The sequence below is a fragment of the Pseudoxanthomonas fibrivorans genome (assembly GCF_041464125.1).
Classification (GTDB): Bacteria; Pseudomonadota; Gammaproteobacteria; order Xanthomonadales; family Xanthomonadaceae; genus Pseudoxanthomonas.
On the sequence record NZ_JBGNUG010000001.1, the window covers coordinates 1576449 to 1634119 of the forward strand.

Genomic DNA, 57671 nt, shown 5'->3' on the forward strand with positions numbered 1-57671 from the left:
GGCAACATCTTCCGCGGCGCGGGCCTGGCCGCCGGCGGCATGGACCGGGTCACCGGCGACCAGATGGGCATGCTCGCCACGGTGATCAACGCGCTGGCCATGCAGGACGCGCTCGAGAAGCTCGGTGGCAAGGTCCGGGTGATGAGCGCGCTGAAGATCAACGACGTGTGCGAGGACTACATCCGCCGCCGCGCGGTGCGCCACCTGGAGAAGGGCCGGATCGGGATCTTCGCCGCCGGCACCGGCAACCCGTTCTTCACCACCGACTCGGCCGCGGCGCTGCGGGCGATCGAGATCAACGCCGACCTGCTGCTCAAGGCGACCAAGGTCGACGGCGTCTACGACCGCGACCCGAAGAAGCACCCCGACGCGGTCCGGTTCGAGGAGCTGGACCACGACGAGGTCATCGCCCGCGACCTGCAGGTGATGGACACGGCCGCCTTCGCCCTGTGCCGCGACCACGGCATCCCGCTGCGGGTCTACGACATCTCGGTGCCGGGCAACCTGATGCGGATCCTGCGCGGCGACAGCGTCGGCACCCTGGTGCGCGCCCGCCGCTGAGGCCGCTGGCCGCCCCGGTCGCGGACCGGGCGTTCCCGCAGGCGTTCCCCTATAATCGGCCGATTCGGTTTTTCGACGGAATACGGCGATGCTCAACGAGATCAAGCAAGACGCGCAGGCCCGCATGGTGAAGAGCATCGAAGCCCTTCGCCACAACCTGGTGAAGGTCCGCACCGGCCGCGCTTCGACCGGACTGGTCGACACCATCCGGGTCAACGCCTACGGCAGCGACGTGCCGCTCTCGCAGGTGGCCGCCGTGTCGGTCTCCGACGCCCGCTCGCTGGTGATCACCCCCTGGGACAAGGGCATGGTCGGCGCGGTCGAGAAGGCGATCCTGGCCTCGGACCTGGGCCTGACCCCGAACACCGCCGGCACCACCATCCGCCTCAACCTCCCGGCCCTGACCGAGGAGCGCCGCCGCGAGCTGACCAAGGTCGTGCACGGCGAGGGCGAGGACACCAAGGTCGCCATCCGCAACATCCGCCGCGACGCCAACCAGCACGTCAAGGACCTGCTCAAGGAAAAGCAGGTGACCGAGGACGAGGTGCGCAAGGCCGAGGACGAGATCCAGAAGATCACCGACAAGGCGATCAAGGACGTGGACGAGGTGGTCAAGGGCAAGGAACAGGAACTGATGGCGGTCTGAGCGGTCTGCTCCCCGCATGACGGAAGAACCCGCCACCGCCGGCGCACAGGTCCCCCGCCACCTGGCGATCATCATGGACGGCAACGGCCGCTGGGCCCAGCGCCGGCGCCGGCCGCGTGCCATCGGCCATCGCGCCGGCGCGCGCGCGGTCAACCTGGCGATCGACTTCTGCCTGCAGCGCGGCATCGCCGCGCTGACCCTGTTCGCCTTCTCCAGCGAGAACTGGGGCCGGCCCGAGGACGAGGTCGGCGCGCTGATGAAGCTGTTCCTCAACGCACTCGAGCGCGAGGTCGACGAACTCGACCGCCGCGGCGTGCGCGTGCGCTTCATCGGCGAACGCGCCCTGTTCGCCGACGCGATCCGCGAGCGCATGGCCGCGGCCGAGGCCCAGACCGCGGGCAACGCCCGCCTGCAGCTGAACATCGCCGCCAGCTACGGCGGACGCCAGGACATCGCCGCCGCCGCGCGCGCGCTGGCGGTGGACGTCGCGGCCGGCCGCCTGCGCCCGGAGCAGATCGACGAAGCCGCGGTCGGTGCGCGGGTGGCGCTGGCCGACCTGCCGGCGCCGGACCTGTTCATCCGCACCGGCGGTGACCAGCGGGTCAGCAACTTCCTGTTGTGGCAGCTGGCGTATACCGAACTCTGGTTCACCGAAACCCTGTGGCCGGACGTGGACGCCGGCGTGCTGCAGCAGGCCCTGGACGATTACGCCGGACGCGAACGCCGCTTCGGCCTGACCAGCGCCCAGATCGGCGCGGAGGCTCCCGCATGACCCGGACCCGGGTGATCGCCGCACTGGTCATGGCCCCCGCCGCGATCGCCGCCATCCTGCTGCTGCCCACGCCCTGGCTGGCCGCGCTGGCCGCGCTGGTGATGCTGGGCGGCCTGTGGGAATGGCTCAAGCTCGCCGGCGTGGACGACAGCCTGTCGCGCACGGTGCTGGTGCTGCTCAACCTGCTGCTGATGGTGCTGCTGGTCTGGGCCTCCCGCAGCGACACCGGCTTCTCGCCGGTGCTGTTCCAGATCGCCACCCTCGCCGGCGCCGCGGGCTGGCTGCTGGCGCTGCTGTGGCTGTGGCGGCCGGGCTTCACCGCCCAGGAAAAGCCGTGGACGCGCGCGTTCAAGCTCGCCGCCGGCACGCTCGCCGTGATCCCGGCCTGGTGCGCGCTGTGCCTGGTGCATTCGGACAACTTCGCCCAGCTGGCCGCCACACCGGACCTCCCCGCCAGCGGCCACCGCTGGCTGCTGGCGGCGCTCGCGCTGGTCTGGGCCGCCGACTCCGGCGCCTACTTCGCCGGACGCCACTTCGGGCGCCGCAAGCTCGCCCCGACCATCAGCCCGAACAAGACCGTCGAAGGCGCGATCGGCGGCGTGGTCGCAGGCGTGGCCATCGCCCTGGCTTTCGGCGCGCTGGCCGGCGCCGGCGCGGCGCAGCTGCCGGCGCTGGCCCTGGTCGCGCTGGTCGCGGTGCTGGCCTCGATCGTCGGCGACCTGGTCGAAAGCCTGCTCAAGCGCCAGGCCGGGGTGAAGGATTCCGGTTCGCTGATCCCCGGCCACGGCGGCATCCTCGACCGCGTCGACGGCGTGCTGGCAGCCCTGCCGGTGTTCGCGATCGGCAAGGACATCCTCGGTTTCTGAGACCGGCACGGATCCCGACATGCAGCCCGCTGCGGACATGCGCCAGGTCGCCGTACTCGGCGCCACCGGATCGATCGGCACCTCGGCGCTGGACGTCATCGCCCGCCACGGCGCGCGGATGCGCGCCAGCGTGCTCGCGGCCGGATGCAACGTCGACGCACTGCTGGACCTGTGCGCCAGGCACCGGCCCGACCATGCGGTCATCGCCGATGCGGCCGGCTACGCGCGTCTGCGCGACGGCCTGCGCGATGCCGGGCTGGCCACCCGCGCGCATGCCGGCGGGCAGGCCCTGGAAGCACTGGCGGCCGGGCCGGAATGCGACACCGTGGTGGCGGCGATCGTCGGGGCGGCGGGGCTGGGCTCGACCCTGGCCGCGGCGCGCGCCGGCAAGCGGCTGCTGCTGGCCAACAAGGAGTCGCTGGTCCTGGCGGGCGAGCTGCTGATCGCCGCCGCGCGCCGTTCCGGCGCCACGATCGTGCCGATCGACAGCGAGCACAGCGCGGTGTTCCAGTGCCTGCGCTCGTGCGAGCCGGCCGGCGTGCGCCGGATCGTGCTGACCGCCTCGGGCGGCCCCTTCCGCGGCTGGAGCCGCGACCGGCTCGCGGCGGTGACGCCGGCGCAGGCGGTGGCCCATCCCAAGTGGTCCATGGGCCCGAAGATCTCGGTCGACTCGGCCACGCTGATGAACAAGGGCCTGGAGGTGATCGAGGCCCACCACCTGTTCGGCCTGCCGGCCGAGCGCATCGGCGTGCTCGTGCATCCGCAGAGCCTGGTCCACGCGCTGGTCGAATACGTCGACGGCTCGACCCTGGCCCAGCTCGGTCTGCCGGACATGCGCACCGCGCTGGCGGTGGGCCTGGGCTGGCCCGAACGGATCGACTCGGGGGTGGCGGGGCTGGACCTGCTGGCGCAGGGCAGGCTCGAGTTCGAGGCGCCGGACATGGAGGCGTTCCCCTGCCTGCGCCTGGCCGGGGCGGCCCTGTCCGCCGGCGGCACCGCCCCGGCAGTGCTGAACGCCGCCAACGAAGAGGCGGTTTCAGCCTTTCTTCAGGGCCGTATCGGTTTCCTAGACATCCCCGCGCTGGTCGAGGACGCCCTCGCCGCACTGCCTGCGGCGCCCGCCGGCGACCTGCAGGTGCTGCTGGCGGCGGACACGGACGCCCGCAGGTTCACCCGCCAACGGATCTCCCCCCCAATGCCCCCCGCCGGGACCCCCGCCGCATGAGCGCCACCGCCCGCCCGTGCACGCCACGACCGAGCCACGCCCATGGGTGATTTCGTCGGCTCCCTGTGGTGGCTCGTGGTCAGCCTGGGGGTGCTGGTCACCTTCCACGAGTTCGGCCATTACTGGGTCGCGCGCCGCTGCGGGGTGGACGTGCTCCGCTTCTCGGTCGGCTTCGGCAAGCCGCTCTGGTCGCGCTACAACCGCGACGGCACCGAATTCGCGATCGCCGCCATCCCGCTCGGCGGCTACGTGAAGATGCTCGACGAGCGCGAGGGCGACGTGCCGGTCCAGCGCCAGGCGCACGCGTTCAACCGGCAGGGCGTCTGGCGCCGGATCGCGATCGTCGCCGCGGGGCCGGCGGCCAACCTGCTGCTGTGCGTGGCGCTGCTCTGGGTGATGTTCATGGTCGGCCGGCAGGACTACGCGCCGGTCGTCGGCCAGGCCAGCGGCCTCGCCGCCGAGGCGGGTTTCCAGTCCGGCGACCGCCTGACCGGCGTCGATGGACGACCGGTGGCGACCTGGACCGAGGCGGCGATGGCGCTGGCCACCCCCGCGCTGGACCGCCGCGACATCGAGGTCCAGGTGGAGGACGCCGGTGGCGGGCAGGTCGCACGGACCCTGCGCCTGTCCGGGCTGCCCGAAACGCTGGACGAGCGACGCATCCCCGAACAGGCCGGCTTCACCTGGCGTTTCCTGCTGGCGCCGGCCCGGATCGAGGGCGTGCGCGAGTCCGGCGCCGCCGCCGGCGTGCTGCAGGCCGGCGACCTGGTGCTGGCGATCGATGGCAGCCGGGTCGAGTCGGCCGGGGATGTCTCGCCGCTGGTGCAGGCGCTGGGCGAACGCGGCGGCCCGGGCATGGTCGAGGTCGACCGTGACGGCGACCGGCTGGCGCTGGAACTGGCGCCGCGACGCGGCACCGATCCCGGACAGGGGGGGCGCTGGGAACTTGGCATCGTCCTCGCCGCGCCGCAGGTGCCCGCCTACGACGCGGTCCAGCGCTACGGGCCGCTGGCTGCGGTCCCGGCGGCGCTGCGCGAGACCGGGCGGCTGGCCAGCGACTCGCTGGGCATGATGCGGCGGATGCTCACTGGCGACGCGTCCGTGAAGAACCTGTCCGGCCCGGTCACCATCGCGCGGGCGGCCAACGCCTCGGCCAAGCGCGGCATCGACTGGTTCCTCTATTTCCTCGCCCTGCTCTCCCTGAGCCTGGCGATCATCAACCTGTTGCCGATCCCGATCTTGGACGGCGGTCACCTGCTGTATTACCTTATCGAGTTGGTCAAGGGCAGCCCGTTGAGCGAACGCGCGATGGCTGCCGGGCAATACGTCGGCCTGGCCCTGCTGGCCGGACTGATGGGCCTGGCCTTCTACAACGACATTCTGGGCCTGATGCCGCGATGACCGACCGTACCGGCCCCTGCACCGCGGTTCCTGCCCAAACACCTGTTCCCTCCGGATGTGACATGACGCGATTCCCCGTGCGCCGCCTGCTCGCCCTCGCCCTCGCTTCCACGCTGGCCCTGCCGGCGATGGCGCAGTCGGTCGAACCGTTCACCGTCAGCGACATCCGCATCGACGGGCTGCAGCGCATCGCCGCCGGCACCGTGTTCACCTACCTGCCGGTCGAGCGCGGCGAAACCCTCGACCAGGCCGGGGCCGGCGAGACCATCCGCGCGCTGTACCGCACCGGCTTCTTCGAGGACGTGCGCGTGGACCGCCAGGGCGACATCCTGGTGATCACGGTGACGGAGCGCCCGGCGATCAACAAGCTGACGCTCACCGGCAACAAGGACATCAAGACCGAGGACCTGCTCAAGGGCCTGCAGGACATCGGCCTGGCCGAGGGCGAGACCTTCGACCGGCTCGCCCTGGACCGCGTGCTGCAGGAGCTGACCCGGCAGTACAACAACCGCGGCAAGTACAACGTCCAGATCACCCCGACGGTGTCGCCGCTGGACCGCAACCGGGTCGACGTCACCATCGACGTCAAGGAAGGCAAGGCGGCCAAGATCCGCCACGTCAACCTGATCGGCACCGAGAACTTCCCGAACGAGGAGATCCTCGCCGGCTGGGAGTCGCGCGAAAGCAGCTGGCTGTCCTGGTACCGCCGCGACGACCAGTACTCGCGCGAGAAGCTTTCCGGCGACATGGAGAAGCTCAACTCCTGGTACCTGGACCGCGGCTACATCGACTTCAGCATCGATTCCACCCAGGTGTCGATCAGCCCCGACAAGCGCGACATGTACCTCACCGCCAGCGTCACCGAGGGCGAGGTCTACAAGATTTCCGAGATCAAGGTCACCGGCGACACGATCCTGCCGCAGGACCAGATCGAGCGGCTGGTGATCCCGAAGGTCGGCGACACCTTCTCGCGCGTGCTGCTGGAGCTGACCGCCGACAGCATCACCAACACCCTGAGCAACATCGGCTACGCCTTCGCCCGGGTGAACCCGGTGCCGACGACCAACCGCGAAGACCGCACCGTGGCGATCAACCTGCAGGTGATCCCGGGCCCGCGCGTCAACGTGCGCCGCATCGCCTTCAAGGGCAACACCCGCACCTCCGACGAGGTGCTGCGCCGCGAGATGCGCCAGTTCGAGAACGCCTGGTTCTCGCAGGCCGCGATCGACCGCTCCAAGATCCGCCTGCAGCGGCTGGGCTACTTCGAGACGGTCGAGGTCGAGACGCCGGCGGTGCCCGGCACCAGCGACCAGGTCGACGTGGTGTTCAACGTCAAGGAGACCACCTCGGGCAGCTTCGTGTTCGGCCTCGGCTACTCGCAGCTGGCCGGCATGACCGCGTCGGTGCAGCTGTCGCAGAACAACTTCCTCGGCGGCGGCAACCGGGTCTCGGTGGAGGCGCAGCGCAGCGACTACATGCAGCGCTACGCGTTCTCCTACCTCAATCCGTTCTTCACCGACGAAGGCCTCTCGCTCGGCTACAACCTGTGGTGGCGCGAGCTGGACTACTCGGACTTCAACACCGCCCAGTACAACAGCACCAACGCCGCCGCCCAGGCCGTGCTCGGCCTGCCGATCACCGAGAACAGCTCGATCTCGCTGCTGTTCGGCATCGACAGCAACCAGATCCAGACCTATCCGGGCAGCACGCCGCAGTCGATCATCGACTACGTCAACGCGGTCGGGCAGAACACCTTCCACGCCTGGCGCAGCGAGCTCGGCTGGGCGCGCGACACGCGCAACGACTTCTTCATGCCGACCATGGGCATGTACCAGCGCGTGGGCCTGGAGACCACCCTGCCGGGCTCGACCGTCGAGTACTACAAGATCAACTACGAGTTCTCCAAGTACTGGATGCTCCACCCGGCCTTCGTGCTGCGCACCGGCCTAGACATCGGCTACGGCGACAGCTACGGCGACGACCACGTGCGCGCGCTGTGCTACACCGCGGGTTCCTACGTGGACACCAACGGCGACGGCACGGTGGACACCTACGTGCCCGGCCCGGCCCCGAGCGATCCCTGCCTGCCGAGCTCGCCGGACTACGACAAGACCGTCATCGCCACCGGCCTGCCGTTCTTCGAGAACTTCTACGCCGGCGGCACGCGATCGGTGCGCGGCTTCCGCGACAACACCCTGGGCCCGCGCTCGGAGTCGATCGGCGGCTACCGCGGCCAGCCGCTGGGCGGTTCGCTGAAGACCGTCGGCCAGATCGAAATGGTGTTCCCGCGCCTGTTCGACAGCAAGGCGGCGCGCGTCTCGGCGTTCGTCGACTTCGGCAACGTGTACGACGGCTGGGACAATTTCGACGCCAACGAGCTGCGTGCGTCGGCGGGTGTCGCGCTGCTGTGGCGCGCCCCGGTCGGCCCGATCTCGATCAGCTACGCCTACCCGTTCAAGAAGCAGGACGGAGACGAGATCGAGCGCCTGCAGTTCACCTTCGGCGGCGGCTTCTGAGCCGCGGCGCTCCGGACCGGAGCGTCCCGCCACGAAAAACGGCCCTCGCGGGCCGTTTTTTTTGCTCCTGCCGCCGCAGCGGCCGGCGCGGGGCTAGATGGCCGCGCCCGCCGGCGAGGCGGCATCGGTGACGGCACCCAGCTGTTCGAGCACGGCGGTCGCGTAGCTCCCCGCTGGCAGCGCGAACGAGAGCCTCAGGCTGTCCGCCGCCAGCCAGTCCCAGGCCAGCGCCTGCGGCCGCACGCGCAGGGCGCGGCGTTCCTGCTCAAGGCCGGCCCGCTCGAGGCCGTCGCGCAGTGCCAGCGAGACGTGGTCTTCCAGCGCACCGGTTTCCAGCGCGCGGCAGGCGCCCTCGCTGCGCAATCCACCACGGCCCCACAGCGGGCCGCTGGGGTGGATGTCGAACGCGGCCAGCCGCTGCTCGAGCGGTCCGCTCCACGGCTCCGGCCCGAACACGCTGCGGCTGCCTTCGAGCATCCAGACCTCGCCTTCCAGGCCCCGGTCCCAGCTGCCGCCGGCCACGCGCGCGGCCAGCACCCGGTTGAACAGTGCCGATCGCGCCGCCGACAACAGCATCGAACGCTGCTCGCGCCCCATCCGCTTGCCGCGCGCCCCCTGCGCGAACATGGCCAAGGCCTTGCCCACGTTGCCGCCGCCGTGGCCGAAACGCTGGTCGCCGAAAAAATTGGGGACGCCGCGGGCGGCCACTTCCGCCAGCCGCGCGTCGATCGCCTCGCGTCCGCCCTGCAGTTCGCGCAGCACCAGCACGAACCGGTTGCCGGCAAGCGCGCCGCGGGACAGCTTGCGCCGATGGCGCGCCTGGGCGAGCACGCGCAGCCCGTCCTGCTCCAGCGTCGCCACGTCGGGCGCCTCGCGTCCCGGCAGTTGCACGCTGAATCGCTGCACGGTGACCGCGTGCCGGTCCTTCAGGCCGGCGAAGCCGACCCCGACTTCCGGCACCGAAGCCCAGCGCGCGATCGCGCCGGCGACGAAGCTGGTGTTCATGCCGCGCTTTTCGACCGTCAGCAGCAGGTGCTCGCCGTCCCCGCTGGCCTCGAACGCGTCGATCTCCTCGACCCGGAAATCCTCGGGCTGCACGCGGATCCGCGCCGACAGCACGGGGCCGCCGAACGCCGAGTGCCCCGCTCCGGAATCGCTCACGCCTTCACCAGCAGGACGACGGCCTGCGCGGCGATGCCCTCGCCGCGGCCGGTGAAGCCCAGTTTCTCGCTGGTCGTCGCCTTCACGCTGACCGCATCGGCCCCGACGCCGCAGGCCGCGGCGATGCGCTCGCGCATCAGTGGCGCATGCGGACCGACCTTGGGCCGCTCGCAGACCACGGTGACGTCCGCGTTGCCGAGGATCCAGCCGCGCTCGCCCGCCAGCGCGACGCAGTGGCGCAGCAGCTCCAGGCTGTCGGCGCCGCGCCAGCGTTCGTCGTTGGGCGGGAAATGCACGCCGATGTCGCCCAGGGCCAGCGCGCCCAGCAGCGCGTCGCACAGCGCATGCAACGCAACGTCGCCATCGCTGTGCGCGAGGATCCCGCGGTCGTGCGGAACGCGCACGCCGCCGAGCATGACGTGGTCGCCTTCGCCGAAGGCGTGCACGTCGTAGCCCTGGCCGATGCGGATGGGGGGACTGTCTGGCATGGAGATCCTCGGGCCGGTTCGTGCGATACGGCGGCCCATTGTAGGAGAGGGTCCTGCCGGCGGCACCGGCGGCACCGGCGACCCCGCGATCCGCACCGGCCGTGTCCGTCCGCCTACGGGGAGCGGCGTGCGAGCTCGAACTCGAAGCGGGCCAGGTCGGCCGGCGTGGTGACCTTGAAGTTGTCCTCGCGTCCCTCGACCAGCAGCGGGCGCAGGCCCTGCCGCTCCAGCGCCATGGCTTCGTCGGTGACCTCGACGCCGGCATCCGCCGCCGCCTGCAGCGCACGGGTCAGTTGCAGCCGCCGGAACAGCTGCGGCGTGAGCGCGCGCCACAGCCGCTCGCGCGGCTCGGTGGCGTCGATGCCGCCGTCGTCGCCGGCGCGCTTGAGCGTGTCGCGCACCGGCGCGGCCAGGATCGCCCCGACCGGATCGACCCGGCCCCGCTCGAGCAGCTGGTCCAGATCGGACAGCGCCACGTTCGGCCTGGCCGCGTCATGGACCAGGACGAAGTCGTCCGGCCGCACGGAATCGGGCAGCGCCTGCAGCGCCGCCAGCACCGACGCCGCGCGGCTGTCGCCACCGGTGCAGGCGAGCACCGGCTTGCCGGCGTACTCGGTCCAGCCCGGCCAGGCCGGATCGCCCTCCGCCAGCGCCAGCACCACGCCGGCCACGGCCGGGTGCGCCAGCAGCGCATCCAGGGTGTGCACCAGCAGCGGCCGTCCGCCCACCAGCAGGTACTGCTTGGGCACCTCGCCGCCGAAGCGCGTACCGCGCCCGGCGGCCGGCACCACCGCCCAGATCGCGGCCATCAGTCGGCCCGTCCCGCGTCGGCCGGCTCGACGTCCGCCGGATCGGGCGCGGCCGGCACGGCGCGCTGGCCCGGATCCTCGACCACCCGGTAGAACAGCTCGCCGGGCCGGATCATCCCCAGTTCGCTGCGCGCGCGCTCCTCGACCGCGGCGACGCCTTCCTTGAGGTCACGCACTTCGGCGGCCAGCGCGGCGTTGCGCTCGTGCAGGCCGCCGTTCTCGCGCCTCTGGTGCTCGACCTGGGCCTGCAGCGAGGCGACCTCGCCCGCGCTGCCGATGCCGAACCAGAGCCGGTACTGCAGCCAACCGAGCAGCAGCACCAGCCCCAGCAGCACCCAGCGCAGCGCGCGCATCGCCGCGCCGTCAGCGCTTGAGCGAGACGAACGCGTCGCGGCCGGCGTAGCGGGCCGAGGCGCCCAGCGCTTCCTCGATGCGCAGCAGCTGGTTGTACTTGGCCACGCGGTCGCTGCGGCACAGCGAGCCGGTCTTGATCTGGGTGGCGGTGGTGGCCACTGCGATATCGGAGATCGTGGTGTCCTCGGTCTCGCCCGAGCGGTGCGAGACGATGGCCGCGTAGTTCGCCCGGTGCGCCATCGCGATGGCCTCCAGGGTCTCGGTCAGCGTGCCGATCTGGTTGACCTTGATCAGGATCGCGTTGGCGGTACCCGAGTCGATGCCCTGCTTGAGGATCTTCGGGTTGGTCACGAACAGGTCGTCGCCGACCAGCTGCACCTTGTTGCCGATGCGGTCGGTGATCAGCTTCCAGCCGGCCCAGTCGTCCTCGGCCAGGCCGTCCTCGATGGTGACGATCGGGTACTGGGCGGCCCAGTCGGCGAGGAAGTCGACGAACTGCTCCGACGACAGGCGCTTGTTCTCGCCGACCAGGTGGTACTTGCCGTTGTCGTAGAACTCCGAGGAGGCCACGTCCAGGCCCAGCATCACGTCCTCGCCGGCGGTGTAGCCGGCCTTGCCGATCGCCTCGAGGATGGTGTCCAGCGCCTCGACGTTACTGCGGAAGTCCGGGGCGAAACCGCCCTCGTCGCCGACCGCGGTGCTCAGGCCATGGCCCTTCAGCACCGACTTGAGGGAGTGGAAGATCTCGGTGCCCGCGCGCAGCGCCTCGGAAAACGAAGCGGCGCCGACCGGCAGGACCATGAACTCCTGGAAATCGACGTTGTTGTCGGCGTGCGCACCGCCGTTGATGATGTTCATCATCGGCACCGGCAGGGCCACGTCGGACTCGGTGATGGTCGACAGGTACTGCCACAGCGGCTGCTTCTTCGAGGCGGCCACGGCATGGGCAGTGGCCAGCGACACGCCCAGCAGCGCATTGGCGCCCAGCCGGCCCTTGTTCTCGGTGCCGTCCAGGTCGATCAGGCGGCGGTCCAGGCCCTGCTGGTCGGCGGCGTCGAAACCGGCCAGGGCCGAGGCGATCGCGCCGTTGACGTTGGCGACCGCGTTCTTCACGCCCTTGCCCAGGTAACGGGTCTTGTCGCCGTCGCGCAGCTCCACCGCCTCCTTGGTGCCGGTCGAGGCACCCGACGGCACGGCAGCGCGGCCGAAGGAGCCGTCGGCCAGGGTCACCTCGGCCTCGAGGGTGGGATTGCCGCGGCTGTCGAGGATTTCGCGGGCGTGGATCTTGGCGATGCTGGTCATGGGCAGGGCATGCGTCAGGGGTGTGGAGTCGTGCGGGAGTTTAGCGGACCGCGGCCGGTCCTGCCTTGGTTTGCCTCTGTTTTCCGCGACTTGCGGGTTCGCCGTCGGTTGCCCGGGAAAGCATCGGGTCATGGCGAGGCGGCTTGGGGGGATGCGTGGCGGAGGCGTCATGGCGATGGGATTCCCACCCTCCATGTCCCCCGGCACCGGTGAAGCCGGTGCCTCCTCCTTTACTTCCGGGTGGGAATCCCCTCGCCACGACGTCTGGAAGTGGCGAGCCCACACCGAACAACACCCCAGCATCGGCATCGACACCTGTCCATGCGCGCACGCGAGCAGGGAGAGGCGTCGACGGCTGCGTCGCGTAGTGCCGGGCGTGCCCGGCTACCGTGCCCTGCCCTGACCACCTACCACGTATCGAGGCGCCGTTGCGGTGCCCCTGGCAGGAATCAAAGGAGAAGGCGCCGGCTTCATTGGAGCCGGGGGACACGAATGCCGGGGGCACCGCAACGGCGCCCCCGATGCAATCCTCAGGCCCGCGCTTCCTTCAGCAGCTTGCCGCCAGCCTTCTTCTCGCGCGCGGCGCGGATGAAGCCGACGAACAGCGGATGGCCTTCGCGCGGGGTGGACAGGAACTCCGGGTGCGCCTGGCAGGCCAGGAACCACGGATGCACCGCGCGCGGCAGCTCGACCATCTCCACCAGCAGGTCGTCCATCGACTTGGCCGAAATGACCAGGCCGGCGTCTTCCAGCTGGGTGCGGTAGCGGTTGTTGAACTCGTAGCGGTGGCGGTGGCGTTCGGCGACCACGTCCTTGCCGTACAGGTCGCGGGCCAGGGTGCCCGGCTTGAGCCGCTGTTCCTGCAGGCCCAGGCGCATGGTCCCGCCCAGGTCGGACTTCTCGTCGCGCTTCTCGATCTCGCCGCTGTTGGTGCGCCACTCGGTGATCAGGCCGATCACCGGGTGTTCGCACTGCTTGTCGTTTTCGGTGCTGTTGGCGCCTTCCAGCCCGGCCTTGTGCCGGGCGTAATCGACCACCGCGGCCTGCATGCCGTAGCAGATGCCGAAGTACGGCACGCCGCGCTCGCGCGCGAACTGCGCGGTCATCACCTTGCCTTCGAAGCCGCGGTCGCCGAAGCCGCCGGGCACCAGGATGCCGTCGACGTCCCCGAGCAGCGCCTGCGCGCCCTCCTCCACGTCCTGCGACTCGAGCCACTTCAGGTTGACCCGGGTGCGCTGGCGCAGGCCGCCGTGCTTGAGCGCCTCGCCCACCGACTTGTAGGCGTCCTTGTGGTCGACGTACTTGCCCACCACCGCGATGGTGACCTCGTCGACCGGATGCACGGTTGCGTCGACCGCCGCCTCCCATTCGGACAGGTCGGCCGGGCGCTGCGCCGGCAGGCGCAGGCGGTCGGCGACCAGCGCGTCCAGGCCCTGCGCATGCAGTTCGATCGGCAGCTTGTACAGCACGTCCACGTCCTGCACCGAGATCACCGCGCGCTCGGGCACGTTGGTGAACAGCGCGATCTTGCGCCGCTCGCCGTCGGGCAGTGGCTGCTCGCTGCGGCACAGCAGCACGTCGGGCTGGATGCCGATCGAGCGCAGTTCCTTGACGGAATGCTGCGTGGGCTTGGTCTTCAGCTCGCCGGCGGCGGCGATCCACGGCACCAGCGTCAGGTGCATGAACAGCGCCTTGTCCGGACCGCGTTCGGCGCGGATCTGGCGGATCGCCTCCAGGAACGGCAACGACTCGATGTCGCCGACCGTGCCGCCGATCTCGACCAGGGCCACGTCGTAGCCTTCGGTGGCCTCGTCGATGCAGCGCTTGATCTCGTCGGTGATGTGCGGGATCACCTGCACGGTGGCGCCGAGGTAGTCGCCGCGGCGCTCCTTGCGGATCACGCTCTCGTAGATCCGCCCGGTGGTGACCGAATTCTTGCGGCTCAGGCGGGTACGGACGAAGCGCTCGTAGTGGCCCAGGTCCAGGTCGGTCTCGGCGCCGTCATCGGTGACGTACACCTCGCCGTGCTGGAACGGGCTCATCGTGCCCGGATCGACGTTGATGTAGGGGTCCAGCTTCATCATCGTGACCTTCAGGCCACGGGTCTCGAGGATGGACGCAAGCGAAGCCGCGGCGATGCCCTTGCCAAGCGAGGACACGACGCCGCCGGTTACGAAAATGAGGGGAGTCATGGGCGGGGCTCCGGAAAGCCATAGTCTACCGGCTCGACCGCCGTCGCCCAAGCCGGGAGATGCCGCACGCACCGTTCCGCCACGGGGGGCGGGAACGCCGGCGCCGCGGACGCAGGTCCGCAGGCAGGCGCCCGGTCAGCGCGGATCGCCCTTCTTTTCCTCTTCTTCCTCGTGCTGCGGCCGGCCCTTGGCGCGCTCGTCCTGGCCGGCGCGGGCGGCCTCGCGGCGCTTGGCCCGCTCGGCCGCCTCGTCGCGCTCGCGCCGCTCCTGGGCCTTGTGTTCGGCCAGCGCGGCATCCTGGGACTGGCCGGCCTGGCGGTTCTGTGCCAGCAGCGGCACCGCCGCCGAAAGCGCGGCCACGGCGGCCACGGCACCCCAGAACAGTCGTCGGTTCATAGCATCCTCCAGTCTCGCGGGCGGGGTTGGCCAGAGGGTCCGCCCGTCGTTACGGCCACCACGATCCGGGCGGCGGGTCCCGGTCGCGGGCCGCCGGCCCGGTACAGCGGCCGATTCCCTTATACGAGACTGCCGCCTGCGCCGCCCTGAACAGGCGGCAGGGGTGCAAAAAGCGGGGCCAGGCCGCACACTTCCGCCTCGCTTCCGCAGCACCGCAACGAATCCATGAGCAGCCGCTACAACGCCGCCGACATCGAAGTCCTCTCCGGCCTGGACCCGGTCAAGCGCCGCCCGGGCATGTACACCGACACCGCCCGGCCGAACCACCTCGCCCAGGAGGTCATCGACAACGCGGTGGACGAGGCCCTGGCCGGCCACGCCCAGGCGATCGAGGTCACCCTGTTCAAGGACGGCAGCTGCGAGGTGTCCGACGACGGCCGTGGCATGCCGGTGGACATCCACCCGGAGGAGAAGATCCCCGGCGTGGAGCTGATCCTGACCCGGCTGCACGCAGGCGGAAAGTTCAGCAACAAGAACTACACCTTCTCCGGCGGCCTGCACGGCGTCGGCGTGAGCGTGGTCAACGCGCTGTCGACGCTGGTGGAGGTCCACATCAAGCGCGAAGGCAGCGAGCACCGCATCACCTTCCGCAACGGCGACCGCGCCACCCCGCTGGAAGTGGTCGGCAGCGTCGGCAGGAAGAACACCGGCACCCGCGTGCGCTTCTGGCCGGACCCGAAGTATTTCGACAGCCCGAAGATCAACGCGCGCGCCCTCCGCCACCTGCTGCGCGCCAAGGCCGTGCTGTGCCCGGGCCTGACCGTGACCCTGCTCGACGAGGCCACCGGCGAGCGCGACACGTGGCACTACGAGGACGGGCTGCGCGATTACCTGAAAGGCGAGCTCGCCGGGCGCGAGCTGCTGCCGGCCGAGCTGTTCACCGGCACGCTGAAGAAGGACACCGAGGTGGTGGACTGGGCCGTGGCCTGGATCCCGGACGGCGAGCTGGTCCAGGAAAGCTACGTCAACCTGATCCCGACCGCCCAGCACGGCACCCACGTCAACGGCCTGCGCTCGGGCCTGACCGACGCGCTGCGCGAGTTCTGCGACTTCCGCAACCTGCTGCCGCGCGGCGTGAAGCTGGCGCCGGAAGACGTATGGGACCGCGTGGCGTTCGTGCTGTCGCTGAAGATGACCGACCCGCAGTTCAGCGGCCAGACCAAGGAACGCCTGTCCTCGCGCCAGGCCGCCGGCTTCATCGAAGGCGCCGCGCACGATGCCTTCAGCCTGTGGCTGAACCAGCACGTGGAGCTGGGCGAGAAGATCGCCCAGATCGCGATCGAACGGGCCAGCGCGCGCCTGAAGACCGAGAAGCAGGTGGTGCGCAAGAAGGTCACCCAGGGTCCGGCGCTGCCGGGCAAGCTGGCCGACTGCATCAGCCAGGACCTGTCGCGCACCGAGCTGTTCCTGGTGGAAGGTGACTCGGCGGGCGGCAGCGCGCGCCAGGCGCGCGACAAGGATTTCCAGGCGATCCTTCCCCTCCGCGGCAAGATCCTCAACACCTGGGAAGTGGCCAGCACCACGGTGCTTGCCTCCGAGGAAGTCCACAACCTTGCCGTGGCGATCGGCTGCGACCCGGGCAAGGACGACATCACCGGCCTGCGCTACGGCAAGGTGGTGATCCTGGCCGACGCCGACTCCGACGGCCTGCACATCGCCACGCTGCTGTCGGCGCTGTTCCTGCGCCACTTCCCGGCGCTGGTCGCGGCCGGCCACGTGTTCGTGGCGATGCCGCCGCTGTTCCGCGTCGACGTGGGCAAGCAGGTGTTCTATGCGCTGGACGAGGAGGAAAAGCGCCTGCTGCTGGAGAAGATCGCCCGCGACAAACTCAAGGGGCAGGTCAACGTGACCCGCTTCAAGGGCCTCGGCGAGATGAATCCGCAGCAGCTGCGCGAATCGGCGATCCACCCGGACACCCGCCGCCTGGTCCAGCTGACCGTCGACGATGGCGAGCAGACGCGCGCGCTGATGGACATGCTGCTGGCGAAGAAGCGCGCCTCCGATCGCAAGGCGTGGCTGGAAACCAAGGGCGACCTGGCCTCGCTCGAGGTCTGAGGCCACGCATCGACCGCCGAGGCGACGGCGACCTCCCCCGCGTCTCGCACGCGGGGGCGGGTCGCGCCCGGCCACGGACGCGTCCGCACCGCCCCGCCGGCACGCCCGATGCCCTCTTTCAGCGGGCTGCGGCCCTAGGGCGCCGGCGCGGCGCTGGCCTGCACGTTGCCTGCAGCGGGCGGCGAGGCGATTCCGAGGCGCGACTCCAGCCGCGCCAGACGCCGCGGCAGTTCAGACCCGGGCACGAGCTGCTCGCGCAGGAGCGGCGCGGCGCGGGCCGCCTGCTCGCGTGCCTGCGCCGGCTGGCCTGCTTCCAGCAGCGCCTCCGCCAGCGGCACGCGGTGGCGCGCCGTGGAGATCGTGTCGGTGCCGTACTGCGCCTCGGCCATGTCCACCGCGTCCTGCCAGGCGCGCACCGCATCGTCCACCCGGCCCTCGCGCTGCAACAGCTCGGCGAGCAGCGACTGGTGCCGGAACACCAGTTGCGGCGGCTTGTCGGCCAGCAGGGGCCGCAAGGCGTCGAGCGCGGCATGCGCATCGGCGAAGCGGCCACTGCGGACCTGCCACTCGGCCATGCCCAGCCGCGTGATCAGCACGTCGCGTGCGTCCGGCTCGAGGCGGGAAGACCACACGGCCAGCGCATGCCCGATCAGGGGTTCGGCCGCGGCCAGGTCGCCGTTGCGCATCAGCGCCCGGCCGAGGTTGGCCTCGGCCCGCAGGGTCGTGCCGTTGTCGGCGCCGAGCCGCGCCTTGCGCACCTCGAACGAACGGCGGTACATCCGCGCGGCCTCCTCCGTGTTGCCGCGCGATTCCTCGAGGCTGGCGAAATTGTTGAGCGTGACCGCGTAATCCACCGAATCCTCGCCGAGCACCCGCCCCTGGATCTGCAGCGCGCGCGCGTAGTAGCCCGTGGCCGCGCGATAGTCGCCCAGGTCCTGGTTGATGCTGGCCAGTTCGTTGTAGACGGTGGCGGTGTTGTCGCTGTCCTCGCCGAACAGCTTCAACGCCAGGGCGAGGTTCTGCTGCTGCAGCGCCTCGGCGTCGCGCAGGCGGCCCTGCTCGACGACGGTGTTCGCCAGCACGTGCCGCGTGGTCCACACCTCGAACGAGGCGGCGCCATCGAGTTCGGTCTTGGTCGCGAGCGACTGCCGCAGCAGGCGCTCGGCCTCTTCCAGGCGCCCCCACTTCTGGTGGAGCAGGCCGATGTTGTGGTTGACCCGTGACCGGCCCCGCTCGAAGTCGGGCAGCGAGGCGCGCAACGCCAGCGAACGCTGGAACGCCTCCAGCGCGCCCTCGAAGCGTTCCTGGCTCATCAGCGCCAGGCCGAGCGAGTTCCAGGCACGGGCCTCCAGGCCGGGATCGCCACCGGAAGCAGCAACCACCTGCAGCGAGCGTCGCGCGACCTGCTCGGCCTCCTCGCCGCGCTTGCCGTTGGCCAGCAGCACCGCCAGCTCGTTCATCGCGTCGGCCGCCTCCAGCGGACGGTCGACCTCCGGCGACAGCAGCGACTCGGCCGCCACCCGCAGCAATGCCTCGCCGCGCTGGCCCTGGCCCACGTTCATGTAGGCCTGCCCGATCACGTGGCGCACGCGTGCGCGCATCGCCGGGGATCCGGCAAGTTCGGAGTCGATCCGCGCCACGCCGGCGTCAAGCACCTCGCGCGCCGTGGCCTCGGCTTCGCCCTTGCCGCGCTTGCGGGGATCGGCCGCCTCGAACGCCTGCAGCATGAACTGGGCGATCTGCTCGGCGACCTGCGCCTCCTCCTGCGCCCGCGCGCGTTCCTCGCCCAGGCGCCAGACGAAGGCACCACTCAGTCCGAGCACCAGCGCCGCCACCGAGGCGCCCCGCCAGTGCCGGCGCAGGCCGCGCCCGGCGCGGTACAGGCGCGATCCCTGCCGCGCCACCACGGCGCGATGGTCGAGGTAGCGCTGCACGTCGTTGGCGAGGGCCTCGACCGATGCGTAGCGGGCGCCGGCCTCCAGCGCGCAGGCACGGCGTGCGATCGCGTCGAGGTCGCCCGGCAGGCGCCGCCGCCACGGGCAGTCCGCGCCCGCCCAGTCGCTGGGCGCGACCACCGGTCGTTGCCGGTCGTCCGGGTCGCGCTCGACCCGGCGGTCGGCCAGCAGCTCGACCAGGATCACGCCGAGGCTGAACACGTCGCTGGCCATGCCCACCGGCTGGCCGGCCAGGGTTTCCGGCGCGGCATAGGCCGGCGTGCAATACGCGGTGCGCTCCCCCTGGCCCGCGCTGTCCAGCAGCCGGGCGATGCCGAAGTCCAGCAGCACCGGCTCGCCGTCGGTGCGCACCAGGATGTTGCCGGGCTTCAGGTCGCAGTGGACCACCAGGTGCGCGTGCGCCGCCTGCACCGCCCGGCAGATGCGCACGAACAGCGCCAGGCGCTGGCGCAGGTCGGGACCGTGTTCGTGGCAGTAGGCATCCAGCGGCTGGCCGTCGACGAACTCCATCACCAGGTACGGCAGCCCGGCGGCGGTGGTGCCGCCGTCATAGAGGCGGGCGATGTTCGGATGCTGCAGGCCGGCCAGGATCCGCCGCTCCTCGGCCAGCCGTTCGGCGGTGCGCGGGTCGGGAAGGCCGCGCAGCAGCTTCACCGCCACGCGCTGCTGGTAGAGGTCGTCGGCGCGTTCGGCGGCGAAGACCACCCCCATGCCGCCGGACGCCAGCCGCCCGGTCAGCCGCCACGGGCCGAGGGTGTCGCCGGGCTGCAGCTCCGGCGCCGCCAGCCGCGCCAGCAGGCCATCGAGCGGTGCGCGTGCCCGTTCGAGCGATACCGTCTGCGCGCCGAGCAGGTCCAGGGTCTCGCGCAGCAGCGCGGGATCGGTGGTCAGCCGTTCGAGCTCGGCGCGCCAGCGCTCCGGCGGCAGGTCGCAGACCGCATCGAACAGTCCGCGCAGCTGCTGCCAGCGTTCCTCGTCGTTCATGCAGCCCTCCCCCGTGGGTGCGATGCCGTCAGGCCAGTTTCCGGTTGAGCCAGGCGCGCGCGAAGCGCAGGTCGCGGTCGACCGTGGGCACCGAGATCTCCAGCACCGTGGCGATCTCCTCGTGCGACATGCCGCCGAAGTAGGCCAGCTCGACCGCGCGGCCCGCACGCGGGTCGTGGCCTCCCAGCTGCTCGAGCGCCTGGTGCAGCGCCAGCACGTCGTAGTCGCCCACGTCCTCGTTGTGCGCACCGCCCTGGTCGGCATGCGACAGGGTCACGTTGATCGCGCCGCCACCGCGCTTGGCCGCGACATGGGCGCGCGCATGGTCCACCAGGACCGCGCGCATCTTCAGCGCCACCAGGGCGAAGAAATGCGCACGGTCGGCATAGCCGACATCGCGACCGAGCATGCGCAGCAGCGCTTCGTGGACCAGCGACGTCGGCCGCAGGGTGACGTCGCCGGGCGCGGACCCGAGCCGGGCGGCGGCCATCTCGCGCAACGCGTCGTAGACGGCATCGAACAGGTGCTCGCGCGCCTGCAGGTCGCCTGCACGCCACGACAGCAGCAGTCGTGTGATGTCTTCGGCCACGCCCGTATTCCCCCGCGGCCGCCCGTGGCGGTCCAACGGCCCCGATTATAGGGGCAAGCGGAAACAGGCTCCCGGCGCTCAGCGCGCCTGCCGCGGGCGTGAAGACGACGCCCCCGCCGCATCCACCGGCTCCCATGCCAGCACCGCGCCCTCGCGGCGGTCGGGCCGTGCGCCGGGACGGTCGGCCGCGTACGGCTCCCCGCTGCCCGGCAGCAAGCCCACGTGCCGCTGCGTGCGCATCGAGAGCAGCATGAACTGGCGGTCGCGGAGCATGTCCTGCCACATGAACAGGCTGTCGGGCGATTCGGGCAGCAGCCGCACGTCCGCGGCCAGGCCGAGCCCGACCACGGTGACGAAGCCGCTGCCGTCCATCGCCTCCAGCGCGACCCGGCCCTGGCCTCGATCATGGATGCGGAAGTGCGCGCCCGGCCCGCGCGCTTCGATCGAGTCGGCCGGCACCGGCTGCAGCACGCCCAGCGGATGGACGCGCGCGCGGGTGCCGTCGCCGAGATTGGAGAGGGTCACCACCTGGCCATGGGGAATGTTGCGCGAGCGGTCGGCCAGCGGCTCCTGCACGTGGAAATCGTCGAAATCGGCGTGGCCGCCGCCGCTGCCGTACGCGAACAGCGCGTAGCGCGTGCCCTGGAAGGTCTTGAGCTGGTACGGCAACCGCACCGGCTCGCCGATGCCTTCGAAGCGGCGGCCGTCGGTGCTGTAGGAGAACCGCGCCAGGTCGTCGTCGTAGTCGCCGCTCACGCGCAGGTGCACGACCGGCGCCCGCAGCGGCAGGTCGGCACGGCGGTCGCCGTGCTGCGAGTACCAGCGCAGCACCGCACCGTCGCGCCCCTGGACCACGCCGAGCCATGCCGCCGGCATGTTGAGCAGGCCCAGCCCCGCCGTGTCGCCCGGGCGCAGGCCCGACGCATCCAGCGTCACCGTCGCGGTCGACACCGGTCCGGTGACGCGCTGGGTCAGCGTGTTGCGCGCCCACAGGAAATCCGCGGCCGGCAGCGCGTGCAGGCGCAGTGCGCCCGGCCCCTCCAGCAGCGACCAGCGGCCCGCCACCGGTTCGTGGTTCCACTGCCAGACCGCGCCGGGCGCCGTGCCCCGGAAATCGTCGCTGCGCTGGTACGGTGCCTGCGGAGCGGAAGCCGCGGCCACTGCCGGCTTCAGCCAGGTGCGGGGCGTGCGGCCCGGATTGCCCGGCAGGCCGAAGTACGGCCAGCCGTCGCGCCAGGTCACCGGCGAGAGCGCGGTGGTGCGGCCGACGGACTTGAGGTCCATCATCGAGAAGCCCCACCAGTCGCCATTGGCCAGCTGCACGATTCCGCCCTGGTGCAGCGGCACCGCGCCCATCTCGGTGTCGCCAGGCTTCTTCATCGTGAAGCGCGTCGCGCCGGTCGGCACCGGCGTGCGCTGGCCGACCGCATCCTCCCACCAGCCACGCTGGGTCCCGAGGGTTTCGCTGGCGCTGATCGCCACCGTTTCCCATGGACCGTCCAGCCGGTCGGCGCGCGCGGCCTGCATGCGGCCAACCGGGGCGTAGTTGGCGCTGATGATGAAATAGCGCCCGTCGACCTTGTAGACGTGGTGCCCCTCGCCCATGCCGTTGCCGGCCGGGATGATCACCCGCTCGCTGCCCTCGACCACGCCCGACAGGTCGGCGGCGAGTTCGACCAGCCTGACCTCGTTGTACCCGAACACCGCCCAGACCCGGCCGTCGTCGTCGAACAGCACCGACAGATCGTGCAGGTTGCGGTCGATCGCATGGTGCGTCCACGGTCCGCGCGGATCGGTCGCGGTGAACACGTGCACGCCGCGGCCGTTGATGTTGGCGAAGATGTGGAACCGCCCGTCGTGGTGGCGCAGGCTCGGCGCCCAGATGCCCTGCCCGTACTGGTCGCGGCCGTCTTCGAGCCGGTACTCCGGCCCCGGACCGAAACCGGCCATCGCGTAGGACACGAATTCCCAGTTGACCAGGTCGCGCGAGCGCAGCAGCGGCAGGCCCGGCACCGCATGCATCGTGGTGCCGGTCATGTAGAACCGGTCGCCGACGCGGATCAGGTCAGGGTCGGAGAACTCGTCGTAGAAGAGCGGGTTGGTGAAGGTGCCGTTGCCGTTGTCGGCGGTCCACGTCGCCGGCGCGGATGCCGCGCTGCCGCACATCGCCGCGGCCAGCAGGACGGCCAGTGCACGAACGGACCGCCAGCGACGGCGCGTGGGCACGCTCAGTTCCCGCCGCCAGGCGCCCGGCGCGACAGCAGCCGCTGCAGCAGGCAGAACGCCAGCAGCAGGCCGCCGATGGCGATCTTCGTCCACCAGGAGCTGAGGGTGCCGTCGAACACGATCAGGGTCTGGATCAGGCCGAGCACCAGCACCCCGAACAGCGTGCCGAGCACGTAACCGCTGCCGCCGGCCAGCAGGGTGCCGCCGATCACCACCGCGGCGATCGCGTCCAGCTCCAGCCCGGTGGCGTGCAGGCTGTAGCCGCTGAGCATGTAGAACGTGTAGACCACCCCCGCCAGCGCCGAGCAGAAGCCGCTGAGCGCGTATACCGCGATCCGGGTCGACGCCACCGGCAGGCCCATCAGCAACGCCGAGGGCTCGCTGCCGCCGATCGCGTACACGCTGCGGCCGAAGCGGGTCCTCCCGGCCAGCACCGCGCCACCGGCCACCACCAGCAGCGCGACCACCGCGCCCGCCGACAGCGAGGCGCCGCCGCCCAGCGGGATGCGCAGGTTCGCCAGCGCGACGTGGAAGGCGTGGTCGATGCCGATCGACTCCACGCTGAGCAGGGTCGCCGCGCCGCGCGCGAGGAACATGCCGGCCAGGGTGACGACGAACGGCTGCAGCCGGTAGCGTTCGATCAGCGTCCCCATCAGCGCACCGAACGCCGCGCCCAGCGCGAGCACCGCCGGCATCGCCGCCAGCGGATGCCAGCCGTGCACCTGCACCAGCCAGGCCAGCAGCACGGTGCTGAACGCGACCACCGCGCCAACCGACAGGTCGATGCCCCCGCTGGCGATGACGAAGGTCATGCCGACCGCGACGATCAGCAGGAAAGCGTTGTCGATCAGCAGGTTCATGAACACCTGCGGGCGCAGGAAACCGTCGTACAGCACGCCGCCGGCCAACGACATGGCCAGGAACAGGACGATGGTGATCGCCAGCGAGACCTGCCGCGGATCGCGCCAGCGCCGCGCCAGCCATCCCGGGGCGCGCGCCATGGCCGGCACCGCGCTCATGCGGTGCCCCCCGCGCGACCGAGCCGCGCACCCAGCCGGGCGCGGAACTCCGCCGACTGCAGCAGCAGCACCGCGGTGACCAGCAGCGCCTTGACCACCAGGTTGACCTGCGGCGGCACGCCGATGGCGTAGATGGTGGTGGTCAGCGCCTGGATGATCAGCGCGCCGACCAGGCTGCCGGCCAGGCTGAAACGGCCGCCGGCCAACGCCGTGCCCCCCAGCGCCACCGCCAGGATCGCATCGAGTTCGAGCAGCTGTCCGGCGTTGTTGGCGTCGGCGCTGGCCACGTTCGAGCTCACCAGCAGCCCCGCCAGCCCGGCGCTGAAGCCGCAGAACACGTACAGCGCCCAGGTGATCGCCCTGGCGCGCACGCCGGCCACGTGCGCGGCCACCGGGTTGTGGCCGATCGCACGCACGAACAGGCCCAGCGCGCTGCGGTCCAGCAGCAGCTTCAGCCCCGCGAAGACCACGGCGACCACGAACAGCGAGAACGGCAGGCCGAGCAGGAAGCCGTTGCCGAGGAAGGCGAACGGCTCGTAGTAGATGGTCAGGATCTGGCCGTCGCTGACCAGCTGGGCGATGCCGCGCCCGGCCACCATCAGCACCAGGGTGGCGATGATCGGCTGCAGGCCCAGCTTGACCACCAGCAGTCCGTTCCACAGGCCGCACAGCGTCGCCACGCCGAGCGCGGCGGCGATCGCCGCGAACAGCGGCGCCAGGCCCTCGCTGCCGGCCGCCTGCATCCGCCCGATGGTCCAGGCGGCCACGGTCGCGGCGATGGCCAGCACGGCGCCCACCGAAATATCCAGGCCGCGCACCGCGATCACCAGGGTCATGCCCAGCGAGACCAGCACCAGCGGGGCGGCGCGGTTGGCGATGTCGACCAGGTTGCCGTACAGGTGCCCGTCGCGCCATTGCAGCGACAGGAAGCCGGGATTGAACAGGCCGTTGCCGAGCAGCAGCAGGGCCAGCGCCAGCAGCGGCCAGAACAGGGGATGCGCCAGGCCCCGGCGCAACAGGCCAGGGGCGATCTCCGTGGCCGCGCCACCGCCGGCGCTCATGCGTGCACCGCCGGTGCGTCGGGCGCGGCGATCAGCGCCATCACCTGGCGGCCGTCGCTGCCGCCGGGCAGTTCGCCGGCCTTGTGCCTTTCGCGCATCACCGCGATGCGGTCGCCCAGCCGGGTCAGCTCCTCGATCTCGGCGGAAATGAACAGCACCGCCATGCCCTGCCGGGCCAGGTTCACCACTTCGGCCATGATCTCCTGCTTGGCGGCGACGTCGATGCCGCGGGTGGGTTCGTCCAGCACCAGCAGCTTCGGCTGCGTGGCCAGCCAGCGCGCGAGCACGACCTTCTGCTGGTTGCCGCCCGACAGCGCGCCGGCCGGCGTCTCGATGCCGGCGGTCCTGATCCCGAGCAGGGCGACCGCCTGCCGCGCCAACTCGTCCTGGCGGGCGCGCGGCAGCGCGCGCCACCAGCCCATGCGCGCCTGCAGCGCCAGCACGATGTTCTCGCGCACGGACAGTCCGGCGACGATGCCCTCGGTCTTGCGCTCCTCCGGGCATAGCGCCAGGCCCTGCGCGACCGCGTCGGCCGGATGGCGCAGGTCGACCGCCGTGCCGCCGATCCGGACCTCGCCGCAGTCGGCCCGGTCCAGGCCGAACAGCAGCCGCGCCAGTTCGGTGCGGCCGGAGCCGAGCAGTCCGCCCAGCCCGAGGACTTCCCCGGCGCGCAGCTGCAGGTCGACCGGCCGCAGGCTGCCGCGCCGGCCCAGGCCGCGCGCTTCGACCACGACCGGCGCGTCGACCGGCGGCGCGTGGCCCGGATCGCGGCCAGCGGCCAGCTCGACGTCGCGTCCGACCATCGCCGACACCAGCGCGGACTGCGGCAGCTGCGCCGGCAGGTACTCGCCGACCGGGGTGCCGTTGCGCAGCACGGTGATGCGGTCGGACACCGCGTACACCTGGTCGAGGAAGTGGGTGACGAACAGGATCGCCATGCCGCGCTCGCGCAGCCGGCGCATCACCGCGAACAGCTCGCGGACTTCACCTTCGTCCAGGCTCGAGGTCGGCTCGTCCAGCACCAGCACCCGCGCCGACACGCCCAGCGCGCGCGCGATCGCGACCATCTGCTGCACCGCCACCGGGTAGCGCGACAGCGGCAGGTCGACGTCGATGTCCAGGTGCAGCTCGCGCAGCAGCGCGCGGGCGCCTTCGCGCACCCGCTTCCAGTCGATCAGCCCGAAGCGGCGGGGATAGCGGCCGGCGTAGAGGTTCTCGGCCACCGACAGGTTCGGGCACAGGTTCACTTCCTGGTAGACCGTGCTGATGCCGTCGCGCTGCGCCTGCAGCGGCGTGGCCGGGGCGATGGCGCGCCCGTCCAGTTCGATCGTGCCGGCGTCGGGCCGCTCGACGCCGGTGAGCAGCTTGATCAGGGTCGACTTGCCGGCGCCGTTCTGGCCCATCAGCGCGTGGATCTCGCCGGCGCGCAGCACCAGCCCGGCGCCGTCGAGCGCGACGGTCGTGCCGAACCGCTTGCCCAGGCCCGTGGCCCGCAGGATCACGTCACTCATGCCCGCATCCACGTACGCGCTCCGGCGGCCGGCGGGGCCGCGCGGGAGCGTCTGCATCGCCATCGGTCGCGCCTCAGTACTTGCGCTTGGGCAGTTCGGCCGCGGCCTGGTCGCGGGTGAACACGCCCTCGTCGACCACCACCCGCTTCGGCACCGGCTTGCCGGCCTGCACGTCGCGGATGATCTGCGCCAGCTGCGGGCCGAGCAGCGGATTGCATTCGACCGTGGCGTTGAGCTTGCCCGCCTTCATCGCCTCGAACGCGCCGCGCACGCCGTCGATCGACACGATGCGGATGTCCTCGCCCGGCTTCAGCCCGGCTTCCTCGATGGCCTGGATCGCGCCGATCGCCATGTCGTCGTTGTGCGCGAACAGCACGTCGATGCCGTCGCGGCCCTCGGCCTTGAGGAAGGCCTCCATCACTTCCTTGCCCTTGGCCCGGGTGAAGTCGCCGCTCTGCGAGCGGACGACGGCGAAGCGCGGATCCTGGCCGATCACTTCCTTGAAGCCGGCCATGCGGTCGATGGCCGGCGCCGAGCCGACCGTGCCCTGCAGTTCGACGATGCGAATTGATCCAGCGGGAGCCTGGCCCGCCTGGTCCTTGCTGTCGTCGACCAGCCAGCGCGCGGCGCGGCGCCCCTCCTCGACGAAGTCCGAACCGATCAGGGTCACGAACAACGATTCGTCGGACACGTCGACCGCGCGGTCGGTCAGCACCACGGGGATGTTGGCGGCCCTGGCCTCGCGCAGCACCGTCTCCCAGCCCGATTCGACCACCGGCGAGAACGCGATCACGTCCACGCCCTGGGCGATGAACGAGCGCAGCGCCTTGATCTGGTTCTCCTGCTTCTGCTGGGCGTCGGAGAACTTGAGGCTGAACTCCGGCGCGGCCAGCGCCTCCTTCACCGAGCGCGTGTTGGCGGTGCGCCATTCGCTCTCGGCGCCGACCTGGCTGAAGCCGACCGTGATCGCGTCCGCCTTCGCCCCCGCGTCATCACCACCCTTGCCGCAGGCGCCCAGCACCACCGCGCACAGCACCGCCGCCGCCAGCTTCAAACCCTTGTCCATCGCTCCTCCCTCGATGCATGTGGTGCCTCCGCCGCCGCCGCCACCTTCGTGGCCGGCGCCGTGCCGCGCACCCTCCAGTGCGCGGCCGCGGAAGTTGCGGCGTCAGGCCGCGGTATAGGCGGTCTTGACCGTCGTGTAGAACTCCACCGCGTAGCGGCCCTGCTCGCGCGGGCCGTAGCTGGACGCCTTGCGGCCGCCGAACGGCACGTGCGGATCGACGCCGGCGGTCGGCAGGTTGACCATCACCATGCCCGCCTGCGCGTGCCGCTTGAAGTGCGTGGCGTACTTGAGCGAGGTGGTGCAGATGCCGGCGCACAGGCCGAACTCGGTGTCGTTGGCCAGCGCCAGCGCATGCTCGTAGTCGTCGGCGCGCAACAGCGCGGCCACCGGCCCGAAGATCTCCTCGCGGGCCACGCGGTCCGACGGCTTGGCCGCGAACAGGGTCGGCGCCAGGAAGTGGCCCTTGGTCTTCCATTCCACGCGCTCGCCGCCCGCCAGCAGTTCGCCGCCGTCCTCGTGGCCGGCTTGGATGTAGGCCAGGTCGGTGTCCAGCTGCGCCTGGCTGGCGACCGGGCCGATGTCCACGCCCTGTTCCAGCGGATCGCCGACCTTCACCTTGGCCAGGCGCGCCTGGACCTTGGCCACGAACGCGTCGTAGATGCTGTTTTCCACGATCAGCCGGCTAGACGCGGTGCAGCGCTGGCCGGTGGAGAAGTAGGCGCCGTTGACCGCGCATTCCACCGCCTTGTCCAGGTCGGCGTCGGCCAGCACCACCAGCGGGTTCTTGCCGCCCATCTCCATCTGCACCTTCAGCGCGCGCGCCGCGGCCTGCTTCAGCAGCGCGTGGCCGGTGGGCACCGAGCCGGTGAAGGTCAGCGCGTCGAGGCCCCTGTGCTCGACCAGGGCCTGGCCGACCACGCGACCGCTGCCCAAAACCATGTTGAACACGCCCTCCGGCAGGCCGGCGCGCGAGAGGATCTCGGCGATCGCCCAGGCGCAGCCGGGCACGATCTCGGCCGGCTTGAACACCACGGTATTGCCGTAGGCCAGCGCCGGCGCGATCTTCCAGGCCGGGATCGCCAGCGGGAAGTTCCAGGGCGCGATGATGCCGACCGTCCCGACCGGCTCGCGGGTGATCTCCACGTCCACGCCCGGGCGGGTGGAGGCCAGCTTCTCGCCCGGGATGCGCAGCGCCTCGCCGGCGAAGAACTTGAAGATCTGCCCGGCGCGCGCGGCTTCACCGATGCTTTCGCCCAGGGTCTTGCCTTCCTCGCGCGCCAGCAGCCGGCCCAGCTCTTCCTTGCGCGCCAGGATCTCGCTGCCGACGAGGTCGAGGATGTCCGCGCGCTGCTGCGGGTTGGACAGCGACCACTTCGGCAGCGCCGCGGCCGCGGCCTCCACCGCCTGCGCGGTGCGGGCGGCGTCGACGGTGCCGTAGTGGCCGACCGGGCTGGCCAGGTCCGAAGGATTCTCGTCGGCGTGCCCGCCGTCGCCTTCGACCCACTGGCCGGCGATGAAGCTGCTGAAACGCTGTTCGCTCATGACGCGGTATCTCCTTTCATGTCCATCGCGCGGTCGCCGCCGCGCCTGCCGCCACCTTACAGCGCGCGCACGCCGCCCGGCACGAATCCGGACGCGACGGTGCGCAGCGGGTTCGCCAGCGGCGCGCCGAGTTCCGGCAGCTCGATCTCGAACACGTCCCCCGGCACGGCGCGCACGCCGTCGGCGAAGCTCAGGGTCGCGGTACCGAAGAAATGCAGGTGCACGTCGCCCGGGCGCCGGTGCGCGGCGTACTTGAAGTGGTGGTACTCGAGGTTCTCCAGCGAATGGCACATGTTGGCCTCGCCGGTGAGGAAGGGCTTCTCCCAGACCACCGCGCCGTCGCGTTTCAGGCGGCTGGTGCCGCGCAGGTCTCGCGGCAGCGCGCCGGTGCGCAGCTCGGGGCCGACCGCGCAGGCGCGCAGCTTGGAATGGGCCAGGTACAGGTAGTTCTGGCGCTCGGTGACGTGGTCGGAGAACTCGTTGCCGATCGCGAAGCCGAGCCGGTGCGGGGTGCCGTCCGGGCCGATCAGGTACAGCCCGACCAGCTCGGGCTCCTCGCCGCCGTCGAGGGCGAAGTCCGGCGACGGCAGCGGCGCGCCAGGGGCCACCACGATCGCGCCATCGCCCTTGTAGAACCACTCCGGCTGCGCCCCGGCCTTGCCCGCTTCCGGGATGCCGCCTTCCACGCCCCACTGGAACATGCGCATGGAATCGGTGAGCGTGCCGGCGTCGGCCTGCTGCTTCAGGTTCTGGTGCATCGCGTCGCGCGCGGCGGCGCTGCCCAGGTGGGTCAGGCCGGTGCCGGTGACCAGGCAGTGCGCCGGGTCCGGATGATGCAGCGGGCTCAGCACGCGCCCGGCCTGCAGCAGCGCGGGGTAGTCGAGCGCCTCGCCGCCGAGTGCGGCGGCGGCCTGCGCCTCCAGGCTGCGACCGGCGGCCAGCGCGGCGCCGGCCAGTGCCCAGGTCGACTCGACACCGTCGAGCAGGGACGCGCGACGCCCCTCCGCATCGACCACGCCTACCCGCGTGTTCCCGGCATCGTCCCGCAGCTGGATCAGTCGCATCGCCCTTCCGTCCGCGTCAGTGATCGAATGGCACGCCATCCCGGCACAGGCGCGGGGGACGGAACGGGCCGACCTCCATTCTGCCGACTGCAGGAATATGCATCCAATCCATTTTCGTGCATAACATATATGAACATTCATATCTCTGGAGTCGCCACTTGCCCCAGAACGTGCCCTGGTTTGTCCGCGCCCGGCTCAAGACCCGGCAGCTGATGCTGCTGATCGCGATCGACGAGGAAGGCAACATCCATCGCGCCGCCGAAACCCTGGCGATGTCGCAGCCGGCCGCGTCCAAGCTGCTCAAGGACCTGGAGGAGATGATCGGCGTGCCGCTGTTCGAGCGCCTGCCACGCGGCATGGCGCCGACCTGGTACGGCGAGACGATGATCCGGCATGCGCGCATCGCGCTGGCCAGCCTGGGCGAGGCCGGCGCGGAGATCGAGGCGCTCAAGGGCGGCTGGGCCGGCAGCGTCGCCGTGGGCGCCATCGCCGGCCCGGCGATGAGCCTGCTGCCGACCGCGCTGGCGCGCATCGCCCGGCAGCACCCGGACCTGCGGGTGTCGCTGCTGGTGGAAAGCAGCGACGTGCTGCTCGAGCGCCTGGAGCAGAACCGGCTCGATTTCCTGGTCGCACGCCTGTTCGAGCGCCACGACAAGCGCCACCTGCACTACCAGGCGCTGGCCGAGGAAGAGATCTGCGCGATCGCCCGGCCCGGCCATCCGATCCTGGCGCTGGAAAGGCCGGACCTGGCCGAACTGGCGCGCGGCGGCTGGATCGTGCCGCCCGAAGGCAGCGTGCTGCGCCACCGCTTCGAACTGATGTTCCGCGGCGCCGGCCTGCAACCGCCGCGCCAGGTGCTGGCCACCACCGCGCTGATGTTCATGACCAAGATGCTGCAGGAAAGCGACTACATGGCGGTGGTGCCGGTGGACGTGGCCCGCCACTACGCCGAACACGGCATGGTGAGGATCGTGCCGGTGGACCTGTCCTGCCGCATGGACTCGTTCGGCATCATCACCCGGACCGACTGGCTGCTGTCACCCGGCGCGCGGATCGTGCTGCAGGCGCTGCAGGAAACGGCGGCGGAGATCTATGGGGCGCCGCCGACGTAGGACGCCATGGCGACCGGAAAGGTCGTCGTCGCGTCGACGCCCTTCTCGTCGTCATCCGGCGCACGCCGGGATCCAACGCCTGCATTGCGCAAGGGCGCGTATTTCACCGGAATGGCGGACCGTCGGGCCCTGGGCTTCGCCTTCGGGTAAAGCAGGGCTTTCACTCGCCGCTTCGCGTCGAGCGAGTCACTTCTTCTTTGCTTGTGCAAAGAAGAAGTAACCAAGAAGAAAGCACAGCCGGGGACGCGATCCGGCCGCTGCGCGGCCGGTACCCTGCGCTTCTCGCGCCGGCGGGGGACGGCCCACAACTCGCTACGCTCGGACATGTGGGCCTCTTCGCCCCCGCCGCCGCTGCGATGCTCGGCTCGCTTTACCGGCGGGACGGTCAAGGACGAAGGGCAACCGCAACAACGACGGCTGCGACCTAACGACGCGCTTCGGCGTCAGTCGTGGAACGCCTCCACCACCTTGCGCCGGCCGAGCATGAAAGCGTCGGCGACGTGGCGCAGCGGAGCGAGGTCTACGTCGGACTGGCCGGCCTTGATGATCTGGGCGAAGCGCTCGTACAGCGCGGGGTATTCACGCTCCGGCTGTTCGTGCACCAGGCGACCGTCGACCGACAGCTTCGCGCCGCCCTCGGACAGCACCATTTCGCCGGCGTCGGTCGAGGCGACGATGTCCCAGCTCTGGCGGCCGGTCTGGCGCCAGTCGAACTCGGCCGCCAGGTCCAGGCCGGTCGCGTCGCTGAAGGTGATCGACGCGGCGATCGGAGCGTCGCGGTTCTGCGGGAATTCCAGCGTCGCGGCGGTGGCGAACACCGGCCGCGGCAGGATCCGGGTGACGATCGACAGCGCGTTGATGCCCGGATCGAACACGCCCAGGCCACCAGGCTGCCAGATCCATTCCTGGTTCGGGTGCCACTGGCGCACGTCCTCCTTCCAGCTCACGCGCATGGAGCGGATCCGCGTGCCGGCGAGGAAATCGCGCGCGGCCTCCACTGCCGGCGCGTAACGGGAATGCCAGCTGGCGAACAGCGACACGCCCTTGGCGGCGGCCAGCGCGGCGAGGCCTTCGACCTCGGACAGCGTCGCCCCCGGCGGCTTTTCCAGGAACACGTGCTTGCCCGCGGCCAATGCCTTCACCGCCGCCTCGTGGCGGTACTGCGGCGGCATGCACAGCGCTACCGCGTCGATCGACGGCACCGCCGCGAGCATGTCGCCGATCGAGCCGAAGTTTTCGATTCCTTCGACCCGGCCGTGGCGGCTCGCCGCCGCGACCAGCCGGTAGTCGCCGTTGCCGGCCACCGCGGGAAGGTGCTGGTCGCGCACGATCTTGCCGATGCCGACGATCGCCAGGTTGATGGGTGCCACGGGCGTTGTCTCCATGAAGGGCACGGGACCTGCGCAGGACGCGCGATCGACCATGCGGATACGGGTGTGCGGATGGTTGCCGGGCGCGGCTCAGGTGCGATCCAGCGCGGCCACCACCTCGTCCCAGGCGCGATCGCGCCCGGGCGAGGCGAAGCGGTACTCGATCCGGCGGCGGAATACCGTGCCGGGCCGCAGGATCGCGTCGGGGAACGCCGGGCGGTTCGGCGCATCCGGGTAACCCTGCGGTTCCAGGCACAGGCCGCGCCCGATGCCGGGATGCTGCCGGTCCAGCGCATGCCCCCCGTAGAGCTGCAGCGCCGGCGCATCGCTGTCGATCCGCATCGCGATGCCGCTGTGCGGCGAATACAGCATCGCCGCGTGCCGGTGGCCCGCTTCGAGGACCAGGCAGTGGTCGTAGCCGCCGGCGACGCGCAGCTGCGGATCGGATGGATCGGGGGCGGCATCCGGCGTGCGCGCGGCGCGGAAGTCGAACGGCGAGCCGGCCACGGCGGCCACCTCGCCCAGCGGGATCAGCGCGCCATCCACCGGCAGGTAGCCATCGGCAGGCACCTGCAGCCATTGCGCACCCGCCGGCACCGCCGGATCACCGGCGAGGTTGAAGTACGGATGGTGGGTCGGGTTGAAGGGTGTCGGCGCGTCGCACGTGGCCTCGAACTCCAGGCCCAGCCGCGCGCCGTCCAGGCGGTAGGTCGCGCGCACCTCGAGGGTGCCGGGATAGCCCTCCTCGCCCCCGGGCGAGCGGTAGCGCAACGCAAGCATGCCGGGCGCGTGCGCATCCACGCGCCACACCCGGCCGCCGAAGCCGGTGGCGCCACCTTGCAGGTGGTTGCCGCCCTCGTTGGCGGTGAGCTGGTACCGCCTTCCGTCGAGCGTGCAGGCGGCGCCGGCGATGCGGTTGCCGTAGCGTCCCACCAGGATGCCGAGATAGGCCGGATCGTGCTGGTAGGCGCGCGCGTCGGCGAGGCCGAGCACCAGGTTCGTGCGCCCCTGCGCACCGGGAAACTCCAGCCGCGCCAGGATGCCGCCGAGATCGAGGACCTCCGCCGACAGCCCTGCCGCGTCGCCCAGCCGGTAGGCCCGCACCGCGGTCCCGTCGTCGAGCTGGCCGAACGGCCTTCCCCCTGTCATGCGTGTCCGCCCCTCGCCGCGATCCGTCCGCGCGCAGGATAGTGGCGGCCGCGGGCCGCGAACAATGCCGCGCGGGACATAGCTTCCGTGCGGAATGGAATGTCTCCGCCTGTCCGGGCGACACGGAAAAACGGATACGGATTCCTGTATCGCTCGGCTGCGTAAATTCATTGGCGGGTTATACGACCCGACACTATGCTCGGCCTGCTTCCCCTGTGCGCGATGCCGCATCTGCCGAGGAAGCACGGCGCAGGTAGAAGCGCCGCACAACTCGCGATCGAATGCGTCAGGACGTAGACCGGGAGGGGTTGAAAGTGACGACGCTCATGTTCGACGGCATGCCCGCATGCCGTGACGGCGGGCTGTTGCCCGCGTCTCCGCAACACCCGGCCGGCGCCGCGCGCGCCCAAGCCGCCCGCGAACCGCTGCATGCCGGGCCCGCACCCCACGCCGGCCCCGCGCCGCCCCGCACCTGAACCGCCGCGGTGACACCGCGCGCAGGCGGATGCCGGCGCGGCGACACCGCTTCCTTGCACAGAAAGCCCTGGGAGCCACCGCAATGAAGCGTTCGAACCATCGGTCGCACACCCGCCACGCGCGCCTGGCCATGCTGCCGGCCGCGCTGCTGATCGCCCTTTCAGCCGCCGCGCAAGAGGCGCCGAAGACCTGCCCGACGGCCGACGACCCCGACGCACCCTGCCCGGCGCAGGCCGCGGGCGCGAGCGGCAGCGAGGACGGCGCCACTGCCCTGGACCGGATCGAAGTGCGCGGCGTGCGCGCCAGCATGATGGGTGCGCTGGAGCTCAAGCAGGGCTCGATGCAGATCGTCGACGCGATCGTCGCCGAGGACATCGGCAAGTTCCCTGACAACAACCTGGTCGAGGCCCTGCAGCGCGTGACCGGCGTGCAGACCACCGACCGCGGCGGTGGCGAGGTGTCCACGGTGTCGATCCGCGGCCTCAACGACGTCACCACCACCATCAACGGCCGCAACATCTTCACCGCCTCCGGCCGCTCGGTCGCACTGGCGGACATCCCGGCGAGCCTGCTGGCCAGCGTCGACGTCTTCAAGACCCGCTCGGCGGACCTGATCGAGACCGGCATCGCCGGCGTGATCGACATCCACACGCACCGCCCGTTCGACTTCGACGGCAGCCGGGTCGCGGTCGCCGTGCGCGGCATCTACCAGGAACAGGCCGGCAAGGTCGACCCCAACGTCAGCGCGCTGTTCTCCAATGTCTGGGACACGGGCGGCGGCCGCTTCGGCGCGCTGGCCAACCTTTCGTACGCCGAGACCAACTACCGCGACCAGAGCGTGACCGCCGGCGCGATGGTGCCGTTCTTCACCGACGATGCGCCGGCGGGATTCGTCCCCTACCAGCGCATCCCGACCTCGATCGACGGCCAGGAGGTCTGGCAGCCGGGCCTGGTGGCCGGCCTGCCGTTCGCCCCCGGCTCGACCGTGCCGGTCCGCGGCGAGCAGTACGAGTACCTGCTGTCGCGCGACGCCATCTTCGCCAGCGACTTCACCGGCAAGCGCGAGCGGCCCGCGGGCAACGTCTCGCTGCAGTGGGCGCCGAACGAGCGCTCCGAGTACGTGTTCGAGGCGTTCTACAACGGCTACCGCAACGAATCGTTCAACTCGCTGCTGTTCTCGTTCGTGGACTGGTGGGGCGCGCTCGGCCCCAACGCCGCCGACAACATCGAACTCTACCCGGGCACCAACATCATGAAGTCGCGCCAGGGGATCGGCGCCCCCTACAACTTCACCAGCGGCGACCTCACCACCGGCAAGACCGACAGCTACCTGTACGCGCTCGGCGGCACGTGGGAGGTCGGCGACCGCCTGACGCTGAAATCCGAGATCGCCTACCAGGACAGCGAGTTCACCTCCGACTTCTTCGCCATGCGCGCCGACCGGGTGACCCACGAAGTGTGGGTGGACTTCAACAGCGGCGGCGGCAAGCCGGCGTTCGGCTTCGTCGACAACCCGGCGACCCCCGGCGTGGACGAAAGCAACCCGGCCGACCCGGCGCAGTGGGCGATGGCCCAGCTCTACGACAACGCCAACTATGCCAAGGGCGATGCCGCCACCTTCACCTTCGACGGTGATTTCGCCGCCGGCTGGGGCATCCTGGACACGATCGACTTCGGCCTGCGCTACGACGACCGCAGTTCCAGCGAGGGCCAGCGCGTCGGGCCGGACAACGCGTGCGACCGGGCCCTGCCGGACTGCTCGCTGACCGCCAACCCGGGCCTGCTGTCCACCAACAGCGGTTTCTTCGACGGACGCTCCAACGTGCCCGGTTCGTGGGTCGTGCCCAACGGCCACTACATCCGCAGCAACGCCGACTTCTACCGCGAGCTCTATGGCCGGCCCACCGGCGACCAGCTGGTGCTGACCGAGAACTTCAACGTCAACGAAACCAGCACCGCCTTCTACGTCCAGGGCGACTTCGCGACCGAGATCGGCGGGGGGACCTTCGACGGCCAGGTCGGCCTGCGCTACGTGGACGTCGACACCGACATGCGTTTCGGGGACGGCAGCGCCTCGGCCAGCGCTTCCAAGCTGCTGCCCAGCGTGATGCTGCGCTACGGCTTCACCGACAACCTGATGGCGCGCCTGGCCTACGGCGAGACCCTGCGCCGCCCGGGCTTCGCCCAACTCAACCCCAACATCATCTACGTCGAGGACGTCACCAACATCGGCTACGGCACCGCCACCGGCGGCAACCCGGACCTGGCGCCGACCGAGTCGAAGAACTACGACCTGTCGCTGGAGTGGTACTTCTCGCCCGGCAGCGCGATCTACGGCACGCTGTTCCGCCGCGAGATCGAGGGCATGGTGACCGACTTCCGCCGGCGGGTGACCTACCAGAACTACGACTACATCCTGACCCAGCCCGACAACGCCTCCAACGGCGAGCTGGAAGGCCTGGAGCTGGGCGTGGTGTATTTCCCGGAGAGCCTGCCCGGCGTGCTGGACGGCTTCGGCGTGCAGGCCAGCTACACCGCGCTGGACTCCAGCCAGGACGTCCCGGTGACCAACAGCGCCGGCGAAGTGGTGGACACGCTGACCTCGTCGATGTTCGGGATCTCCGACAGCTCCTACAGCGTGGTCCTGGCCTACGAGCGCAACCGGTTCTCCGCGCGCGCCTCGTACGTCTGGCGCGACGACTTCCTGCACCATTACGAGGCGGCGCTGTTCGCCAATCCGCTGGGCGTCTATTTCAATGCCGAGAGCAGCCTGGACCTGCAGCTCAGCTACGACGCCGCCGAGAACTGGACGGTGACCTTCGACGCGACCAACCTGACCAACGAGCTGTACCAGAGCTATTACCAGTACCCGTCGACCCACAACTTCGGCACCGGGCTGTACAGCCGGACCTTCGCCCTCGGCTTCCGCTACCGTTTCTGAGGCACCGCTGCCGGGGCCCGGCGATCGGCGCCCCGGCAGGTTATCCACGCGACGCGACACAGAAGGACACCGCATGCTCAAGCACACCCTGCGCACACTGGCCCTGGCCACCGCCCTCTGCGCCACCGCGCCAGCCGCACTGGCCCAGGCCACGACGCCGGTCAAGGGCACGCTCCGTGCCGACCAGCCGGGCCAGACCGTCAGCCGCAACATCTTCGGCCAGTTCGCCGAGCACCTGGGCTACGGCATCTACGGCGGCATCTGGGTCGGCGAGGACTCGAAGATCCCGAACACGCGCGGCTACCGCAACGACGTGGTCGCGGCGCTGAAGACCCTGCAGGTGCCGGTCGTGCGCTGGCCGGGCGGCTGCTTCGCCGACGAGTACTACTGGCGCGACGGCGTCGGCCCGCGCGGCCAGCGCCGGGTCAAGGTCAACACCCACTGGGGCGGCGTGATCGAGCCGAACACGGTCGGCACCCACGAGTTCATGGAGTTCGCCGAGCTGATCGGCACCGACCCGTACGTCTCCGGCAACACCGGCAGCGGCTCGCCGCGCGAGATGGCCGAGTGGGTCGAGTACATGACCTTCCCCAGGGATTCGTCGCTGGCCGAGGAGCGCCGCCGCAACGGCCGCGACAAGCCGTGGGCGCTGCCCTACTTCGGCATCGGCAACGAACTGTGGGGTTGCGGCGGCAACATGACCGCCGAGCATGCGGCCAACCTGCATCGCCAGTACCAGACCTTCGTCAAGGTGCCCGCCGGGCAGAAGGTCGTGAAAGTCGCCGCCGGCGCCAACAGCGACGACTACCACTGGACCGAAGTGATGATGCGCGACGCGGGCAAGCACATGGATGCCCTGTCGCTGCACTACTACACCATTCCCGGCGGCTGGCCGCCGCGGCAGTCCTCCTACGAATTCGACGAGACCGGCTGGATCGAGGTCCTGCAGGCCGCCCTGAAGATGGACGAGCTGGTGACCAAGCACAGCGCCGTCATGGACAAGTACGACCCGGAGAAGAAGGTCGCGCTGTACGTCGACGAGTGGGGCACCTGGTACGCCGGCCTGCCGGGCGTGAACCCGGGCTTCCTGCACCAGCAGAACACGCTGCGCGACGCGCTGGTGGCCTCGCTGCACTTCGACATCTTCAGCAACCACGCCGACCGGGTGAAGATGGCCAACATCGCGCAGATGGTCAACGTGCTGCAGGCGATGATCCTGACCCGCGAGGGCGAGATGGTGCTGACCCCGACCTACCACGTGTTCGAGATGTACAAGCCGTACCAGGACGCGACCCACCTGCCGCTCGACCTGCAGTCGCCGCGCTATACCCACGGGAAGGCCTCGGTGCCGGCGGTGCACGGCTCGGCGGTGAAGGCGAAGGACGGCCACGTGTACGTGGCGCTGACCAACCTGGATCCCGACACCGCCGCGAGCGTCACCACGTCCGTGGCCGGCCTGTCGCCGACCGCCGTGACCGGGCGGATCCTGACCGCACCGGCGATCACCGCGCACAACACGTTCGAGGCGAAGGACACCGTGGCACCGAAGGCGTTCACCGGTGCCCGCGTGGAAGACGGCACGCTGAAGGTCGACCTGCCGGCCAAGTCGGTGGTGATGCTGCAGCTACGCTGAGCCACGGGCGATGCGATCGGGAAGGGAGCGCCCCGGCGCTCCCTTCTTCGCCGGGGGTCTCGCCACGGCGTCGGCAGGCCTGCCATGCCGCCTGCGCGGGCGCGGTCCGCCGCCGTCGCCGCGGCGCCGCGATCGCCCGGTGCTGACGCGACGCACCACCGTGGACATGCGGATCGCCGACCGGCAGTACGTCGTGGCCATGTCGTGATCGTGGCGTGGGTGGCCAGGCCCGCCGGCGAGTCGAGTGGGTGCCGTCCCGCGGACGCGGCGGTCCAGGCGGCGATACCAGACTCCGCTGCGCCGGGGCGATCGAGCGCCCTCGCGACCCGCGCCGGGCGGGACATGGGCCGCTGGCCGACGCGGCTCAGCGCAACGGGGTGGCGTCCACCCTGGGCCAGCCGTCCCGGTCCCATTGCATCGGCAGCACCTTCAGCTTCGGCTTGCCGCCATCCTCGATGTCATAGGCATGGAACACGAGGTAGTCCGTGCCATCGAAGGTATAGGCGCTGTTGTGGCCCGGGCCGGGCCAGCGCGCAGTGCCGCGCAGCACCTCGCTGCCGCCGCCCCGGTCCATGCGCTTGCCGTCGCGGTCCAGGTACGGGCCCTGCAGGTCGCGCGAGCGGCCGACCATGACCCGGTAGTCGCTCTTGGCGCCGCGGCAGCAGTGGTCGAAGGAGACGAACAGGTAGTACCAGCCGTCCTTGCGGAACACGAACGGCGCCTCGATCGCGCCGGGCTCCGGGCTGGCATCGTCCGCGAACGGCGGACGTTCGCGCCGGGCCAGCGTACGCCATTCCTGCGGCTCGGCCAGGCCGAGCCGGTCCGGGCGCAGCTTCACCAGCTTCAGCCCGCCCCAGAACGAGCCGAACGCCATCCACGGCGTGCCGTCGGCGTCCTCGACCAGGTTCGCGTCGATCGCATTCCACAGGTCGCGGTGCGGCACCGAACGCAGGACGATGCCGTGGTCGACCCAGCGGAAGGCCGGATCGGCCCGGTCGAGCGTGGTGTTGGTGGCCACGCCGATGGCCGAGGTGTTCTTCCCGCCGGTGGAGATCGAATAGAACAGGTGGTAGGTGCCGTCGTGGTACGAGATGTCGGGCGCCCAGACATGGCCGTTGAACTTCGGCACGACCTCGTAGGCCCACGCCGGGATGTCCGCGAACACCGGCGGCTCGGCCTTCCAGGTCCGCAGGTCGCGCGAGCTGTAGACGGTGATGCCCGGCCCGGTGACGAACAGGTACCAGGTGTCGCCCTGGCGGATCATCACCGGGTCGTGGGCGAGCACGTCGGCCCAGTAGCCGGGCCGTGGCGTGGCCACCGGCGGGCTTTCCATCATGTCTTCGTTGTTGGGCCGGGGCGGCTCGGCCGCGGCCGGCAGAGCCAGGGCGCAGGCCAGCGCCAGCGCGGCGCGGCGCACCCGGCTCACGCGCCCGCCTCGGGCAGTTCGAACTCGCGCAGCGGCCGGCCGAACACCGGCATGCCGTCGGCATCCCACCGCAGCGGCTGCACGCAGGCGTGGCGATCGGGATTCCACAGCGGGTCGCCTTCGATCTCGCGGTAGTTGCGCGCGTGGTAGACCAGCAGGTCGGTGCCGTCGGCGGCCACGGTGAAGCTGTTGTGGCCGGGGCCGTAGACGCCGCTCTCGGCATCGGTGACGAACACCGGCCGCGGCGACTTGTGCCAGCTGGCCGCGTTGAGCAGGTCGCTGTCCGCATCGGCCCAGACGAGGCCGACGGCGTAGCGCTCGTCGGTAGCGCTGGCCGAATAGGTGCAGAACACCCGGCCATGGCGCACCAGCACGGACGGCCCTTCGTTCACCAGGAAGCCCTGGATTTCCCAGTCGTACTCCGGCCGGGTCAGCAGCACCGGCTCGCCCCTGATCCGGGTGGGCGTCTCCATATCCGCGATGTAGAGGTTGGAGTTGCCGGGGATGTCCGGATGCTTCTGCGCCCACAGGTAGTAGCGCCGGCCGCGGTGGCTGAAGCTGGTGGCGTCCAGGCAGAAGGCGTCGATCCCGCTGTCGACCACACCGGCGAATTCCCACAGGCCCTGCATCGGGTCCGGCGACGGGTTGCGCAGTGCGTACATGCGGTGCTGGAAAAGCCCATCCCGTATCTCGCGCGATGGCGCGGCGGCGAAGTACACGACCCAGCCGTCGTCGGCGCGGTGCAGCTCCGGCGCCCAGACCAGCGCGCTGGCGGGACCCTCCGGCGGCGCGCGCCACAGGGTCTTCTCCGGCGCCTCGGCCAGCCCGGGCAGGGTCGCCGAAGCCCGCAGCACCACCCGGTCGTAGGCCGGCACCGAGGCGGTGAAGTAGTACGTCCCGTCGTGCCGGGATATATGCGGATCGGCGCGGTTGGGGATGAAGGGGTTGCTCAGCTTCATGGGTCTCGCCTGCCGTGCGCGGTCATGCCGCAGGGGCCTGGTGGAGGATCTTCTGCCTGATCTGCTGGTAGTAGCCGTCGCTGATCCGGTACCAGAACATCACCGCGCCCATCAGCGCGTGGAACAGGCCGGGGATGACGGTCAGCATCAGCGCGATGCCGTCGAGCGCGTGCGGCGTCTGCGCCTGGTCGGGCACGTACTGGAACCAGGCCAGCAGCCAGCCGACGATCGCGCCGGCGATCCCCATGCCGGCCTTCTGGAAGAAGGAGATCCCGCCCATCGACAGGCCGGCCACGCGCTTGCCGCTGCGCGCTTGGCCGTAGTCGACCGCCTCGACAATGGCCGACCAGAACACCGGCGCATGCAGGTCGACGATGAAGCAGATCAGGAAATAGAAGACGAACGCGGCGGCCACGTCGCCCGGGCCGACCAGGAAGTACATGGCCAGGCTCAGCGCGCCGACCAGCAGCTGGCTCCAGCGGAACAGCGCGACCTTGCAGTAGCGCTTGGTGATCCAGGTCGAGGCGACCATGGCCAGGATCGCCGCGACCACCCCGGTGGCCATGAACGCCGACATCAGCTTCGCGTCGCCGCCCAGGAAGTATTTGGCGTAGTACGCGGCGACCGAGCCGCGGACGACATAGCCGACGGTGCCGATCACGCACACCGCGCACAGCAGCAGCCACTGGTCGTTGCGCAGCAGCAGGGCGAACTGCTCCTTCAGCGGGGTGCGGTCGACCTCGTGCTTGACCCGCTCGGTGGTGGTGAAGAAGCAGAACAGGAACAACGCCGTGGCCATCGCCCCCATCAGCCCCATCGCCAGCTGGTAGCCGCGTGCCAGGTCGCCGCCGCCCCAGGACACGGCCAGCACCGGCACCAGGATGGTGACCATGAACGCGGCCACCTTGGCGAAGAACAACCGGTAACCGTTGGCCGACAGCCGCTCCTTCGGATCGGCCGTGAGCACGCCGATCAGCGAGATGTAAGGAATGGTCACCGCGGTGAACACCAGGGTGACCAGGGTATAGGTCGCGTAGGCCCAGACCAGCTTGAGGTTGTAGTCCAGGTCCGGGGTGGTGAAGGTCAGGGTCACCGAGATTCCGAACGGCACCGCCATCCACAGGAACCAGGGCCGGTAGCGGCCCCAGCGGGTCTCGATGCGGTCGGTGACCATCCCCATCAGCGGGTCGGTCACCGCGTCGATCATGCGCACGACGATGAACAGCACGGCCACGTCGGCAGGCCGCAGGCCGAACACGTCGGTATAGAAGAAGGTGATGATCAGCATCATCGACGAGATGACGACGTTCACCGCCATGTCGCCGGCGCCGAAGCCGATCTTCTCGATCAGTCCGAGCCTATGGTCCTGTACGGACGTCTGGTCCTGCATTGCCCCTCCTCGAGAGCGCCGCCGATTCGCACCACCCTGCTCCGCGCGCCCTCCAGCGCCCCCGCGTCGCCGCGGTGCCGTCCCCGGCCCGCGGGACGGCGCGTGGTTTCATTCTGGGTCGAGGCCCGATGTGCAACAAATACGGAAATCGCCGACGTCCATACCGGATTCGATATGCACCGCGGGTCGGCGGCGAGGTGCGGGGGTGCACGGGAGTGATGCCCCTGCGAATGTCCCCCGGCATCGGTGGAGCCGGTGCCTCCTCCCTGATTTTGCCCCCACGGGCATCACACCCGTGCCTGACGACATGGTCGGCGCTGCAGGACGGGCGAAGCGAAGTCCGCCCGCCCTTCGAGGCGCCGAGCCACGTCGGGGAGGCCTGGTGCGTTGCCCTTCGTAGCGAAGTCAAGGAGGACGTACCGGCCACCGGCCGGCGCCGGGGGACATTCGCGGAGAAGGGCAACGCACCAGGCCCTCGCCCACCCCCACCGCCGCTCGCTCGACCGCTTCGCCCACGCACCCGACCATCCCCGTGCACCCAATTGCAATACGCGTATCGGTTCCCCTGCGTTTGTTATTTTTCGAGCATCCCCTTGCCCGGTAGCATCGTTTCCGCAACCGGTTGCCCTGCCCGACAGGCGTGGCGCCGGCCAGTCGATTCCATATCCGGGCAGGGATCCCGACCGCATGAGCGATTCCAGCACACCGCCCTTCCGCAGCCGCCAGTGGTTCGGCCGCGGAGGCAAGCAGGGGTTCTACTACCGCAGCTGGCTCAAGGGCCTGGGCCTGCCGCACGACATGTTCGACGGCCGCCCGGTGATCGGCATCTGCAACACCTGGTCGGAACTGACCCCGTGCAACAGCTCGCTGCGCGAGCTGGCCGAGCACGTCAAGCGCGGCGTCTACGAGGCCGGCGGCTTCCCGCTGGAATTCCCGGTGATGTCGCTGGGCGAGACCCAGGTCCGGCCCACCGCCATGCTGTTCCGCAACCTGGCCTCGATGGACGTGGAGGAATCGATCCGCGCCAACCCCATCGATGGCGTGGTCCTGCTGATGGGCTGCGACAAGACCACCCCCTCGCTGATGATGGGCGCGGCCAGCGTCGACCTGCCGACCATCGGCGTTTCCGCCGGCCCGTCGCTGTCGGGCAACTGGCGCGGCAAGCCGCTCGGCTCGGGCACCGGCGTGATCGAGATGTCGGAGATGGTCCGCGCCGGCACCCTCACCCAAGAGGAATTCACCGAGGCCGAGGCCTGCATGCAGCGCTCCAAGGGCAGCTGCATGACCATGGGCACCGCTTCGACCATGGCCAGCATGGTCGAGGCGCTGGGCATGTCGCTGCCGGAGAACGCGGCGATCCCGGCGGTCGATGCGCGCCGCTTCCGCCTGGCCCACCTGTCCGGCCGGCGCATCGTCGAGATGGTCCGCGAGGACCTGCGCATGTCGAAGGTGCTGACCCGCGAGGCGTTCGCCAACGCGATCCGCGCCAATGCCGCGATCGGCGGTTCCACCAACGCGGTGATCCACCTGCTGGCGATCGCCGGCCGGCTCGGCGTGCCGCTGTCGCTGGAGGACTGGGACGCGATCGGTTCGCGCCTGCCCTGCCTGGTCAACCTCAAGCCGTCGGGCCAGTACCTGATGGAGGACTTCTACTACGCCGGCGGCCTGCCGGCGGTGCTGCGCGAGATCTCCGGACACCTGGACCTTGGCGCGCTGACCGTCACCGGGCGCAGCCTGGGCGAGAACATCGCCGAGGCGCCGTGCTGGAACCAGGACGTGATCCGGCCGCTGGACCAGCCGCTGCGGCCGGAAGCCGGCATCGCCGTGCTGCGCGGCAACCTGGCCCCGGACGGCGCGGTGATCAAGCCTTCGGCGGCGTCGCCGCACCTGCTCAAGCACCGCGGCCGGGCCGTGGTGTTCGAGGACATCGAGGACTTCAAGGCGCGCATCGACGACGAGGCGCTGGACATCGACGAGACCTGCGTGATGGTGCTGAAGAACTGCGGCCCGCGCGGCTATCCCGGCATGGCCGAGGTCGGCAACATGCCGCTGCCACCCAAGCTGCTGCGGCGCGGGGTGACCGACCTGATCCGGATCTCCGACGCGCGCATGAGCGGCACCGCCTACGGCACCGTGGTCCTGCACGTGTCGCCGGAAGCGGCGGCCGGCGGCACCCTGGCGCTGGTGCGCGAGGGCGACTTCATCGAACTGGACGTGGCCGCCCGGCGCCTGCACCTGGACGTGTCCGAGGAAGAACTGGCGCGCCGGCGCGCCGGATGGACGCCGCTGCCGGCACCGGCGCGCGGCTGGGCCAAGCTGTACGTCGACCACGTGCAGCAGGCCCACCTGGGTGCCGACCTCGACTTCCTGGTCGGCGGCAGCGGCGGCGACGTCGGACGTGACTCGCACTGATTATCCGGGCCTTCGCCTCGCACCTGTCCGCCCCGGACGGAACTCCCGTGCAGGGTGAGGCGTCCTTCTTCGCTGCGCGGCCGCGCAGGCGTACCGCCTGACCATGGCGGCGCACCGCGCGGCCGTCGACCTGGAACGCCGCAGGCTGCTGGCCGCGCTCGGCTCGGCGGCGCTGCTGCCGGTGCTGCCGACGCCGGCACTGGCCGGCGGAGCCGGCGGCGGCGCACCCGACCCGTTGCACTTCTTCGGGCCGGACGCGGTCAGCCTCGGCACCGGGCCGTTCGCCCGCTCCAGCGCCCTCAACCTGCGCTACCTGGCCGCGCTGGACATGGACCGGCTGCTGGCGCCCGCGCGGATCGAGGCCGGCCTGCCCTCGCCGGCGGCCAGGTATCCCAACTGGGAGTCGATGGGCCTGGACGGCCACACCGCGGGCCACTACCTGTCCGCGCTGGCCCTGCACGCCGCGCAGGGCGATGCGGAGATGCGGCGCCGGCTGGCGTACATGGTCGACGCGCTGGCCGAATGCCAGCGTGCGAACGGCGACGGCTACGCCGGCGGCGTCCCCGACGGCCGACGGCTGTGGGACCGGATCGCCGCCGGCGACTTCGAGGCCGGGTCGTTCTCGCTGGAAGGCGCCTGGGTGCCGTTCTACAACCTGCACAAGACCTTCGCCGGCCTGCGCGATGCGTGGTGGCTGGCCGGCAGCGCGCAGGCGCGCGAGGTGCTGGTGGGCTTCGCCGACTGGGCCGGCCGGCTGGTCGCCCACCTCGACGACGTGCAGCTGCAGCGCGTGCTCGACACCGAGCACGGCGGCATGAACGAGGTGCTGGCCGATGTGTACGCCATCACCGGCGAGCGCCGCTACCTGGCGCTCGCGCGGCGCTTCTCGCACCGCCCGCTGCTCGACCCGCTGCTGCGGCGCGAGGACCGGCTCGACGGCCTGCACGCCAACACCCAGATCCCCAAGGTGATTGGTTTTGCCCGGATCGGCGAGCTCGACGGCGACGAGGCCTGGATCGACGCGGCGCGCTTCTTCTGGGAAACGGTGGCCCTGCGCCGCAGCATCGCCTTCGGCGGCAACAGCGTGCGCGAGCACTTCAATTCGGCCGGCGATTTCGCGCCGATGCTGCAGTCGCGCGAAGGCCCGGAAACCTGCAACAGCTACAACATGCTCAAGCTGACCCTGCTGCTGGACCGGCTGCGCCCGGACCCTCGGCATGCGGACTTCTACGAGCGCACGCTGTTCAACCACATCCTCTCGACCCAGCATCCGCAGCATGGCGGGCTGGTCTACTTCACCCCGATCCGGCCGCGCCACTACCGGGTGTACTCGCAGCCACAGGAATGCTTCTGGTGCTGCGTCGGCAGTGGCATGGAGAACCACGGCCGGCACAGTGCGTTCGCCTATGCGCACGACGACGGCGCGCTGCGGGTCAACCTGTACCTGGATTCGGAGGTGCGCTGGCGCGAGCGTGGCCTGGTGCTGCGCCAGGAAACCCGCTTCCCCGAGGCGCCGCGCAGCACGCTGCGGCTCGCGCTCGAGCGGCCGGCGACCTTCGCGCTGGAGTTGCGCCATCCGCACTGGCTGGAAGGCCCGCTGCGCGTGCAGGTCAACGGCCGCGCGTGGCCGCTCGCGTCCACGCCCAGCTCGCCTGCGCGCATCGAACGGCGATGGAAGGACGGCGACCGGGTCGAGGTCGAGCTGCCGATGCGCACGCGGATCGAACCGCTGCCGGACGGTTCGGACTGGGTCGCGGTGATGCATGGCCCGCTGATGCTCGCCGCGCGCACCGGCGAAGCGTCGCTGGAGGGACTGGTCGCCGACGCCGGTCGCGGCAGCCATATCGCCCCCGGCCCCTACCTGCCGCTGGACGGCGCGCCGATGCTGGTCGGCGCGCGCGACGCACTCGCCAGCGGCATCGTGCCGGTACCGGGCGAGGCGCTGGTGTTCAGCGCCGCCGCACTGGTACGGCCCGCCGGGGCCGGCGACCTGCGGCTGGAACCGTTGCACCGGATCCACGACGCGCGCTACATGGCCTACTGGCGCACCACGACCGCCGCCGAATACCCGGCGGTGGTGGCCGCGATCGAGGCCGCCGAGCGCGAGCGCCAGGCCCTGGACGCGCGCACCCTGGACCAGGTGCAGCCCGGCGAGCAGCAACCCGAGGTCGACCACGCCTTCACCGGGAGCGACAGCGCGACCGGGACCTTCCTCGGCCGCGCCTGGCGCGATGCAGGCGGCCGCTTCTCCTACCGGCTTTCGGCGCGCCGGGAAACGGCGCCGGGCACGCCACTGGCGCTGCAGCTGACGCTGTTCGGCGGCGAGTGGCAGGCCGGCATGGACGTGGCCGTCGAGGGTCGCACGCTGGCGACGATCGCCATGGACGGGGGCGGCGCGGACGATTTCGTCGAGAAGCTGATCCCGCTGCCGGCGGACCTGGCGGCATGCGCGCGCACGGCGCCGGTCGAAGTCGGGTTCATCGCCAGCCCGGGCCGGCGCACGCCCCGCCTGTTCGAGCTGCGCCTCGTCGCCGCCACCACGTCGGCCGACGCGACGCGCCCCCGGCGTTCCGCCACCCCGACTTGAGACCCCGCGCCGCCGCCTCTGCGCCGTTGCCGCGCTCCCGCCGCGGATGCGACGCCGCCGCGGGCGCCTATGACGCACCCCGCTCGCTGGCGGGATCCATCGGGGTCGCCGCGTGTCGCGAACAGGCGCGGACGCGCGCGCATCGGCATCGAAACGCGAGATGCATCGACGCCTCCACCGGCGGGCCCGGTCCTTCGCGCGCGGACGGGCGGCTGTCCTGATCCGTCCGGGCACCGCGTTGTAGAAGTCGAACCGGCTGTCGCGCGACAGTCCGTATCCCGGCCAGCTCCGGTGCCGCGGTCCCGCCCGCGGCGGGCGGGCGCCGCTGCGAGGACGTCACGATGACAAGGACCCAGTCCCTCGACACGCCGCCGGCGTGGGAACAGGCCACCGCCGGCATCCGGCCGCTGCACGGGATGCTCGGCAGTTCGCCCGCGTTCCAGCGCATGACCGACGCGATCCGCCTGCTCGCCCGTTCCGACGCGCCGGCGCTGGTCGATGGCGAGACCGGTTCGGGCAAGGAACTCGCCGCGCGCGCGGTGCACTACCTGGGCGAACGCCGCGCCCGCCCGTTCGTCCCGGTCAACTGCGGCGCGATCCCGGAAACGCTGTTCGAGTCGGAGCTGTTCGGCCATGCCCGTGGCGCGTTCACCGACGCCCGCGGCGCCCGCGTGGGCCTGGTGACGCATGCCGACGGGGGCACCCTGTTCCTGGACGAGATCGACACCCTGCCGGCCAAGGGCCAGGTCGCGCTGCTGCGCTTCCTCCAGGACCGGCGCTACCGGCCGCTCGGCCAGTCCAGCGAACTGGTGTCCGACGCGCGCATCATCGCCGCGAGCAACCGGTCGCTGGAGCGCGAAGTCGAACAGGGCCGCTTCCGCAGCGACCTGCTCTACCGGTTGAACATCCTGCACCTGCGCGTGCCGCCGCTGCGCGAACGCCGCGAGGACATCCTGCTGCTGGCGCGCCATTTCGCCGCGACCTATGCCGCGCGCTACGGCCTGTGCGGCCACCGCATCGGCGCCGGCCTCGGCGACTGGCTGCAGCACCATCCATGGCCCGGCAACGTGCGCGAACTCGAGAACACCGTCCACCGGCTGGTCCTGCAGTGCGATGGGGACGTGCTCCATGACCCGCAACTGCCGGCGTGCCCTGTCGACGAAGCCCGCGCCCGCGCCTTCAAGCGGGCCAAGGCCGAGGCCATCGCCTCGTTCGAGCGCCGCTACCTGGACCAGGTGATGGCCGAGACCGGCGGCAACGTCAGTGCCGCCGCACGCCTGGCCCAGACCGATCGCCGGGCGCTGGGACGCCTGCTCAAGAAGCACGGCCTGGATTGCGGGCGCTACCGGGCGGGCTGAGCCCGACGACATCGAGGGCGATCGCCGTCGGCGCGCATGTGCACCGGGCGCGGCCGGCCGCGCCGCGCGTTCCGTGCCCGCTCGCCATCCACGCTCCCGTGTCGTCATGCCGTGCACCGCGGCACGCGGCCTGGCGGCCGTACTGCGGCAACCCGGCCCCAACCCCCGGGTCGAAATCGTCCCACCCCCGCTGCGCCCGGTGGTGCGGGGCCGTGCGCCGCTGCCCGGCCAAACTGCCGCAGCCACGCCGGGTACTCCCTGTCCCGCCCCACGCCCGGCAGGCCCCGCAAGTCGTTGTTCCTGCGGGGGATGCGGCCTTGGCATGGCCCCTGCGTGATCGCAGCAACAGGCCACACGCAGGTGCAGCCATGCCGGCAGGCACACGACGGCCGATCGGGGAACTCCGCGATGCGTTGCGCAGCTATCTCGCCGGGCATCCGGACGCCGCCGACGGGCTCGAGGGCATCCGCTGGTGGTGGCTGCCGTCGCACCTGCAGGGGGTGGGCCGCGAACGCCTGCACATGGCGCTGATGGACCTGGTCGAACGCAACGAAATGCTGTGCACCACCCTGCCCGACGGTACCGAGCTGTACGCGCGTGCCGCCGCCAGCCGCGACGCGGAACCGGGCGCAGGCCGCGTCCTCTCGATCGTCGCGCCCACGACGACACCTCCCGAAACGAAGGAGTAGCTTCAATGCCAGCCGCGCTCACCTATCCAGGCGTCTACATCGAGGAAGTCCCCAGCGGCGTCCGCACGATCACCGGCGTGGCGACGTCGGTCGCGCTGTTCATCGGCTGGGCCGGGCGCGGCCCCCTCGACCGTGCGGTACGGATCACCGGCTTCCCGGAATACGAACGCCATTTCGGCGGCCTCGACCAGCGCACGCTGCTGGGCTACTCGGTCAAGCACTTCTTCGACAACGGCGGCGCCGATGCCTACGTGCTGCGCCTGGCCAGCACCGGGGCGGACGACGACGCCGACAACGCCGCCAGCGCCGGCGCCAGCAGCGGCGACCTGGCCTTCACCGCCAGTTCCCCGGGCGCGTGGGCCAACGCGTACCGCGTGCGCGTCACCCAGCGCGCGGACGACACCACGCGCTTCAAGCTGGAGGTGCTGGACGATCCCGCCGACGACACCGCCGTGGTGGAGGTCTTCGAGAACCTGTCGATGGACCCGGCCGATGCGCGCTTCGTCGAGGACGTGGTCAACGGCCGCTCGCAGGCGATCGTGGTGGAAGCGACGGGTACGACGACGCCGTCGGACGGAACCACCGGCCTGGACGACGGCGACAGCGGCGCGGACGGGGTGGTGTGGGACGCCGACGATGGCGAGTTCCAGGCCGCGCTCCTGGCCAGCTTCGGCCTGGGCACGCCGACCGACCGCATCGACCTGTTCAACCTGGTGTGCGTGCCGGGCCTCACCGATCCGGATACGGTGACCACGCTGCAGACCCGCTGCCGCCAGCGGCGCGCCTTCCTGATCGTCGATGCGCCGGAGGGCACGCCCCTCGCCGACATGCCGGGCGTGCAGTCCGGCCTGTCCGGCACCGACGGCCACTATGCGGCGCTCTATTACCCGTGGGTGCGTTCGCCGGACCCGCTCAAGCAGGGCGCGCGCCGGCCGTTTCCGCCCTGCGGCTTCGTCGCCGGCGTGTTCGCGCGCACCGATGCGGGCCGCGGCGTGTGGAAGGCACCCGCCGGCATCGACGCCGGACTCAACGGCGCCTCGGAGCTGGAGGTGGCGCTGAGCGACGCCGAGAACGGGCAACTGAACCCGCTCGGGATCAACTGCCTGCGCTCGCTGCCGGTGTACGGCTCGGTGGTCTGGGGCGCGCGCACGCTGCACGGCCACAACGACCGCGCCTCGGAGTGGAAGTACGTGCCGGTGCGGCGCCTGGCGCTGTTCCTCGAGGAGAGCCTGTACCGCGGCACGCAGTGGGTGGTGTTCGAGCCGAACGACGAGCCGCTCTGGGCGCAGATCCGCCTGAACATCGGCGCCTTCATGCAGAACCTGTTCCGCCAGGGCGCGTTCCAGGGCAGCACGCCGCGCGAGGCCTACTTCGTCAAGTGCGACCGCGAGACCACCACGCAGACCGACATCAACCTCGGCATCGTCAACATACACGTGGGCTTCGCACCGCTGAAGCCCGCCGAATTCGTGGTGATCAGGCTGCAGCAGATCGCCGGCAACATCGCCACCTGAGGAGCGCGCCACCATGGCCCAGTTCACCGTCAACCCGCAGCGCTTCGACCCGTACAAGAACTTCAAGTTCCGGGTGAAGTGGGACGGCCGCTATGTGGCCGGCATCAGCAAGTGCTCGGCGCTCAAGCGCAGCACCGAAGTGGTCGAGCACCGCGAGGGCGGGGACCCGAGCACCTCGCGCAAGTCGCCCGGCCGCAACAAGTTCGAGCCGATCACGCTGGAGCGCGGCGTGACCCACGACCCGGAGTTCGAGAAATGGGCCAACAAGGTCTGGAACTACGGTTCCGGGCTCGGCGCCGAAGTCTCGCTCAAGGACTTCCGCAAGGACCTCATCCTCGAGGTGTACAACGAAGCCGGGCAACTGGTGCTGGCCTACCGGATCTACCGTTGCTGGGTGTCCGAGTACCAGGCCCTGCCGGATCTGGACGCCAACGCCAACGCGGTGGCGATCCAGATGCTCAAGCTCGAGAATGAGGGCTGGGAGCGCGATTACGAGGTGGCCGAGCCCTCCGAGCCCGTGTTCAGCGAGCCGGCCTGATGCATGGCGAGGCGCTCACGCTGGCCTTGTGGGAGGGGGCGGCCGGGCGCCGCGGCCTGGCGCGGGAGGCCGCGCTGCTGGACGCGACCCCACGTTCGCTGCCCGAACGCAACCTGCTGGCCTTGCGCCGCTATGCCCACCTGTTCGGGGCCGAGCTGGAACTGGTCGGCCGCTGCCCGCATTGTCGCGCGGCCGTGGAGTTCACGATCGACGCGGTGGACTGCGCGGACGCGATGGAAGGCGGCCCGGCTGCTCCGGCGGCCGCGGAATGGCACGTGCTGGAAACGGACGCCGCGCCGCTGCGGTTCAGGCTGCCGGGCCCCGCCGACCTCGGCGCGCTCGACGCCGTGGAAGACCCGGCGGACTTCGCCGAATCGCTGCTGGCGCGCTGCATCGACGGGCCGTTGCCGGATGCGGCGGCGCGCGACGCGATCAGCCGGCGGATGGAGGCACTGATGCCGGGTGCGGTGGTGTCGTTCTCGCTGCTCTGCCCCGACTGCGGTGGCGGCTGGAGCGCGCCGCTCGATCCGGTCGAACTGCTGTGGCGCGAACTGCGCCTGCGCGCCGAAAGCCTGCTTGGCGACGTCGCCGTGCTGGCACGGGGCTTCGGCTGGAGCGAACGGGAGATCCTGGAGCTCGGCGCGGTACGGCGCGCCGCGTACCTGCAGTTGCTCGCCGCCTGAGGACGCCATGCTCGAGTTCCTGCGCCAGCTCGCACCGCGACACCCGGATGCACTGCGACCGGCCTCGCCGCTGCGTCGCATGGCGGCGCCCGGCGTGTCCGACGCGACCGGCGCGGCGCATGATGCGGTCGCCGACGACCGCCTGGCCGGTGTGCCGGCAGCGGACGAAGCCGGGCCACCCCGGCTGGCACCGGCACCGGCACCGTCGCCGGAGACCGGCCCGTTGCCGCCCACTGTCCGCGCCGCCACCGCGTTGACCCGTCCCGCAGCGCCGGGCCCTGCCGCACCGGGGGCGCAGCCCCGCCCGGCCGGCCACCCCCTCGAGGCCGCGACCGGAACGGCGTTCCTGGAGGATGCACCGGCCGCGCCGCCCCCGGCCGCGATGTCGATGGCCGACCGTTCCGTGGCCATCGCCCGCGGGCGCCGCGCGGGCGCCGTTCCCGCTGCCGCCACTGCCGCGCCCGTCATCCCGCGTGCCCTGGCCGTGGCGGCGCCGATATCGCCGGCCACCGTCGCCCGCTTCGCCCAGGAGCGCGGCGCCCCGGCAACCGCACCCACGATCCACCTGAGCATCGACCGCATCGAGGTGCGCGCGCCGGCCCCGCCCCGTGCCCCTGCGGCCCCGTCGAAACCGAAACCGGTGCGCGAGCCGCAAAGCCTGGGCGACTACCTCAAGGGCAAGGTGGCGCCATGAGCTCGCGGCTGGCGATCGGAGCGGTCAGCGCGGTGCTGCGCAACCTGCTCGACGACGCGATGATCAACGTCAACCCGGACCTGGGCACGACGGTCGATGTCAGTGCGGTCGCGCCCGACACCATCGATCTCGGCGACGAACAGGCGGCGCCGCGCCTGAACCTGTTCCTGTACCAGGTCACGCCGAACAGCGGCTGGCGCAACGCCGCCCTGCCCTCGCGCAACGGCGCGGGCGACCGCCTGGCCAACGCACCCCTGGCCCTGGACCTGCATTACCTGGTGACCGCCTACGGTCGGAGCGACTTCCAGGCGGAGATCCTGCTCGGTTACGCGATGCACGTGCTGCACGAACGGCCGTGGCTGGACCGCGCATCGATCCGCGAAGCGCTCAACCCCGGTGGCTCGCTCGACCTGAGCATGTTTCCGCCCGCCATCCAGGCGCTGTCGCGATCGGATCTGGCCGAGCAGGTCGAGGCGATCAAGGTCGTTCCTGAAGCGCTCGGCACGGACGAGCTGAGCAAGCTGTGGTCGGCCATCAAGAGCGACTACCGGCCATCCGCCGCCTACCGGGTGTCGGTGGTGCTGATCGAGGCGACGCGTCCGGGCGTCTCGCCGCTGCCGGTGCTCTCGCGTGGCCGCGTCGACCCGGACACGCAGCGGGACGAAGGCGTCCGGGTCCATCCGGACCTGCTGCCGGCGACGCCGACGTTGTTCAGCGCCGAACCGCCCGCCCGGCAGAAGACCGCGCGGCTGGGCGAGACCGTGACCGTCACCGGCATCCGGCTGCTCGGCGCGAATCCGCGCGCCCGGCTGGCGCATCGACTGCTGGACGCGCCGCTGGACATCGCGGTCGTTCCGGACGCAGCGGGCAAGGCCTTCGACCTCGTCCTGCCGGACACCCTCGCCGCGCAGGACGGAATCCCGGCGGGCAACTGGCTGCTCAGCCTGGTGCTGACCCCGCCTGGCGAGCCGGAGCCTCGCGAGACCAATGCCATCCCGCTGCAGGTCAGCGCCGCGCCGGTGATCGACGCGACCGGCGCGCCGCTGAACCTGCCGCCGATCTCGATCGCGCGCAACGTCGCCCCGCCACGCGTGCGGGTCATGCTGCGTTCGCGGCCACGGGTGCGCCCCGGGCAGAGGGCGGTGCTGGCGCTCGGCAGCGCCCAGTGCGACGCCAATCCCCGCACGGACCCGGCCGATCCGCTGGTGTTCGACTTCCCCGCTGCGCTCGCCGGCGGCGACTACCACGTCCGACTGCGCGTCGACGGCGTCGACAGCGAACTCGTGATGATCGAACCGGGCAAGGCGCCGGCCTTCGATCCCGACCTCCAGGCCACGGTGCCGCCATGAACGGCCCCGTGCATATCGCCGCCGGAATGCCGTCCTGGAGCGAGCGCAACCAGCGCTGGCTGGTCGCGCGGATCGCCGCGCTGCGCGCATGGCTGGAGGGCGCCGCGCCGCCCGCCCCGCTCGCCCGCGGCGGGGACGACCACGGCTTCGTACCCGCGCTGGAGCGCTGCGCGGAGATGTTCGGCCTGAGCCGCTTCGAGAGCGATGTGCTGCTGCTGTGCGCCGGCGCGGCGCTCGACGCGGGCGTGGCGCGGGCGATCGCCAGCGCCGGCGGCCACGCCGATGGCGCGCCGACGTTCTCGCTGGCGATGTCCCTGCCCGGGGAACCGCACTGGGATGCGATGTCGCCACAGGCGCCGCTGCGCTACTGGCGCCTGCTTTCGATCGACGGCGCCGACCCGGTCCGCGCCGCGCTGCGGATCGACGAGCGGGTCCTGCATTACCTCACCGGCGTGGATGCGATCGACGAGCGGCTGGATGGAATGGTCGACGTCCTGCCCGCGCCGCGCGCCATGGCCCGGCCCGACTGGGTCACCCAGGCGGTCTCCGCGCTCGCCTCCGGCGTGGCGTGCGTGCAACTGTACCGGCCAGGCACCGCGCCGGCGCGCGCGCAGTTGCTGCCGCTGCTCGCCGCCACCGGCCACGCGGCGTTGTGGTTGCACCACCTGCCCGACGATCCGGTGCTGCTGGCGCGGACGCTGCGGCTGGTCGACCGCGAAGCGGCGCTGGCCCGGGCGCTGGTCGTGATGGATGGACGGGACGGCCTGCCTGCCGCCTGGACCGCGCAGGTGCGAAGCCACCTGCGCAGTGCGCTGGTGCTGTTCGGTGGCGCACCGGCCGACGCGCCCGACCTGGCGCTGCGACGGGTCGCGCTGCCGGCATGGACGCCGGCCGAACAGGCCGGCGAACTGGCCCGGCGCACGCTCGGGTCCGACGGCGGCGCGGAGGAGGCGGCGTTCCGGTCGGCGCTCGTGGAAGCCTGCGAACAGTTCACCCTGTCCGATCCGCGCGCGCTCGACGAGGTCGCCGCGGCGGTCGCCGCGGTCGCGCCCTGCCCGCAACGCACCGCCGAGCAGGCATGGAAGGCGCTCCGCGAGCACAGCCGCAATGGCCTGGACGCGCTGGCCCAGCGCATCGATTCGGCGACCGCGCTCGATGACCTGGTGCTGCCCGACGCGCAGCTGGCGATGCTGCGCGACATCGGCCGGCAGCTGCGCCACCGCCGCCGCGTATACCGGGACTGGGGCTTCGCCGCCCGTTCCTCGCGCGGCCTGGGGCTGGCGGCGCTGTTCACCGGCGAAAGCGGCACCGGCAAGACCCTGGCTGCGGAAGCCATCGCCAACGACGCCGGCCTCGACCTGTACCGGGTCGACCTGGCCAGCACGGTCAGCAAGTACATCGGCGAGACCGAGAAGAACCTCAAGCGCATCTTCGACGCGGCCGAGGCCAGTGGCGCGGTGCTCCTGTTCGACGAGGCCGACGCGCTGTTCGGCAAGCGCAGCGAGGTCAAGGACAGCCACGACCGCTACGCCAACATCGAGACCGCCTACCTGCTGCAGCGGACCGAGGCCTACCGCGGGCTCGCCATCCTCACCACCAACATGAAGGCGTCGCTGGACAAGGCCTTCCTGCGCCGGATCCGCTTCGTGGTCCAGTTCCCGTTCCCGGACGAAGCCGCACGCGCGGAGCTGTGGCGGCGACAGTTCCCGCCGGTGGCGCCACTGGCGGACGACGTCCGCTGGGAAGCGCTGGCCCGGCTGCAGTTCGCCGGCGGGCACATCCGCAGCATCGCGATCAATGCCGCCTTCGCCGCCGCGCACGAGGACGCGGCGATCGCGCAACGCCACCTCGTCGCCGCCGCGCACGCCGAACTGGCGAAGCTGGAGCGCAGCCCCGGCTCGCAGGCGGGAGCGCGCCCGTGAACCGCCGCGACATCCCGGCCACGGCCATCCACCTGCGTATCGACAGGCTCGTCGTCGACGCCGGCGCGCTCGACGCCGGCGGCATGCCACGCGACCTGGCCGCGCGGCTGCAGGATGCGGTCTCCGCCCGCCTGGATGGCGCCAGACCGGGCCACCCGCCCGGGGACGGCGGCTGGCTGGATGCGGTCGCCGGCGACGTGGCCACCCGGGTGCGGTCGACCATGCCGGGGACCGGCGAATGAGCGCCGCGCATGCCAGCGTCGCCCGTCCGCAGGCCGGCATCGCGCCGCGCAGCATCCAGCGCGACTGCGCCTGCGGCGGAAGCTGCGAGAAATGCCGGAGGAAGAAGCTGCAGCGCAAGGCCGACCCCGGCGCCGGAAGTACCACGGCCCCGGCCCTGGGCGGCCTGGACACCGGCGGCCATGCGCTGCATCCGGCATTGCGCGGCAGGCTGGAGCCGCTGTTCGGCACCAGCTTCGCCGACGTGCGCGTGCACGACGACGCGTCCAGCCATGCCGCGGCGCGCGCCCTGCACGCCAACGCGTTCACGTGGGGGCAGCACATCCACTTCGGTGCGGGCCGCTACCGCCCCGACAGCGAGCGCGGCCTGCACCTGCTGGCGCACGAACTGGCCCACACCGTGCAGCAGCGCGGCAGCGCCCCGGTGGCCGCGGCCGATGCGATCGAGGTCGGCGCGCCCGACTCGCCGCTGGAGCGCGAGGCGGACGCCAGCGCCGACGCCATCGTCGCCGGCCGCGCCGCCGGACCGGGGCCACTGCCGGGCATCGCGGCGCTGCTGCAACGCGATGCGATCCCCGGCGAAGCGACGATGGACATCCCGGACGGCTCCGGGGGTGGCGTGCGCATCCACCGCACCATGCGCGACCGTCCCTGCGATGCGCCCGAATACGCCGCGCGCGGCGAGACCACCCCGCGCGACCGCATCTTCGAGTGGGACGAGGAGGCGCATGCCATCCGCCTGCACTACTCCATGTGCTACGGCTCGGTCCGCCTGACCACCGACAGTTCCATCGACTACTCGCGGGTGGTCGAGGCCGGGCGTCGCCTGCTCGACACCCTGCAGAACAACCCGGCGGCCGGCGCGGACCCGGCCACGCTCGCCAGCACCGCCATCGACCAGGCCCAGCTGGGTGCCACCGGCGCCGTCACCTTGACCGTCGACGGCGTCCTGCAGCTGCGCGTGGGCGCCGAGGCCGAAGCGGGCGCGGGCGACCAGGGCGTGCGCATCAACGGCGAGCTGCGCATCGCCCCGAACGGCGACGTCACCTTCGTCGTGCGCGGCGGCGCCGACTTCGGACACGACCGCGAACGAGACCTCAGCCGGTACTCGCTGGGACTGCGCGTGGGCACGCGCTGGTTCCAGATCGACCTGAACTACCTGCGCGACGAGCGCACGCCGGCGGGGGGCGGAACCACGGCCCGCGAGAGCGCGACCGGCGAGATCCGCATCCCCATCCCCGGCACCACGATCGCGCCCTTCATCCGCGGGCAACTCGAACTGGATCGCGGCGGCGTCTCCGGCGGAAGCATCCTCGGCGGCATCGACGTGCCGCTCGAAACACCGCGTCCGGGCCGCGTGAACTGCTACACCTGCCGCTGCCCGCCACCGCTGCCGGAGTACGCATG

Annotated in this window: 45 protein-coding genes (2 of these 45 cut by a window edge); 23 read left to right on the plus strand and 22 right to left on the minus strand. The window is 71.2% G+C overall.

Translation table 11 applies throughout. The features are described 5' to 3' along the window. The 7 genes from pyrH to bamA form a co-directional block, all read left to right on the plus strand. Positions 1-561, plus strand: the 3' portion of a protein-coding gene (gene pyrH, locus ACA089_RS07385; RefSeq protein WP_372015148.1) for a UMP kinase. 162 nt of this gene lie to the left of the window's left edge; only the last 561 of its 723 coding nucleotides appear in the window; the start codon falls outside the window, past its left edge; it ends in the stop codon at positions 559-561. 88 nt (positions 562-649) lie between these two features. Continuing rightward, positions 650-1207 (plus strand): ribosome recycling factor, encoded by a 558-nt coding sequence (gene frr / locus ACA089_RS07390; RefSeq protein ID WP_372015152.1) that lies wholly within the window; start codon positions 650-652, stop codon positions 1205-1207. A 16-nt stretch (positions 1208-1223) separates the two neighbouring features. Beyond that, on the plus strand, positions 1224-1979 hold the full coding sequence (uppS, locus tag ACA089_RS07395; RefSeq protein WP_372015155.1) for a polyprenyl diphosphate synthase: 756 nt from the start codon (positions 1224-1226) through the stop codon (positions 1977-1979). Beyond that, entirely contained in the window at positions 1976-2845 is an 870-nt protein-coding gene (locus tag ACA089_RS07400) for a phosphatidate cytidylyltransferase (RefSeq protein WP_372015158.1), read from the plus strand. The genes uppS and ACA089_RS07400 overlap by 4 nt, the downstream gene beginning before the upstream one ends. Before the next feature lie 19 nt (positions 2846-2864). Continuing rightward, a complete protein-coding gene (locus tag ACA089_RS07405; protein WP_372015161.1) occupies positions 2865-4070 on the plus strand; it encodes a 1-deoxy-D-xylulose-5-phosphate reductoisomerase in 1206 nt (401 codons plus the stop codon). A gap of 42 nt (positions 4071-4112) precedes the next feature. Next, entirely contained in the window at positions 4113-5471 is a 1359-nt protein-coding gene (rseP, locus tag ACA089_RS07410) for an RIP metalloprotease RseP (RefSeq protein WP_372015163.1), read from the plus strand. A 62-nt stretch (positions 5472-5533) separates the two neighbouring features. Next, on the plus strand, positions 5534-7987 hold the full coding sequence (bamA, locus tag ACA089_RS07415) for an outer membrane protein assembly factor BamA (RefSeq protein ID WP_372015166.1): 2454 nt from the start codon (positions 5534-5536) through the stop codon (positions 7985-7987). Between the two features lie 93 nt (positions 7988-8080). On the opposite strand, the gene truD is transcribed toward bamA, so the two are convergent. From truD to ACA089_RS07450, 7 genes are all read right to left on the minus strand, one after another. After that, positions 8081-9148 (minus strand): tRNA pseudouridine(13) synthase TruD, encoded by a 1068-nt coding sequence (gene truD, locus ACA089_RS07420; protein ID WP_372015168.1) that lies wholly within the window; start codon positions 9146-9148, stop codon positions 8081-8083. Continuing rightward, a complete protein-coding gene (gene ispF / locus ACA089_RS07425; RefSeq protein WP_372015171.1) occupies positions 9145-9636 on the minus strand; it encodes a 2-C-methyl-D-erythritol 2,4-cyclodiphosphate synthase in 492 nt (163 codons plus the stop codon). The genes truD and ispF overlap by 4 nt, the downstream gene beginning before the upstream one ends. 113 nt (positions 9637-9749) lie before the next feature. Continuing rightward, entirely contained in the window at positions 9750-10445 is a 696-nt protein-coding gene (gene ispD, locus ACA089_RS07430; protein WP_372015174.1) for a 2-C-methyl-D-erythritol 4-phosphate cytidylyltransferase, read from the minus strand. Then, complete coding sequence (gene ftsB / locus ACA089_RS07435) at positions 10445-10798, minus strand: cell division protein FtsB (protein ID WP_372015177.1); 354 nt, start codon at positions 10796-10798, stop codon at positions 10445-10447. Before ftsB ends, ispD begins: the two co-directional genes overlap by 1 nt. Before the next feature lie 10 nt (positions 10799-10808). After that, complete coding sequence (gene eno / locus ACA089_RS07440; RefSeq protein WP_372015179.1) at positions 10809-12101, minus strand: phosphopyruvate hydratase; 1293 nt, start codon at positions 12099-12101, stop codon at positions 10809-10811. Positions 12102-12631: 530 nt separating this feature from the next. Further along, positions 12632-14293 carry a CTP synthase gene (locus ACA089_RS07445; protein ID WP_372015182.1) on the minus strand — a complete coding sequence of 554 codons (1662 nt, stop codon included), beginning with the start codon at positions 14291-14293 and terminating at the stop codon, positions 12632-12634. A 135-nt stretch (positions 14294-14428) separates the two neighbouring features. Beyond that, complete coding sequence (locus ACA089_RS07450) at positions 14429-14689, minus strand: hypothetical protein (RefSeq protein WP_372015185.1); 261 nt, start codon at positions 14687-14689, stop codon at positions 14429-14431. A gap of 225 nt (positions 14690-14914) precedes the next feature. Between ACA089_RS07450 and parE the strand changes: the two genes are divergently transcribed. Further along, positions 14915-16804: a DNA topoisomerase IV subunit B gene (gene parE / locus ACA089_RS07455; protein WP_372015187.1), complete on the plus strand. Its 1890-nt coding sequence runs from the start codon at positions 14915-14917 to the stop codon at positions 16802-16804. A gap of 134 nt (positions 16805-16938) precedes the next feature. On the opposite strand, the gene ACA089_RS07460 is transcribed toward parE, so the two are convergent. The 9 genes from ACA089_RS07460 to araD1 form a co-directional block, all read right to left on the minus strand. Then, complete coding sequence (locus ACA089_RS07460) at positions 16939-19743, minus strand: tetratricopeptide repeat protein (RefSeq protein ID WP_372015189.1); 2805 nt, start codon at positions 19741-19743, stop codon at positions 16939-16941. A gap of 28 nt (positions 19744-19771) precedes the next feature. Further along, positions 19772-20332, minus strand: coding sequence for an ECF-type sigma factor (locus tag ACA089_RS07465; protein WP_372015191.1), 561 nt, complete (start codon positions 20330-20332; stop codon positions 19772-19774). A gap of 78 nt (positions 20333-20410) precedes the next feature. Then, complete coding sequence (locus tag ACA089_RS07470; RefSeq protein ID WP_372015194.1) at positions 20411-22558, minus strand: glycoside hydrolase family 43 protein; 2148 nt, start codon at positions 22556-22558, stop codon at positions 20411-20413. A 2-nt stretch (positions 22559-22560) separates the two neighbouring features. Then, positions 22561-23577 (minus strand): galactofuranose ABC transporter, permease protein YjfF, encoded by a 1017-nt coding sequence (gene yjfF, locus ACA089_RS07475; protein ID WP_372015196.1) that lies wholly within the window; start codon positions 23575-23577, stop codon positions 22561-22563. Then, positions 23574-24638, minus strand: a complete 1065-nt coding sequence (locus ACA089_RS07480) for an ABC transporter permease (protein ID WP_372015197.1) — start codon at positions 24636-24638, stop codon at positions 23574-23576. The genes yjfF and ACA089_RS07480 overlap by 4 nt, the downstream gene beginning before the upstream one ends. After that, positions 24635-26149, minus strand: coding sequence for a sugar ABC transporter ATP-binding protein (locus ACA089_RS07485; protein WP_372015200.1), 1515 nt, complete (start codon positions 26147-26149; stop codon positions 24635-24637). The genes ACA089_RS07480 and ACA089_RS07485 overlap by 4 nt, the downstream gene beginning before the upstream one ends. Before the next feature lie 73 nt (positions 26150-26222). Continuing rightward, the gene (locus ACA089_RS07490) at positions 26223-27215 is read right to left on the minus strand and encodes an ABC transporter substrate-binding protein (protein WP_372015203.1); all 993 of its coding nucleotides are present in this window, start codon (positions 27213-27215) and stop codon (positions 26223-26225) included. A gap of 102 nt (positions 27216-27317) precedes the next feature. Continuing rightward, complete coding sequence (locus ACA089_RS07495) at positions 27318-28757, minus strand: aldehyde dehydrogenase family protein (protein ID WP_372015206.1); 1440 nt, start codon at positions 28755-28757, stop codon at positions 27318-27320. A gap of 56 nt (positions 28758-28813) precedes the next feature. Beyond that, positions 28814-29821, minus strand: coding sequence for an AraD1 family protein (araD1, locus tag ACA089_RS07500; RefSeq protein WP_372015207.1), 1008 nt, complete (start codon positions 29819-29821; stop codon positions 28814-28816). A gap of 158 nt (positions 29822-29979) precedes the next feature. Here araD1 and ACA089_RS07505 point away from each other — a divergent pair, with 158 nt between their 5' ends. Further along, positions 29980-30933 (plus strand): LysR family transcriptional regulator, encoded by a 954-nt coding sequence (locus ACA089_RS07505; protein WP_372015209.1) that lies wholly within the window; start codon positions 29980-29982, stop codon positions 30931-30933. Here the strand turns inward: ACA089_RS07505 and ACA089_RS07510 are convergent. The 3 genes from ACA089_RS07510 to ACA089_RS07520 all read right to left on the minus strand — a co-directional run bounded on the left by ACA089_RS07510 (position 30912) and on the right by ACA089_RS07520 (position 33452). Next, positions 30912-31259, minus strand: a complete 348-nt coding sequence (locus ACA089_RS07510; protein ID WP_372015212.1) for a hypothetical protein — start codon at positions 31257-31259, stop codon at positions 30912-30914. The genes ACA089_RS07505 and ACA089_RS07510 overlap by 22 nt on opposite strands. Before the next feature lie 117 nt (positions 31260-31376). Then, the gene (locus tag ACA089_RS07515) at positions 31377-32318 is read right to left on the minus strand and encodes a Gfo/Idh/MocA family protein (RefSeq protein ID WP_372015215.1); all 942 of its coding nucleotides are present in this window, start codon (positions 32316-32318) and stop codon (positions 31377-31379) included. A 75-nt stretch (positions 32319-32393) separates the two neighbouring features. Then, positions 32394-33452, minus strand: coding sequence for an aldose epimerase family protein (locus tag ACA089_RS07520; protein WP_372015218.1), 1059 nt, complete (start codon positions 33450-33452; stop codon positions 32394-32396). A gap of 559 nt (positions 33453-34011) precedes the next feature. On the opposite strand from ACA089_RS07520, the gene ACA089_RS07525 reads away from it, so the two are divergent. Both ACA089_RS07525 and ACA089_RS07530 read left to right on the plus strand, forming a co-directional pair. Then, positions 34012-36870, plus strand: a complete 2859-nt coding sequence (locus tag ACA089_RS07525; RefSeq protein WP_372015221.1) for a TonB-dependent receptor — start codon at positions 34012-34014, stop codon at positions 36868-36870. A gap of 73 nt (positions 36871-36943) precedes the next feature. Continuing rightward, entirely contained in the window at positions 36944-38503 is a 1560-nt protein-coding gene (locus ACA089_RS07530) for an alpha-N-arabinofuranosidase (protein ID WP_372015223.1), read from the plus strand. 364 nt (positions 38504-38867) lie between these two features. Here ACA089_RS07530 and ACA089_RS07535 read toward each other — a convergent pair whose 3' ends face one another. The 3 genes from ACA089_RS07535 to ACA089_RS07545 are packed head-to-tail and all read right to left on the minus strand — an operon-like array spanning position 38868 to position 42278. Further along, positions 38868-39929, minus strand: coding sequence for an arabinan endo-1,5-alpha-L-arabinosidase (locus ACA089_RS07535; protein ID WP_372015225.1), 1062 nt, complete (start codon positions 39927-39929; stop codon positions 38868-38870). Further along, on the minus strand, positions 39926-40888 hold the full coding sequence (locus ACA089_RS07540) for a glycoside hydrolase family 43 protein (protein WP_372015227.1): 963 nt from the start codon (positions 40886-40888) through the stop codon (positions 39926-39928). Before ACA089_RS07540 ends, ACA089_RS07535 begins: the two co-directional genes overlap by 4 nt. A gap of 22 nt (positions 40889-40910) precedes the next feature. Next, complete coding sequence (locus ACA089_RS07545; protein ID WP_372015229.1) at positions 40911-42278, minus strand: MFS transporter; 1368 nt, start codon at positions 42276-42278, stop codon at positions 40911-40913. A gap of 687 nt (positions 42279-42965) precedes the next feature. On the opposite strand from ACA089_RS07545, the gene ACA089_RS07550 reads away from it, so the two are divergent. The 12 genes from ACA089_RS07550 to ACA089_RS07605 all read left to right on the plus strand — a co-directional run. Then, positions 42966-44690, plus strand: coding sequence for an IlvD/Edd family dehydratase (locus ACA089_RS07550; protein WP_372015231.1), 1725 nt, complete (start codon positions 42966-42968; stop codon positions 44688-44690). A 103-nt stretch (positions 44691-44793) separates the two neighbouring features. Then, on the plus strand, positions 44794-47277 hold the full coding sequence (locus tag ACA089_RS07555) for a glycoside hydrolase family 127 protein (RefSeq protein ID WP_372015233.1): 2484 nt from the start codon (positions 44794-44796) through the stop codon (positions 47275-47277). Positions 47278-47618: 341 nt separating this feature from the next. Further along, positions 47619-48635, plus strand: coding sequence for a sigma-54 interaction domain-containing protein (locus ACA089_RS07560; RefSeq protein ID WP_372015234.1), 1017 nt, complete (start codon positions 47619-47621; stop codon positions 48633-48635). Positions 48636-49003: 368 nt separating this feature from the next. Then, positions 49004-49324 carry a hypothetical protein gene (locus ACA089_RS07565; protein ID WP_372015237.1) on the plus strand — a complete coding sequence of 107 codons (321 nt, stop codon included), beginning with the start codon at positions 49004-49006 and terminating at the stop codon, positions 49322-49324. A gap of 5 nt (positions 49325-49329) precedes the next feature. Beyond that, positions 49330-50838, plus strand: a complete 1509-nt coding sequence (locus ACA089_RS07570) for a phage tail sheath family protein (RefSeq protein ID WP_372015240.1) — start codon at positions 49330-49332, stop codon at positions 50836-50838. A gap of 13 nt (positions 50839-50851) precedes the next feature. Then, on the plus strand, positions 50852-51376 hold the full coding sequence (locus tag ACA089_RS07575; RefSeq protein WP_372015243.1) for a phage tail protein: 525 nt from the start codon (positions 50852-50854) through the stop codon (positions 51374-51376). Beyond that, positions 51376-52059: a hypothetical protein gene (locus tag ACA089_RS07580; RefSeq protein WP_372015245.1), complete on the plus strand. Its 684-nt coding sequence runs from the start codon at positions 51376-51378 to the stop codon at positions 52057-52059. Before ACA089_RS07575 ends, ACA089_RS07580 begins: the two co-directional genes overlap by 1 nt. Before the next feature lie 7 nt (positions 52060-52066). Further along, positions 52067-52753, plus strand: a complete 687-nt coding sequence (locus ACA089_RS07585; protein ID WP_372015248.1) for a hypothetical protein — start codon at positions 52067-52069, stop codon at positions 52751-52753. Then, a complete protein-coding gene (locus tag ACA089_RS07590; RefSeq protein WP_372015250.1) occupies positions 52750-54102 on the plus strand; it encodes a DUF4255 domain-containing protein in 1353 nt (450 codons plus the stop codon). Before ACA089_RS07585 ends, ACA089_RS07590 begins: the two co-directional genes overlap by 4 nt. Beyond that, positions 54099-56024: an AAA family ATPase gene (locus ACA089_RS07595; protein WP_372015253.1), complete on the plus strand. Its 1926-nt coding sequence runs from the start codon at positions 54099-54101 to the stop codon at positions 56022-56024. Before ACA089_RS07590 ends, ACA089_RS07595 begins: the two co-directional genes overlap by 4 nt. Next, positions 56021-56266, plus strand: coding sequence for a hypothetical protein (locus ACA089_RS07600; protein WP_372015256.1), 246 nt, complete (start codon positions 56021-56023; stop codon positions 56264-56266). The genes ACA089_RS07595 and ACA089_RS07600 overlap by 4 nt, the downstream gene beginning before the upstream one ends. After that, positions 56263-57671 carry the 5' portion of an eCIS core domain-containing protein gene (locus ACA089_RS07605; protein WP_372015259.1) on the plus strand. Its footprint extends 727 nt past the window's final position, so only the first 1409 of its 2136 coding nucleotides appear in the window; its start codon is at positions 56263-56265; its stop codon lies off the right edge, out of view. Before ACA089_RS07600 ends, ACA089_RS07605 begins: the two co-directional genes overlap by 4 nt.

Excerpts from the sequence above, each read along its gene's own strand:
- frr (WP_372015152.1), top strand. The coding sequence starts at position 650 with ATGCTCAACGAGATCAAGCAAGACGCGCAGGCCCGCATGGTGAAGAGC.
- uppS (WP_372015155.1), top strand. The coding sequence starts at position 1,224 with ATGACGGAAGAACCCGCCACCGCCGGCGCACAGGTCCCCCGCCACCTG.
- ACA089_RS07400 (WP_372015158.1), top strand. The coding sequence starts at position 1,976 with ATGACCCGGACCCGGGTGATCGCCGCACTGGTCATGGCCCCCGCCGCG.
- ACA089_RS07405 (WP_372015161.1), top strand. The coding sequence starts at position 2,865 with ATGCAGCCCGCTGCGGACATGCGCCAGGTCGCCGTACTCGGCGCCACC.
- rseP (WP_372015163.1), top strand. The coding sequence starts at position 4,113 with ATGGGTGATTTCGTCGGCTCCCTGTGGTGGCTCGTGGTCAGCCTGGGG.
- bamA (WP_372015166.1), top strand. The coding sequence starts at position 5,534 with ATGACGCGATTCCCCGTGCGCCGCCTGCTCGCCCTCGCCCTCGCTTCC.
- ispF (WP_372015171.1), bottom strand. The coding sequence starts at position 9,636 with ATGCCAGACAGTCCCCCCATCCGCATCGGCCAGGGCTACGACGTGCAC.
- ispD (WP_372015174.1), bottom strand. The coding sequence starts at position 10,445 with ATGGCCGCGATCTGGGCGGTGGTGCCGGCCGCCGGGCGCGGTACGCGC.
- ftsB (WP_372015177.1), bottom strand. The coding sequence starts at position 10,798 with ATGCGCGCGCTGCGCTGGGTGCTGCTGGGGCTGGTGCTGCTGCTCGGT.
- eno (WP_372015179.1), bottom strand. The coding sequence starts at position 12,101 with ATGACCAGCATCGCCAAGATCCACGCCCGCGAAATCCTCGACAGCCGC.
- ACA089_RS07445 (WP_372015182.1), bottom strand. The coding sequence starts at position 14,293 with ATGACTCCCCTCATTTTCGTAACCGGCGGCGTCGTGTCCTCGCTTGGC.
- ACA089_RS07450 (WP_372015185.1), bottom strand. The coding sequence starts at position 14,689 with ATGAACCGACGACTGTTCTGGGGTGCCGTGGCCGCCGTGGCCGCGCTT.
- parE (WP_372015187.1), top strand. The coding sequence starts at position 14,915 with ATGAGCAGCCGCTACAACGCCGCCGACATCGAAGTCCTCTCCGGCCTG.
- ACA089_RS07460 (WP_372015189.1), bottom strand. The coding sequence starts at position 19,743 with ATGAACGACGAGGAACGCTGGCAGCAGCTGCGCGGACTGTTCGATGCG.
- yjfF (WP_372015196.1), bottom strand. The coding sequence starts at position 23,577 with ATGAGCGCGGTGCCGGCCATGGCGCGCGCCCCGGGATGGCTGGCGCGG.
- ACA089_RS07480 (WP_372015197.1), bottom strand. The coding sequence starts at position 24,638 with ATGAGCGCCGGCGGTGGCGCGGCCACGGAGATCGCCCCTGGCCTGTTG.
- ACA089_RS07485 (WP_372015200.1), bottom strand. The coding sequence starts at position 26,149 with ATGAGTGACGTGATCCTGCGGGCCACGGGCCTGGGCAAGCGGTTCGGC.
- ACA089_RS07490 (WP_372015203.1), bottom strand. The coding sequence starts at position 27,215 with ATGGACAAGGGTTTGAAGCTGGCGGCGGCGGTGCTGTGCGCGGTGGTG.
- ACA089_RS07495 (WP_372015206.1), bottom strand. The coding sequence starts at position 28,757 with ATGAGCGAACAGCGTTTCAGCAGCTTCATCGCCGGCCAGTGGGTCGAA.
- araD1 (WP_372015207.1), bottom strand. The coding sequence starts at position 29,821 with ATGCGACTGATCCAGCTGCGGGACGATGCCGGGAACACGCGGGTAGGC.
- ACA089_RS07510 (WP_372015212.1), bottom strand. The coding sequence starts at position 31,259 with ATGTCCGAGCGTAGCGAGTTGTGGGCCGTCCCCCGCCGGCGCGAGAAG.
- ACA089_RS07515 (WP_372015215.1), bottom strand. The coding sequence starts at position 32,318 with ATGGAGACAACGCCCGTGGCACCCATCAACCTGGCGATCGTCGGCATC.
- ACA089_RS07520 (WP_372015218.1), bottom strand. The coding sequence starts at position 33,452 with ATGACAGGGGGAAGGCCGTTCGGCCAGCTCGACGACGGGACCGCGGTG.
- ACA089_RS07525 (WP_372015221.1), top strand. The coding sequence starts at position 34,012 with ATGAAGCGTTCGAACCATCGGTCGCACACCCGCCACGCGCGCCTGGCC.
- ACA089_RS07530 (WP_372015223.1), top strand. The coding sequence starts at position 36,944 with ATGCTCAAGCACACCCTGCGCACACTGGCCCTGGCCACCGCCCTCTGC.
- ACA089_RS07540 (WP_372015227.1), bottom strand. The coding sequence starts at position 40,888 with ATGAAGCTGAGCAACCCCTTCATCCCCAACCGCGCCGATCCGCATATA.
- ACA089_RS07545 (WP_372015229.1), bottom strand. The coding sequence starts at position 42,278 with ATGCAGGACCAGACGTCCGTACAGGACCATAGGCTCGGACTGATCGAG.
- ACA089_RS07550 (WP_372015231.1), top strand. The coding sequence starts at position 42,966 with ATGAGCGATTCCAGCACACCGCCCTTCCGCAGCCGCCAGTGGTTCGGC.
- ACA089_RS07555 (WP_372015233.1), top strand. The coding sequence starts at position 44,794 with ATGGCGGCGCACCGCGCGGCCGTCGACCTGGAACGCCGCAGGCTGCTG.
- ACA089_RS07560 (WP_372015234.1), top strand. The coding sequence starts at position 47,619 with ATGACAAGGACCCAGTCCCTCGACACGCCGCCGGCGTGGGAACAGGCC.
- ACA089_RS07565 (WP_372015237.1), top strand. The coding sequence starts at position 49,004 with ATGCCGGCAGGCACACGACGGCCGATCGGGGAACTCCGCGATGCGTTG.
- ACA089_RS07570 (WP_372015240.1), top strand. The coding sequence starts at position 49,330 with ATGCCAGCCGCGCTCACCTATCCAGGCGTCTACATCGAGGAAGTCCCC.
- ACA089_RS07575 (WP_372015243.1), top strand. The coding sequence starts at position 50,852 with ATGGCCCAGTTCACCGTCAACCCGCAGCGCTTCGACCCGTACAAGAAC.
- ACA089_RS07580 (WP_372015245.1), top strand. The coding sequence starts at position 51,376 with ATGCATGGCGAGGCGCTCACGCTGGCCTTGTGGGAGGGGGCGGCCGGG.
- ACA089_RS07585 (WP_372015248.1), top strand. The coding sequence starts at position 52,067 with ATGCTCGAGTTCCTGCGCCAGCTCGCACCGCGACACCCGGATGCACTG.
- ACA089_RS07590 (WP_372015250.1), top strand. The coding sequence starts at position 52,750 with ATGAGCTCGCGGCTGGCGATCGGAGCGGTCAGCGCGGTGCTGCGCAAC.
- ACA089_RS07595 (WP_372015253.1), top strand. The coding sequence starts at position 54,099 with ATGAACGGCCCCGTGCATATCGCCGCCGGAATGCCGTCCTGGAGCGAG.